At 44.9% G+C, this 54,766-nt stretch carries 50 protein-coding genes, 1 tRNA gene and 2 pseudogenes; 25 read left to right on the top strand and 28 right to left on the bottom strand.

The window, feature by feature from the left end; all coding sequences use genetic code 11:
• The 3 genes from J7529_RS15260 to J7529_RS15250 form a co-directional block, all read left to right on the top strand.
• Nucleotides 1–1,907, top strand: a 1,907-nt coding sequence (locus J7529_RS15260) for an ATP-binding protein (protein WP_318729696.1), incomplete at its 5' end; no start/stop codon positions are given.
• Between the two features lie 278 nt (nucleotides 1,908–2,185).
• The gene (locus J7529_RS15255) at nucleotides 2,186–2,902 is read left to right on the top strand and encodes a COP23 domain-containing protein (protein WP_318729694.1); all 717 of its coding nucleotides are present in this window, start codon (nucleotides 2,186–2,188) and stop codon (nucleotides 2,900–2,902) included.
• A gap of 75 nt (nucleotides 2,903–2,977) precedes the next feature.
• The gene (locus J7529_RS15250) at nucleotides 2,978–4,285 is read left to right on the top strand and encodes a recombinase family protein (RefSeq protein ID WP_318729693.1); all 1,308 of its coding nucleotides are present in this window, start codon (nucleotides 2,978–2,980) and stop codon (nucleotides 4,283–4,285) included.
• 29 nt (nucleotides 4,286–4,314) lie between these two features.
• Here the strand turns inward: J7529_RS15250 and J7529_RS15245 are convergent, their stop codons facing one another.
• The 3 genes from J7529_RS15245 to J7529_RS15235 are packed head-to-tail and all read right to left on the bottom strand — an operon-like array spanning nucleotide 4,315 to nucleotide 6,467.
• Nucleotides 4,315–4,986, bottom strand: coding sequence for a class I SAM-dependent methyltransferase (locus tag J7529_RS15245; RefSeq protein WP_318729691.1), 672 nt, complete (start codon nucleotides 4,984–4,986; stop codon nucleotides 4,315–4,317).
• Nucleotides 4,987–5,040: 54 nt separating this feature from the next.
• Nucleotides 5,041–5,904, bottom strand: coding sequence for a sugar ABC transporter permease (locus J7529_RS15240; protein WP_318729689.1), 864 nt, complete (start codon nucleotides 5,902–5,904; stop codon nucleotides 5,041–5,043).
• A gap of 2 nt (nucleotides 5,905–5,906) precedes the next feature.
• On the bottom strand, nucleotides 5,907–6,467 hold the full coding sequence (locus J7529_RS15235; RefSeq protein ID WP_318729687.1) for a hypothetical protein: 561 nt from the start codon (nucleotides 6,465–6,467) through the stop codon (nucleotides 5,907–5,909).
• Between the two features lie 71 nt (nucleotides 6,468–6,538).
• Between J7529_RS15235 and J7529_RS15230 the strand changes: the two genes are divergently transcribed.
• Nucleotides 6,539–6,925: a metal-sensing transcriptional repressor gene (locus J7529_RS15230; protein WP_413038896.1), complete on the top strand. Its 387-nt coding sequence runs from the start codon at nucleotides 6,539–6,541 to the stop codon at nucleotides 6,923–6,925.
• 87 nt (nucleotides 6,926–7,012) lie between these two features.
• Here the strand turns inward: J7529_RS15230 and aroQ are convergent, their stop codons facing one another.
• The 4 genes and pseudogenes from aroQ to J7529_RS15210 all read right to left on the bottom strand — a co-directional run.
• Nucleotides 7,013–7,474, bottom strand: a complete 462-nt coding sequence (aroQ, locus tag J7529_RS15225) for a type II 3-dehydroquinate dehydratase (protein ID WP_318700968.1) — start codon at nucleotides 7,472–7,474, stop codon at nucleotides 7,013–7,015.
• A 29-nt stretch (nucleotides 7,475–7,503) separates the two neighbouring features.
• On the bottom strand, nucleotides 7,504–7,641 hold the full coding sequence (locus J7529_RS15220; RefSeq protein WP_271936943.1) for a hypothetical protein: 138 nt from the start codon (nucleotides 7,639–7,641) through the stop codon (nucleotides 7,504–7,506).
• A 137-nt stretch (nucleotides 7,642–7,778) separates the two neighbouring features.
• Nucleotides 7,779–9,032, bottom strand: a complete 1,254-nt coding sequence (locus J7529_RS15215) for a competence/damage-inducible protein A (RefSeq protein WP_318729684.1) — start codon at nucleotides 9,030–9,032, stop codon at nucleotides 7,779–7,781.
• A 102-nt stretch (nucleotides 9,033–9,134) separates the two neighbouring features.
• Nucleotides 9,135–9,278: pseudogene (locus J7529_RS15210) on the bottom strand (IS701 family transposase); the annotation flags it as partial.
• Nucleotides 9,279–9,701: 423 nt separating this feature from the next.
• On the opposite strand from J7529_RS15210, the gene J7529_RS15205 reads away from it, so the two are divergent.
• On the top strand, nucleotides 9,702–10,082 hold the full coding sequence (locus J7529_RS15205) for a hypothetical protein (protein WP_318729683.1): 381 nt from the start codon (nucleotides 9,702–9,704) through the stop codon (nucleotides 10,080–10,082).
• 70 nt (nucleotides 10,083–10,152) lie between these two features.
• Here J7529_RS15205 and J7529_RS15200 read toward each other — a convergent pair whose 3' ends face one another.
• The 5 genes from J7529_RS15200 to J7529_RS15180 all read right to left on the bottom strand — a co-directional run bounded on the left by J7529_RS15200 (nucleotide 10,153) and on the right by J7529_RS15180 (nucleotide 19,181).
• Complete coding sequence (locus J7529_RS15200) at nucleotides 10,153–11,349, bottom strand: argininosuccinate synthase (RefSeq protein WP_318729682.1); 1,197 nt, start codon at nucleotides 11,347–11,349, stop codon at nucleotides 10,153–10,155.
• Nucleotides 11,350–11,641: 292 nt separating this feature from the next.
• Complete coding sequence (locus J7529_RS15195) at nucleotides 11,642–13,363, bottom strand: ABC transporter ATP-binding protein/permease (RefSeq protein ID WP_318729681.1); 1,722 nt, start codon at nucleotides 13,361–13,363, stop codon at nucleotides 11,642–11,644.
• 115 nt (nucleotides 13,364–13,478) lie between these two features.
• A complete protein-coding gene (locus J7529_RS15190; protein WP_318729680.1) occupies nucleotides 13,479–16,679 on the bottom strand; it encodes a hypothetical protein in 3,201 nt (1,066 codons plus the stop codon).
• 107 nt (nucleotides 16,680–16,786) lie between these two features.
• Entirely contained in the window at nucleotides 16,787–19,042 is a 2,256-nt protein-coding gene (locus J7529_RS15185; RefSeq protein WP_318729678.1) for a hypothetical protein, read from the bottom strand.
• A 10-nt stretch (nucleotides 19,043–19,052) separates the two neighbouring features.
• A complete protein-coding gene (locus J7529_RS15180; protein WP_318729677.1) occupies nucleotides 19,053–19,181 on the bottom strand; it encodes a hypothetical protein in 129 nt (42 codons plus the stop codon).
• A 46-nt stretch (nucleotides 19,182–19,227) separates the two neighbouring features.
• On the opposite strand from J7529_RS15180, the gene J7529_RS15175 reads away from it, so the two are divergent.
• Complete coding sequence (locus tag J7529_RS15175) at nucleotides 19,228–22,413, top strand: NB-ARC domain-containing protein (protein WP_318729676.1); 3,186 nt, start codon at nucleotides 19,228–19,230, stop codon at nucleotides 22,411–22,413.
• A 63-nt stretch (nucleotides 22,414–22,476) separates the two neighbouring features.
• Here J7529_RS15175 and J7529_RS15170 read toward each other — a convergent pair whose 3' ends face one another.
• The 4 genes and pseudogenes from J7529_RS15170 to J7529_RS15155 form a co-directional block, all read right to left on the bottom strand.
• Nucleotides 22,477–22,797 (bottom strand): hypothetical protein, encoded by a 321-nt coding sequence (locus tag J7529_RS15170; protein ID WP_318729675.1) that lies wholly within the window; start codon nucleotides 22,795–22,797, stop codon nucleotides 22,477–22,479.
• 152 nt (nucleotides 22,798–22,949) lie between these two features.
• Nucleotides 22,950–23,639, bottom strand: a complete 690-nt coding sequence (locus tag J7529_RS15165; RefSeq protein WP_318729674.1) for a DsbA family protein — start codon at nucleotides 23,637–23,639, stop codon at nucleotides 22,950–22,952.
• 281 nt (nucleotides 23,640–23,920) lie between these two features.
• Entirely contained in the window at nucleotides 23,921–24,250 is a 330-nt protein-coding gene (locus tag J7529_RS15160; protein WP_318729673.1) for a XisI protein, read from the bottom strand.
• Nucleotides 24,238–24,654 (bottom strand): annotated as a pseudogene (locus J7529_RS15155) (XisH family protein). The gene J7529_RS15160 and the pseudogene J7529_RS15155 overlap by 13 nt, the downstream one beginning before the upstream one ends.
• A 79-nt stretch (nucleotides 24,655–24,733) precedes the next feature.
• Between J7529_RS15155 and J7529_RS15150 the strand changes: the two are divergent.
• Nucleotides 24,734–25,927, top strand: a complete 1,194-nt coding sequence (locus J7529_RS15150; RefSeq protein ID WP_318729671.1) for a HEAT repeat domain-containing protein — start codon at nucleotides 24,734–24,736, stop codon at nucleotides 25,925–25,927.
• Nucleotides 25,928–25,946: 19 nt separating this feature from the next.
• On the opposite strand, the gene J7529_RS15145 is transcribed toward J7529_RS15150, so the two are convergent.
• Nucleotides 25,947–26,834, bottom strand: a complete 888-nt coding sequence (locus J7529_RS15145; protein ID WP_318729670.1) for a DsbA family protein — start codon at nucleotides 26,832–26,834, stop codon at nucleotides 25,947–25,949.
• Between the two features lie 395 nt (nucleotides 26,835–27,229).
• Between J7529_RS15145 and bchL the strand changes: the two genes are divergently transcribed.
• The 3 genes from bchL (at nucleotide 27,230) to J7529_RS15130 (ending at nucleotide 30,070) form a co-directional block, all read left to right on the top strand.
• Nucleotides 27,230–28,096, top strand: a complete 867-nt coding sequence (bchL, locus tag J7529_RS15140) for a ferredoxin:protochlorophyllide reductase (ATP-dependent) iron-sulfur ATP-binding protein (RefSeq protein ID WP_318729668.1) — start codon at nucleotides 27,230–27,232, stop codon at nucleotides 28,094–28,096.
• 175 nt (nucleotides 28,097–28,271) lie between these two features.
• The gene (locus J7529_RS15135; protein WP_271936419.1) at nucleotides 28,272–28,634 is read left to right on the top strand and encodes a DUF5331 domain-containing protein; all 363 of its coding nucleotides are present in this window, start codon (nucleotides 28,272–28,274) and stop codon (nucleotides 28,632–28,634) included.
• A gap of 32 nt (nucleotides 28,635–28,666) precedes the next feature.
• Nucleotides 28,667–30,070 carry a ferredoxin:protochlorophyllide reductase (ATP-dependent) subunit N gene (locus tag J7529_RS15130; protein WP_318729667.1) on the top strand — a complete coding sequence of 468 codons (1,404 nt, stop codon included), beginning with the start codon at nucleotides 28,667–28,669 and terminating at the stop codon, nucleotides 30,068–30,070.
• A 300-nt stretch (nucleotides 30,071–30,370) separates the two neighbouring features.
• Here J7529_RS15130 and J7529_RS15125 read toward each other — a convergent pair whose 3' ends face one another.
• Nucleotides 30,371–31,036: a PEP-CTERM sorting domain-containing protein gene (locus J7529_RS15125; protein ID WP_318729666.1), complete on the bottom strand. Its 666-nt coding sequence runs from the start codon at nucleotides 31,034–31,036 to the stop codon at nucleotides 30,371–30,373.
• A gap of 301 nt (nucleotides 31,037–31,337) precedes the next feature.
• Here J7529_RS15125 and J7529_RS15120 point away from each other — a divergent pair, with 301 nt between their 5' ends.
• From J7529_RS15120 to J7529_RS15105, 4 genes are read left to right on the top strand one after another with little or no spacing between them, the layout of a single operon-like run.
• Entirely contained in the window at nucleotides 31,338–31,544 is a 207-nt protein-coding gene (locus J7529_RS15120; RefSeq protein WP_318729665.1) for a hypothetical protein, read from the top strand.
• Nucleotides 31,534–31,776 (top strand): hypothetical protein, encoded by a 243-nt coding sequence (locus tag J7529_RS15115; RefSeq protein ID WP_318729664.1) that lies wholly within the window; start codon nucleotides 31,534–31,536, stop codon nucleotides 31,774–31,776. Before J7529_RS15120 ends, J7529_RS15115 begins: the two co-directional genes overlap by 11 nt.
• A 23-nt stretch (nucleotides 31,777–31,799) precedes the next feature.
• Complete coding sequence (locus tag J7529_RS15110; protein ID WP_318729663.1) at nucleotides 31,800–32,912, top strand: AAA family ATPase; 1,113 nt, start codon at nucleotides 31,800–31,802, stop codon at nucleotides 32,910–32,912.
• On the top strand, nucleotides 32,913–33,851 hold the full coding sequence (locus tag J7529_RS15105; RefSeq protein WP_318729662.1) for a hypothetical protein: 939 nt from the start codon (nucleotides 32,913–32,915) through the stop codon (nucleotides 33,849–33,851).
• Between the two features lie 149 nt (nucleotides 33,852–34,000).
• Here the strand turns inward: J7529_RS15105 and J7529_RS15100 are convergent, their stop codons facing one another.
• Complete coding sequence (locus J7529_RS15100; protein ID WP_318729660.1) at nucleotides 34,001–34,153, bottom strand: hypothetical protein; 153 nt, start codon at nucleotides 34,151–34,153, stop codon at nucleotides 34,001–34,003.
• A gap of 312 nt (nucleotides 34,154–34,465) precedes the next feature.
• Here J7529_RS15100 and J7529_RS15095 point away from each other — a divergent pair, with 312 nt between their 5' ends.
• The 3 genes from J7529_RS15095 to scpB all read left to right on the top strand — a co-directional run bounded on the left by J7529_RS15095 (nucleotide 34,466) and on the right by scpB (nucleotide 37,246).
• A complete protein-coding gene (locus J7529_RS15095) occupies nucleotides 34,466–35,536 on the top strand; it encodes a hypothetical protein (RefSeq protein ID WP_318729659.1) in 1,071 nt (356 codons plus the stop codon).
• Between the two features lie 280 nt (nucleotides 35,537–35,816).
• Nucleotides 35,817–36,668 carry an ABC transporter ATP-binding protein gene (locus J7529_RS15090; RefSeq protein WP_318729658.1) on the top strand — a complete coding sequence of 284 codons (852 nt, stop codon included), beginning with the start codon at nucleotides 35,817–35,819 and terminating at the stop codon, nucleotides 36,666–36,668.
• Between the two features lie 26 nt (nucleotides 36,669–36,694).
• Nucleotides 36,695–37,246 (top strand): SMC-Scp complex subunit ScpB, encoded by a 552-nt coding sequence (gene scpB / locus J7529_RS15085; protein ID WP_318729657.1) that lies wholly within the window; start codon nucleotides 36,695–36,697, stop codon nucleotides 37,244–37,246.
• A gap of 87 nt (nucleotides 37,247–37,333) precedes the next feature.
• On the opposite strand, the gene J7529_RS15080 is transcribed toward scpB, so the two are convergent.
• The gene (locus tag J7529_RS15080) at nucleotides 37,334–37,597 is read right to left on the bottom strand and encodes a hypothetical protein (RefSeq protein ID WP_271939025.1); all 264 of its coding nucleotides are present in this window, start codon (nucleotides 37,595–37,597) and stop codon (nucleotides 37,334–37,336) included.
• A 39-nt stretch (nucleotides 37,598–37,636) separates the two neighbouring features.
• Complete coding sequence (locus J7529_RS15075) at nucleotides 37,637–38,995, bottom strand: DNA phosphorothioation system restriction enzyme (RefSeq protein WP_318729656.1); 1,359 nt, start codon at nucleotides 38,993–38,995, stop codon at nucleotides 37,637–37,639.
• A 270-nt stretch (nucleotides 38,996–39,265) separates the two neighbouring features.
• Here J7529_RS15075 and adhE point away from each other — a divergent pair, with 270 nt between their 5' ends.
• Nucleotides 39,266–41,938: a bifunctional acetaldehyde-CoA/alcohol dehydrogenase gene (gene adhE / locus J7529_RS15070; protein WP_318729655.1), complete on the top strand. Its 2,673-nt coding sequence runs from the start codon at nucleotides 39,266–39,268 to the stop codon at nucleotides 41,936–41,938.
• A 133-nt stretch (nucleotides 41,939–42,071) separates the two neighbouring features.
• Here adhE and J7529_RS15065 read toward each other — a convergent pair whose 3' ends face one another.
• Both J7529_RS15065 and J7529_RS15060 read right to left on the bottom strand, forming a co-directional pair.
• The gene (locus tag J7529_RS15065; protein ID WP_318729654.1) at nucleotides 42,072–42,719 is read right to left on the bottom strand and encodes a Uma2 family endonuclease; all 648 of its coding nucleotides are present in this window, start codon (nucleotides 42,717–42,719) and stop codon (nucleotides 42,072–42,074) included.
• A 43-nt stretch (nucleotides 42,720–42,762) separates the two neighbouring features.
• Nucleotides 42,763–45,294, bottom strand: coding sequence for a GAF domain-containing protein (locus J7529_RS15060; protein WP_271939017.1), 2,532 nt, complete (start codon nucleotides 45,292–45,294; stop codon nucleotides 42,763–42,765).
• A 215-nt stretch (nucleotides 45,295–45,509) separates the two neighbouring features.
• Between J7529_RS15060 and J7529_RS15055 the strand changes: the two genes are divergently transcribed.
• On the top strand, nucleotides 45,510–47,582 hold the full coding sequence (locus J7529_RS15055) for an AAA family ATPase (RefSeq protein WP_318729651.1): 2,073 nt from the start codon (nucleotides 45,510–45,512) through the stop codon (nucleotides 47,580–47,582).
• Nucleotides 47,583–47,654: 72 nt separating this feature from the next.
• Here the strand turns inward: J7529_RS15055 and J7529_RS15050 are convergent, their stop codons facing one another.
• The 3 genes from J7529_RS15050 to J7529_RS15040 form a co-directional block, all read right to left on the bottom strand.
• The gene (locus J7529_RS15050; protein ID WP_271939013.1) at nucleotides 47,655–47,873 is read right to left on the bottom strand and encodes a type II toxin-antitoxin system HicB family antitoxin; all 219 of its coding nucleotides are present in this window, start codon (nucleotides 47,871–47,873) and stop codon (nucleotides 47,655–47,657) included.
• A complete protein-coding gene (locus J7529_RS15045; RefSeq protein ID WP_271939012.1) occupies nucleotides 47,870–48,091 on the bottom strand; it encodes a type II toxin-antitoxin system HicA family toxin in 222 nt (73 codons plus the stop codon). Before J7529_RS15045 ends, J7529_RS15050 begins: the two co-directional genes overlap by 4 nt.
• A 63-nt stretch (nucleotides 48,092–48,154) precedes the next feature.
• Complete coding sequence (locus J7529_RS15040; protein ID WP_318729650.1) at nucleotides 48,155–49,312, bottom strand: IscS subfamily cysteine desulfurase; 1,158 nt, start codon at nucleotides 49,310–49,312, stop codon at nucleotides 48,155–48,157.
• A 67-nt stretch (nucleotides 49,313–49,379) separates the two neighbouring features.
• On the opposite strand from J7529_RS15040, the gene J7529_RS15035 reads away from it, so the two are divergent.
• Nucleotides 49,380–49,763 carry a hypothetical protein gene (locus J7529_RS15035; protein ID WP_318729649.1) on the top strand — a complete coding sequence of 128 codons (384 nt, stop codon included), beginning with the start codon at nucleotides 49,380–49,382 and terminating at the stop codon, nucleotides 49,761–49,763.
• A 54-nt stretch (nucleotides 49,764–49,817) separates the two neighbouring features.
• On the opposite strand, the gene J7529_RS15030 is transcribed toward J7529_RS15035, so the two are convergent.
• Together J7529_RS15030 and pdxA are read right to left on the bottom strand one after the other, a co-directional pair.
• Nucleotides 49,818–50,039, bottom strand: coding sequence for a DUF4327 family protein (locus J7529_RS15030; protein WP_271939006.1), 222 nt, complete (start codon nucleotides 50,037–50,039; stop codon nucleotides 49,818–49,820).
• Between the two features lie 176 nt (nucleotides 50,040–50,215).
• Entirely contained in the window at nucleotides 50,216–51,250 is a 1,035-nt protein-coding gene (gene pdxA, locus J7529_RS15025) for a 4-hydroxythreonine-4-phosphate dehydrogenase PdxA (RefSeq protein ID WP_413038895.1), read from the bottom strand.
• 150 nt (nucleotides 51,251–51,400) lie between these two features.
• Here pdxA and J7529_RS15020 point away from each other — a divergent pair, with 150 nt between their 5' ends.
• From J7529_RS15020 to J7529_RS15000, 5 genes are all read left to right on the top strand, one after another.
• Nucleotides 51,401–51,508 carry a PetM family cytochrome b6-f complex subunit 7 gene (locus tag J7529_RS15020; RefSeq protein ID WP_271939003.1) on the top strand — a complete coding sequence of 36 codons (108 nt, stop codon included), beginning with the start codon at nucleotides 51,401–51,403 and terminating at the stop codon, nucleotides 51,506–51,508.
• A 219-nt stretch (nucleotides 51,509–51,727) separates the two neighbouring features.
• The gene (locus J7529_RS15015; protein WP_271939001.1) at nucleotides 51,728–52,714 is read left to right on the top strand and encodes an SDR family oxidoreductase; all 987 of its coding nucleotides are present in this window, start codon (nucleotides 51,728–51,730) and stop codon (nucleotides 52,712–52,714) included.
• Nucleotides 52,715–52,805: 91 nt separating this feature from the next.
• Nucleotides 52,806–53,762 (top strand): NAD(+) kinase, encoded by a 957-nt coding sequence (locus J7529_RS15010; RefSeq protein WP_318729647.1) that lies wholly within the window; start codon nucleotides 52,806–52,808, stop codon nucleotides 53,760–53,762.
• Nucleotides 53,763–53,805: 43 nt separating this feature from the next.
• Nucleotides 53,806–53,877, top strand: a tRNA-Lys gene (locus tag J7529_RS15005).
• 403 nt (nucleotides 53,878–54,280) lie between these two features.
• The coding region (locus J7529_RS15000; RefSeq protein ID WP_318729646.1) for a hypothetical protein at nucleotides 54,281–54,766 on the top strand (486 nt) is incomplete at its 3' end.

Below are 54,766 nucleotides of genomic sequence, written 5' to 3'. Positions count from 1 at the left end.
TGGCTTGCGAGTCTTTTACAACCGCTTCGGGATATTACTACTACAGTTCTTTGAACTGGTTGAGACGCGATGGCGATTTGTCCGAAGAGGAGAAATCGAAAATCGAAAGTAATCAAGTCAAGATCAAACGTTTCGCTGATAGCTGTCCGGAAAACTTTCTACACAAATATTTACTCGTCGAAGCTGAACGGGCGCGAGTGGCGGGTAAGCAAATGGAAGTGATGGAACTTTATGATCGCGCGATCGCTGAAGCAAAGGCCAGTAAGTACATCCAAGAAGAAGCTCTCGCTAATGAACTGGCGGCTCAATTCTACCTCGACTGGGGCAAAGAAAAAATTGCCCGGGCCTATATAAACGATGCCTACTACTGCTATGCCCGATGGGGTGCAAAAGCTAAAACGAACCAACTGGAAGAAAAATATCCCCAACTGCTCTCGCGAATTGGGCAACCGGCGGAAATACTTGAGAGCGATCAAAGTGTTACTTCGACGTTGACACAAACGGTTAGTTCGAGTAGCAGTACAACGGGCTTGATGCTGGATTGGGCAACGGCGATGAAGGCATCTCAGTCCCTGTCAAGTGAAATTCAGTTGGACAAACTGGTTTTAGCTCTGATGAAGGCAGCGCTGGAAAATGCTGGAGCTGATAGTGGCATTCTGCTTTTAAGTCAACCAGAAGGTTGGCAAGTGGTAGCCCGATGTTCGGGAGAAAACTATGAGTTGCGTTTGAACGAAGCATCAGATGATTGTGCCTTGCCAACAAGCGTGATTAATAAGGTCAAACGTACCCAAAAACCAATTATTGTCAACAACTTTTCTAGCGATACTCAGTTTGCAGCCGACTCTTATCTACTTCAAGGGCAGCCCAACAGTTTCTTGTGCACTCCTATTCTCAACCAAGGCAAACTTATTGGTATTCTCTATCTGGAAATCAGCGCTCAAGCAGCGATTTCCATCGAAAATGCCCGACTCTATCATCGCTTAGAAGAATATAGCCATACCCTAGAAGCCCAGGTGGAGCACCGAACTCAGGAACTCCACGACAAAAACCGGCACTTGCAAACCACTCTGGAGCAATTGCAAAGGACTCAACTTCAGTTAATCCAGAGCGAAAAAATGTCTAGCTTGGGGCAAATGGTGGCGGGAATTGCCCATGAAATTAACAATCCTATCAGCTTTATCTCGGGCAATATTATTTACTCACGCGATCATTTCCACACCTTATTAGAGCTGGTTGAACTTTACCAACAAGAATTTCCTGATACAAGTGTGACCCTCGCAGAAAAGCTAGAGGACAGCGATTTGGATTTTGTTAAGGAAGACATGAATAACATTCTCTTTTCTATGGAGACAGGGAGCGATCGCATTCGCCATATTATTTTGGGATTGCGTAATTTCTCTCGTTTGGATGAGTCAGGAATCAAACGAATAGATGTCCATGAAGGATTGGATAATACCCTGATGATTTTACAGCATCGCCTCAGTTCTACTGAGAAGCGAAAGGAAATTAAAATCACTAAAGAGTATGCGAAGCTTCCTCGAATCAACTGCTACGCCAGTCAACTCAATCAAGTGTTTCTCAATATTATCACCAATGCGATCGATGCCCTAGAATCTTGCAGTTCTCAGGTGTCTTCTAAAACAAGAGAAATTCGCATTAGCACTGAGGGGACTGATACACAAAAAATCAAGATTCGCATTGCAGACAACGGGCCAGGAATCAGTGATAGCATTCGCCAGCGTATATTTGACCCGTTTTTCACCACCAAACCTGTCGGTAAGGGAACCGGTCTGGGTTTATCCACCAGTTACCAAATTGTCACCGAGCAGCATAAGGGACAGTTGTACTGTTTCTCTGAGCTGAAAAAAGGAACGGAGTTTGTCATTGAGATTCCCATTGAGTTATAGAAGAGAAGGAGTTGCTTAGGACAGTTAGATGAGTGTTTGAGCCAATCGGCAATGTCCTAACTCTTCCTTTCTCTGCTATAGCCTGGAATTGACCAAACTAGCACTATTGAGAATTGCCAAACCGAGTCTTGATATCCCTGAACCCAGAAAGGTACTGTATCGCTAAGGAAAGAATCAGGGTTTCAAGCCCATTTTGACAAGAATGACAAAAGAGGGATATAACTGATTTTTCTCCCGTCATTACTAAGTGAAGTCATTGTTCAAAGAAACCTCGAATCATGAAACCTCATCTGAGTTTGCTTCTAAGTGTTACTGTCGTTCTTCTCGCCTCTCCCTCTCTGGCACAAACCACCTGGCCGAGAGATTTTCCTGTCGATACTCAACCTGCACCCTCTGAACCATCCTCTAGTGTTCCGACGGATGGAATTCCGGTAGAGACTCAACCCCGGTTTACTTGCGAAATTGAGCAGGGACAACCAACGGTAATGTATCATCCCACCAGTCAACCGAATCAATCTTATGCTTGGGCCACTCCTATTGAACTGGGAGGAGGATGGACACCAGAACGTCGATGTACAGAAATTAGTAGACGACTGGAGTTTTATCGCGCCGATGGATTGCTGGAATTACAAACGGGTTTTGAGAATGGTTATGATACGGTTTGTGTCACTACCCGTGCAGATAATCGGTGTCGCATCGTTCTCACCGTTCCTCCTGGACGAGATCCAGGGTTAATTCGCGATCGCGTATTTGAGAATTTGGCGATCGCTGATAGCGGCCAAAATACACTCCCCGTCACCACTTTTACTGAAGGACGTAGCACTAGCAACTGGTTAGATCTGCTGGGCCAAGTGACGAACCGCGATCTATCCGGACTCAACCGCATTCCCACACCCCAACCCGAAACCCCTCAACCGCGTACCCTATCCAATGGAATCGATCTCAGACCCTTCCTCGATCCAGCCGATGGAGGAACCGGCCAACATCTGCGTTAAAATGGGAACTCTTAAGGGAAAAACCGGTTGTTCCTATTCCCTATTCCCCATTCCCTATTCCCAGCGCGAAGCGCTATGAAAATTCTCGCCTATGTTTGGTGTGATCCCATCCTCGAATCTCCCCCTGAATCCAGTATTTGGGGATGGGAAGTCGATCGCATCTACCAAGATTTAGGGGGAAGAGAAGAACTCAAAACCCTATTTCAAGACCTGGAAGCAGAGGAAGAAACGGGTGATATTTACTTGCTCATTCGCCGACTGGAAGAACTGGGAGATAATGCAGAAACGATGGCTCATGCTCTCGGGCGCTTAGAAACTCAAAATGTACAGGTAATTGCACTTCAGGGTGAAGAACAACCTAGAGCAGAAAATAGCGATATTCTCCAATTCTTTAATCACGTCCAAACCTATTATCGCAGCCTCCACATTCGCCAAGGTCACGCTCAAAATCGTCTGCAAGCTAAACCCCCACCGGGAAAAGCACCCTATGGTTATAAACGCAACAAAAATAGCTATAGTCTAGACCGCAGTTATGCCCCCGTTGTTAAAGACTTTTTTGACCATTTTCTCCTTTATGGATCGGTTCGTTCTGCCGTTCGCTATCTGAATCAAAAATATCGTAAAACAATTTCTGTCTCCACCGGCAAACGATGGCTCATCAATCCCGTTTATCGAGGAGACACTGCCTTTAAAAACGGCGAAATTCTTTCCGATACTCATACCCCTATTCTCTCACGAGAAGAAGCCGCCCAAATCGATCGCCTCCTGCGTCGGAATCGTTGCCTTCCCCCTCGCTCGGCAAGCGCTCCGCGATCGCTCTCTGGCTTAGTTTCTTGTCAAAACTGCCAATCCGGAATGAAAATTACCCGTGTTACCCGTCATCGTCAACCTGGCGAATATCTCTATCTGCGTCCCATTCACTGCCCTCGACAACCTAAATGCAAAGGATTACGCTACGAACAAGTTTTAGACGCAACCATTACCAAAATTTGCCAAGACTTACAGCCAGCCGTTTCTAAACTTACTCTCCCCGATCTCGAACAGATTGAATCACAACTTCAGCAAAAAATCAACCAGAATCAAAAAATCTTAGACCAATTACCTGAACTGAAAAAAAACGGAATCCTTGATGCAGAAACAGCCGATCTTCGTGCCTATAAACTCCGTAGCGAACTCTCCAAACTACAAGCCAATTTAGCCGCACTTCCTCCGGTTAATTTAACCTCAGTCGCCCAAGCGGTTTCGATTCCCCAATTTTGGCTCGATCTTTCTGAAGCAGAACGGCGCTTTTACTTGCGTGAATTCATCCGCCAAATTCAAATTATCCGCTCCTTCGATACCTCTCCCTTCAAGTGGTCAGTGAAACTTATTTTTATCTTCTGATCCTTAGTTTAGCTATCCCTTACTAAAAGTTAAGATTGACTATCCCAACTAAGAATCTGAATCCCATTCCAAAATGTAGGATATCCATTGCCCGGAGTCAGTAATTCCAGTAATAAACTACATTCGGGGTTAAGAGTAACGAAATCTAAATTCGCTTGCTGAACTTCTTTTTCATTCGCATCATCTACAATCAGAATCGCTTTAGGAGCTAGAAAGGGACGGACAAGGAATAAGCCCATGAGTTGGGAACGATAGTCATGCGCTCCATCATAAAGATAAACACCGATTTTGTTTTCGGTTTCTACTTCTCTGAGATTGGCAAAAAAATCTTCAAAGTCTTGGCAGCAGAAACACACTTGACTCTCTAAACCAAATCGTTCTAAATTCTCTTGTAGTGCGGGTTGATTTTTACCTTCTGGATCAAATTCAGAAAAATTATCGACTGCATAGGCCATTCGATCTGGAGCATCTAGAAGCGCACCAATAAGGGTTGCTCCTTGATAACTTCCAATTTCACAGTAAATTTCATCGGGTTCCATACAATATACTGCAAAATTCAATAACTGCATGACATTGGTGGTTGTCATACCTCGCAGATACTGTCCAACTTCATAAAACCGGTTAGATGTAGGATGAATAGAGTGGGTTCCCCAATTTTCATAGAGGGAGGGGAGTTGCTCTAGGAACTGATAATAATCCATAGGTAGACTCAAGGGAAATCAAGTATTATCGATATGATAACAAAACTGAGTTCATTATGAAATTTGTTTTAATCTTAAATTTACAATAGACAATCCCATGATCGCTAAAAACAAGACTAGCCCAATTGTACATGCATAGCTCATTTCCAACTTCTGAAAGGCTTGTTCATAAACATAATAAACCAAAGTTTTAGAGCTGTTTCTCGGCCCTCCTTGGGTCATGATATACACTTCTTCAAAAACTTTAGTGGCTGAAATGGCGGAGATAACGGCGACTAAAAACAAATACGGTTTCATCAATGGTAAGGTAATATCCCAATGCTTGATGATGCCATCTGAACCATCAATGGCAGCAGCTTCGTAGAGTTCTTGGGGGATACTTTGTAGACCCGCTAAATAGATGACCATATAATAGCCCAGTCCTTTCCAAATGGTGACGACCATGACACTATAAATTGCCCATTGGGGACTGGTTAACCAGGGAATCGTGGGTAGATTAAAAGAACTTAAGACTTGGTTAAATAAACCATTTTCAGCATAGAGCCATCGCCAGGCAATTCCGGCGACGACCATAGAAATAATTACGGGGGTATAGAAGGCGGCTCTAAATCCACTGATACCCTTAATTTTTTGATTGACTAAAATGGCCAATCCTAGGGGAAGAATAACCAGTAAAGGGACAACACAGAGCAGATATAGGAGCGTATTTCTAAGCGTTTGCCAAAAGAGGCGATCGCTGCCTAATCGCTGGAAGTTTTTTAAACCCATCCATTGAGTTTGTTGGCTGATTAAATCATAGTTAAATAAACTCAGGTAAATGGCTTGCAAAGCGGGCCAAAATACGGTTAAGCTTAAAATCAGTAGGGCAGGCAGCAAAAACAAATAGGGAGTTAATCTCTTCAGCCGTATTGCATCCATAGTTATACCTCTGGCCAGAGGCGCTCAAGTTGCTTTTTCCAAGCAGCTAGAACTTGCTCCCGTTCTTGGGCATTTTGCGATAACTCTCCCATCATACCTTCTTCATAAAATCGATGCAGTGTTTGCAGGGTACCTTCTAGGGTTTGTCCTTGGGCTTTGGAGGCTTCGACAATCATCCGTAATTGTCGTTCTAATTGGGATTGGAAATAAGGAGTTAATCCTTCTTCTTGCAAGCGGGTTAACCGACCAATAGCCTCAGCAAAGGGTTCTGGTTTTAATCCCTCTAGCTGATGGCGATAAACCACCCATATCACCCCTTGATGGATAGCATAACGAGTTTCTTGGGTGACTTCAAAATTGGACTCTAATAGGTCTTCAAAAAAGGGTTTGGCTTCTTCAACTGGAGCCATCGGTGCTAATCCCATGACCCAAGATTCATCGTCGGAGAGCAGTACTAATAATCGTAAATTTTCCCGATTGATTTGCCAGGAACCTGGACTTACCTCAGTAATCTGGTCACCAAATAACTCGTCTAATACTTTATTAATATCTTCAGGAGTCATAAACTCAAATGTGTTCTACAATTAATATCATGCTCCAAGTTATCACGGCTGGCAATATTCACCTTTATCCCATGACCCACTCCCCATCTCCTAACCCTTCTGAGTCTTTACCCCATCATCACCATCCCCATGAACTCCATACCCTACATCCCCATGTTCATAGTGAAGAATCCTTGAGGCAAATTGTCAATCAACTCTCGCGAATTGAGGGTCATGTCCGAGGAATTAAAGGGATGGTACAACAAAGTACCCCCTGTCCTGATGTGTTGATCCAACTGGCGGCAGTACGGGGGGCAATTGATCGAGTTTCTCGAATTATTTTAGATGAACATTTAACTGAATGTATTGGCCGAGCTGCTCGTGAGGGAAATATTGAAGACGAACTGGATCAACTTAAGGCTGCTCTAGATCGATTTTTGCCCTTGGCTAAGAAGAAGCAGAAGCCTAAGAAAGCTTGATGAACAAAGAGCTAAAAGCTATGGGTTAATAGCTTTTAGCTGAAGTTGACATCTTTACCAAGCTGGAGGCAAGGTAATGCCTAAACCTCACGATAAGGATGGGGTTTGAGACCCAAAATTTTGATGAGAGACTAGGGCTTTTAACCCTAAACGGTAGCTTTCTGGACCGAAACCGCTAATTTGCCCAACAACCACTGGTGCTAAATAGGAGTGGTGGCGGAAGGGTTCGCGACGGTAAATGTTGCTGAGGTGAACCTCGACGGTAGGAATGGAAACGGCAGCGATCGCATCTCGCAGAGCTACACTGGTATGAGTATAAGCTCCCGCATTGATTACAATGCCTTGATAGCGATCTACTGCCTGATGGATGGCATCGACTAACTCTCCCTCATGATTGGATTGAAGGGTGGTTACCTCCACTTGAAGGGTTTTGCCATCCTCTTTCAATTGTTGATTAATCTCAGCTAGAGTGGTCGCACCATAAATTCCTGGTTCTCGCAGCCCCAATAGATTGAGGTTAGGGCCGTGCAATACCAAAACGTTCAACAAGTTTTAATATCCTCAGTTGATAGAACAGTTTATCGTCTCGATTCGCGGTCATTAACGGGAATTGGAATCGGCTCTGGTTCAGGCTGGATATCTGGCCCTAAGAGGGCTTCAATCAGTTTACGAGCCAATTCTTTGATTTTTTCCCAGATTTCGTCGATATAGTCCATTCAGTATGAAGCTCCTTTTGCTGAACTCTAGCCCAGTACATTCAAACTGGGTTAGTCAATCAAAGGCTTAATCCTTTCTTCGATCATAACGAATGATCACAGATCGGCAACCTTTGTTGTCATGAGTTTTCAAAAGTTTAAGATTTATGCAAGTGTTGCCGCAGCCGATCTAAGGCCCAAGATTGGCTAAAATCCCGTAGGGTAGAGCGATCTAGTATACTGGCTAACTGCTGGCGATAATGGGTTACTTCTCCATTGGGTGACGCTAATCCGATGTAAACTAAGCCAATGGGTTTTTCTGTTGTGCCTCCACCGGGGCCGGCAATGCCCGTGATACTAAGGGCCCAATCAGTGTTTAATTTCTGTTGAATACCTGTGGCCATTTGTTCGGCGATGCGATCGCTGACTGCACCATAGGCTTCTAAATCATCCGGATTGACCCCTAATAAGCCGATCTTGACCTGATTATCATAGGCGATGACTCCCCCCCTAAAGTAGGCAGAACTGCCCGGTACAGCCGTAATTGCTGCCCCTAAGCCGCCCCCAGTACAAGATTCGGCGACGGCTAAGGTTTGTCCAGACTCTAACAATAACTTGCTGACGACATCTGCTAAGGTTTGGTCATCCACGCCAAAGCAGTATTCTCCGGCTATGGCTCGAATATGGTTTTCTACAGGATTAATCAGCCCTTGTGCTTCTAGTTCAGATGCGGCACAAGTGGAAATTCGTAACTTCACCAACCCTTTGCCTGCATAGGGCGCTACTGTCGGATTTTTATATTCAAAGACTTCGGGTATTTTTTCCACTAAAGCCGATTCCCCAATTCCCCAAAACTTCAGGGTACGGCTATAAATCATGTTTTCGCCCCATCCCTGCTGTTTGAGATAGGGAACGGCTGTTTCTTTCCACATGCGATGCATTTCACTGGGCACTCCAGGAAACGTCATCAAGGTTAAATGAGGACGCGGATGCCAGATAATTCCCGGAGCAGTTCCACTGGGGTTAGGCAAAATCATGGCTCCTTCTGGGGTGAGCGCCTGTTTGCGGTTACTGGGGTTCATCGTGCGTCCCCGTTGCGCATATTTGGCTTCAATGTCGGCAATGACTTCCGGGCGCTCAATTAAGTGGGTTTCAAAGAAGGAGGCAATAGTTTCACAGGTGAGGTCATCGGGTGTGGGGCCGAGTCCTCCCGTAAATAGTATAATTTCGGACTGTCGATCGAGGGCGGTGGCGATCGCCTTTTTCAGACGCTCTACATTATCCCCCACCACGGTTTGATAGTAATGGGGAATCCCCAACTGCGCCAACTCTTGAGCTAAAAACTGGGCATTACGATTGAGAATATCTCCCAGAAGTAACTCTGTGCCCACACAAATAATTTCGGCTGTCATACACGCACATAAAGTTTCAGATACCGATTGATTTTATCATTTCAGAAATGGGTAATGAGTAATGAGTAATGAGTAATTTATATTACAAAATTAGGAGGTAATAATGTTCATCATGACCCAAGAAGTTAAGTTTTCTGGTAGGGTAGAAGTATCTGTAGTTATTTGCCAATACGTTCTCCTCCTTCGGTGACCAAATATAATCTCTCTAATGTAACTCTCTTCTGATGTTTCATTGGTAAATATTCGATTCTTTGACATCCCAAGGAGAACTGACTATAAAACGATGTAGTGATTAAGGAGAGTTAATCTCCACTACTTTATTGACCTTCTATCTGATTGTATCTTAGTTCTCGGAAAGTGACAGAAGAGGATGATACAAGAGGTCTAATGAAGCGTGAAGTATTTGTGAGTTTATCTCAAGGGTAAGGGGCTGATGCACAACTGAGGATAATATAAACGAATGTAACGGGCGATCGCCCCAAATTGCCGAAAGTTCATAGATATTTTAACTTAATTGAGACTTTTGTAAAGAATTGTAAATAAAATTTAATCAATCTTGTCCTAGATGCCAACAAAACTTAAAATTCTTCATGAAGCTTATGCTCTATAGATAGCCCCAATCCCTATCTACTCGATCAACCCTTAGAACTCTTAGGAGTATTTTTAACTATGGCATTTCTAAAAAATTTACTCGGTGGCAAAAAAGATAACTTTCAAGTTCAGTTTGATGAGACTCCAAAAACGGAGGCTCAACCGGTAGCTACTCCTGCCCCAGCTACTGAAGTTCCTGCCCCAGCTCCTGAAGCTCCTGCTCCAGCGCCGAAGAAAACCAAAACTTCCATCAAAGCAAAACAGAAAGTCGTGAAACAGGAAGCCCCCCCTGCACCGACTCCTGCACCAAAACCAGTTGCTCCAGCAAAACCAGCTCGACCTGTTGTAGAAGGAGGGTTTGCAACCCAGTACATGAATACAGGAACAAGCATGAGCCGCCGTCGTCCTGGAGCCAACATGAAAAGCTTTTTAGATATGGCTCGGACAGCGAAAAAATAGGAATAGGAATAGGAAATAGGGAATAGGGAACAGACCATCTTCGTGTTCCCCTATCCCTCCACTTCTCACTCTAGGTTTGCTGAGACCACAACCGGGTGGGGAGTCCCCAAATATAGATGAAGCCTTCAGCCGCTTTATGGTCAAATACGTCTTCTTCGCCGTACGTAGCCCAGTCTAGACTATAGAGACTCTTGTCAGATTTGCGGCCGACAACCGTGGCTGAACCTTTGAACAGTTTTACTCGTACTGTACCCGTGACTCGTTCTTGAGTATTGGCGATAAAACCATCTAACGCCCCCTTCAAAGGAGAGAACCAGAGTCCGTTATAAACTAATTGACTGTAGGTTTGCTCAATTCCCCGCTTATATTGGGTCACATCAGCAGTGAGGGTTAAGCTTTCTAAATCCCGGTGTGCTTGGATGAGGACTAAGAGAGCTGGGGTTTCATAAATTTCCCTGGATTTAATCCCCACGAGACGGTTTTCAATCATATCAATGCGACCGATACCGTGGTTTCCGGTTATTTGATTGAGTTGGGTAACTAAAGCCACTGGGTCGATCGCCTGACCATTAAGGGAAACGGGTAGACCTTTTTCAAACCCAATCTCAATATATTCCGGTTCATTGGGCGTATCGGCGATCGCCTTGGTCATTTGATAAACTTCTTCTGGAGGCTCTGCATAGGGGTCTTCCAGAACGCCGGCTTCGATCGCCATTCCTAATAAGTTACGGTCAATACTATAGGGAGATTTCTTTGTAACGGGCGCAGGAATGCCGTATTTTTCCCCGTATTCAATGGTTTGTTCGCGGGAAAAGCCCCATTCCCGTGCAGGAGCCAGGATTTTCAGACTGGGGTTGAGTGCGCCAATCGCAACGTCAAAGCGCACTTGGTCATTCCCTTTACCAGTACATCCGTGGGCGATCGCATCTGCCCCATATTCCTGAGCTGCTTCCACCAACAGTTTAGCAATCAACGGCCGGGCTAAAGCCGTCGATAAAGGATAGCGATTTTCATACAACGCATTGGCTTGAATGGCGGGAAACCCATACTCTTTCACAAAGGTTTCCGTCACATCAGCCACCAAGGATACACTGGCTCCAGAATCAAGCGCTTTCTTGCGGATGGGTTCCAACTCATCCCCCTGACCCAGATCCGCCGCCAACGTAATCACTTCTTCCACTCCCCATTCATTCATCAGGTAGGGAATACAAACGGAGGTATCTACACCTCCAGAATAGGCTAAGACAACTTTTTTGGCACGACCCATAGGTTTATTTACCCTAAAAACATTAATCGGCTCTTTCAATTAAAAATTAAAAATTAACAATTAACAATTAAAAATTGATTACGAGTTATGGAGTGGGCAAGCCTATCAGGGTCAATGCTCAAGGCTCTCGGTGTAGCTTAACGACTCTCCGGGCTATTATAGCGCTGGGTACTATAGTGTTTACAACTATTGGAAAGCGGCATGGATAGCTTGTTCGAGATCTTTCATTATAGCCAGGAGCAATCCCATCCTCCGATCTTACTCCCTATTGCCTAGCGCAAAGCATTGTCCCCTAATCTTTGAACTGGTAATCCTGTACTGAACGGAGTCGCCAAGTCTCATCATTCATGACTTCCAAAACTTGGTGATGATAATGTAACAAAGTGGGGCGGTGTCCCACACTGATATAAGTGGTCGATAGAGCTTCTAAATGTTTGTAGAGAATTTGCTCATTGTGGATATCTAGAGCGCTCGTGGCTTCATCCAACATAGCATACCGGGGTTGAGTCAGTAACAAACGGGCAAAAGCTAGGCGCTGTTGTTCTCCCATAGACAAAATGGAATGCCAGTCTTCAATCCGATCTAAATTATCCAATTTTTCAGCCAGGTTAGGTAGGTTAACCTGGTTGAGTACTTGATAAATTTGGCGATCGGGAATATTCAGATCAGTGCGTGGATAGAGGAGTTGATCGCGAAGAGAGCCTAAAATCAGATAAGGACGTTGGGGTAAAAATAGAATTTCTTCTAAGGGTGGGCGGTAAATTATACCGGTTCCAGAATCCCACAAACCCGCAATTGCTCGTAAAATAGAACTCTTGCCACAACCGCTTGGACCGACAATTAAGAGTCCTTGGCTGCTAGGGACTTGCAAAGATAAGTCTTTAACTAAAGTTCTTTGATAATTGGGAGTTTGCAAAGTAATCTGGTTGAAGCTCAGTTGCGATTCCTCAATCATCGTAATTCTCGGATTTTGGTCAATGGCTTGTTCCCTTTTTTCTTCTAGTGCTTTAGCAAAACTTTCTAAACGTTCAATTCCTGCCATGAAATTGGTCAGAAATTCAAACATTCTAATGATCACATTCAAAGAATTAAAGACTCTTCTAAAAGCTCCTAATGCTTCTTGTAAAGCTCCCACTTCCATTCCTGGTTCTCCTCTTAAAATTTTGGGGCCGATAAACAATGCTGGTAAAGCCCATGTAATATACTCATAGAGATTTTCAAAGATATCTAAATTCCTTTCCCAATTGATTACTCGATCGTAAGTGGATAAGACTTTATTGAAAAATATTTTTAGCTGTTCGTATTCTCTTGTGAATCCATTATAAAATGCAATTGATTCGCAATTTTCCTTGACTCGGACTAAGCTAAAACGAAAATCAGCTTCTCTTTTTAAGAGTTCTTTTTTGATGGGAATCAAAATGCTTCCAAAACCGAAAACCGTAATAAATAAGCCGCCAATAGAATAGACTATTATCACTATAACCAACAATTTAGAAACATTCCAAAGTAAAATAATAAATCCAAACAAGTTAAGGAATGATCGCGTAAATTGTCTAAATACAGTCACAGACCGATGGCAAAAATCTTTGATATCTTCAGCAATACGTTGATCCGGATTATCAATTTCTACAGTGAAAACATTGATTCTATAAAAATTCATATCTTCAAAATACTTTTTGAGATAAATATCAGTTAATGACCTTCTAGAATACCAACGAACTTTATCTTCCACATACCTCCAAATCGCCATCATTATTGCTAACAACATTGAAAAAAGCATATAATAAAATATAGATCTCCAAAAACTTGGAACATCTAAACCAACCAATGCAGTCATCAAGTTTCCTTGCTGTTTAAGTTGATTGACTGCCATAAAAGAATCTAGACTGAGAAAAATAAGCATTAATATAACCAAGCTATATCCTTCCCATCGGTCTGGAGATTCCCACCAATATAATTTACCGACTATCCAAAAGCTTTTAAACGCAGTAAATCTAGCCCCGATCCATTCCATATAAGTCCTACACTATAGTTCTATATTTTGGGATTATAGCCTTTTTTGCGGACGGTTCTAGTAAAGGGTAAAACTGATTTTTTCTGGTTTATTCCCTATTTCTTATTCCCTCGTCTTAATCAAACTGTGGGGGCAAATCAGCAGGAGATAAACCATCCGGTGCTGCGGGTAGGGGGCGATCGCCAGGAGGAGAGGGAGAAGTCTCAGAAGGGGGTAGAAGTACGGTTTCAATTACTAACGTGCGTTGTAATTGTTTCCCAGTTCCTCCAGTGACCGTTAAGGTGAGGGTTTCTTGTCCGGGTTGAGGACTAATGGGATAGGCAAGAGTACCGCTTAAGGCTACAGTACCGGGGGAGGGGAGTAATTCGACACGGGTATCGGGGCCACCGATTACAGTCCAAGTTAAATTAAGTGGATCGGGTCGGGTTTCCGGTTGCAAGGTAACCACGACTCGCAGGGGTGCAGTTTCTCCATTCACAGTAAAGTCGGTAATGGCCAGGGGATAAGTACGCGGCAAGATTTGAATCACTTCTGTTTGTTGTCTGTCGTTGACCTCTGATGGATTTTGTTTATTGAAGATACTCACTTCAAAGATATATTCTCCCCCTTGACGGGCAGAAGTGGGGACATTTTGACAAACCAAACGTCCAGCTAGGATGCAATAGGGTTGTAGGACATCAGGGATGCCGCTATCAAAGCGATAACGGCGGGCTGGAACCCGGGCAATTCCGCTCGTATCCCGACCGATGATTTGCACCTCTTGCAGTTGCTCGGCGTTTTCGATTTCCCAGGAGAGTAAAATTTCTTCTCCTTGCTCTTCGCTGTAGGTCGGTTGCCCAGGTTGCAGTTGTAGGATTTGAGGTGAAGGAGGAGGAAGAGGAGGCGGAGGGGGAACTAGGGCAATAGTGGCAGTGGTTTCGGTTTGAGTAATTTCTCCGGTTCCGCGTTTGGGAATTACACCTAATTGAAATTGATAATTTCCACCTTGGGAGAGGGGGATCGTGACATTCCGACAGCGGAGTTGATTGAGCTGATCGAAGACATCACAAATGGATTTTAGGGGTTCGGGGAGTCCTTGATGGAAGGAAAAACGCATTTCTGGCATGGCAACAAAGCCTTCAGCCGATCGCCCCTTTAAGACTAAGGCTTCGATTTGATCGGAATTGGAGATCGCCCAATTCAATTGAATGGGTTCCGCTTCTGCCACTTCATACCGAGGTTGGGTGGGCTGAAATTCGATAATTTTCGGCGGTTCCGGTGCTTTAATTTCAATCACATCTGCGATCGCACTTTGGGCTTCTCCTTCAATGCGCGGATCGGGAATAACGGTCAGTTCAAAGATATAGTTACCAAACTCGTCTACAGTGACGGGAACACCCGCACAGCTTAACACTTCCACTGGGTTCAGTGACCCGATTTGATTGTCAAAAGTACAATACCTGCGCCAATCATCGGGTAATCCAGAGTCTAGATCGGTGCGCTGTTCCTCGCTATTGACGACTCCATCAGGGTTACGACCGATCCAACCCAATTGGGCGATCGCACTAGGATTACTGATTTGCCAACTGAGTTCAATCGTGTTTGTCTGATTGTTAGCGGGTGGATTAGTGGTATTTTGGGAGTTGGGTGGATTGGAAGAGGATACAGTTGGTGAACCCTCCCTGACGGTAACCGTTGTTGCATCCGGTGGGGCTAATGTTGCTTTAAATTCGAGGATTTCGGGTAGAGGAATGGGAGAAATCGCGATCCGGTTCGTTTTAGCAATAATCGGGGAAACTCGCGATCGTTTGGGAGTCACCTTTAACTCAAAAATATAATCCCCTGGTTCGCGGGCATCCGTGCGAATATTTCCACAGACTAACCTGCGCCAAGAGCGCGTACAGAATTCTTGCAAACTTTCTGGTAAGCCCCGGCTCAGATCGTAGGAAACGGGAATACTGGTAACATTACCATTGGGCGATCGGCCTAAAATCTGCAAACCTCGAATTTGTCGAGGATGGCGAATTTCCCAATTGAGGTAAATAAAATCATCATTCGCGGCCGAATAGGACGGGGAAACCGAGTTAAATGCTTCAATTCTGGGCGGAGCAGGCGGTTTGAAAAACAGCCACCACAGGGCAAAAATGAATAACCCCAATAACCCTAACCCAGCTAAAATCCCTAACAGCAATTGCCACCAAGGGCGAGCTTGCCACAGGAAAGTCCCCTCAATCTGATCGGTAGGTAAGGGCAGTTGATAATCATCCGTCAGTTCCACATAAAAATTGAGGGTTCTTCCCTGACCGAATAAAGGTCTACGCCACCAGGGGCCGGGTTTTGCATCTAAATCAACTTGCCATTGCTCTCCCTGATCCAATTTCAGGCGATCGGGATTTAACTGATACACACAAATCGGGCGTTCTTGGTCTTCTCGTACCGTAAGTCGTAACTGTCGTAGAGTATTCCCCTCATTCTGTAGACGCAATTGAAATAGGGCTGCTTCCCGACGTACTTTACCGACTAACGTCCGCAAATCCATCCGTAAATCATACCGAGGCAAAACCTCGATATAGACCACATCTAATAAAATCAAATCTGGGTTATTTTCCCCGGTTAACCGCAGAGTCGGTAAATAACGGCCAGCCTTCGTATTCACCGGGAAGCGAAATTCTAGGGTAACTTCTCCTTTCGCTCCTGGGTTGAGGGCCAGATTATCAGGAATAATCACCAAACCCAACTCATTAATCCCTTCTGGATAATGGACTTCCCACCAGAGTTCCGGTAAATCAGTACAAGTGAGGCGAAAGCGATCGACCCGGTTAGAGCGATTATGCACCAAAACCGTCACTATCAGCGATTGACCCAGTTGTAGAGGGGCGGGTTTTTCGGGGGTGGTAACCGGAGTAAGGGCAAATGTAGGATCATTGGACTGAACTGCCTCTTGAATGGGAGGAAGAACTTGTAGCGTTGCTTGGTGACGGATGGGAGTTTCTTCGGGATAATGCTTGGGTGCATCAATCACCATTAAGTAAGTATAGTGACCGGGAATCGCTTCTACAGGAATGGGGAAGGAAAACACCACCTCGCTGCTGCTCCCCGAGCTGAGGGCAAACCGTTCATAGGGGTTCAGACACCAGGATTTGAGTGCTCCGGAAGAATCATCAATAAACAGATCGATAATCGCCCCTTGGAATCCTTGATTACCAATGGTGACGCGCAATTCAAAGGTTTCCCCAGCCGAAATGACACTATCGCCTGATGGGTTGGTAATCACGCTCAGGGATTGATTTCCATCAGAGCGCTGGTCATTGGTCATGGGTAATTGGTAATTGGTCATCTCCGTGTCTCCGTGTCCCCGCGTCTCCGTGTCCCCGCGTCTCCGTGTCCCCCGATCTGCGCTCCCTTCGACTCTGCTCAGGAAGCGTGCCCCCATCCCCCCAACTGTTAATTCCTAATCGAGTTCATCAGGTATAGTCTAACTTTGCCATCATCGCCTCCAGTGACGATTTGCACTAGAGAACCGGTTGGGTCTTTTCGAGAGGGGATTAGGGATAAGTCTACGGTATTGAGGGAGTTAGAGTGGTTGGCGATCGCTTTTCCTTTAAGATATTTGGTTAAGCGCTCTCCCGTATCTCTTAGGGGCCATAGCATCAGCACCCCATCATCACCAACACTGACGAGGTATCCGCCATCGGCGCTGAAGGCGATAGAGCGCACAGCTTCACCGTTATGACTATTGTCCCAGCGATCGAGCAGTTCACAAGTCCGATTGACTCCTGCGCCTAAACCCGGTTCTAGACAAGGGCGTAAATTCCAAATACTAATACTGCCTTGATTATCAGCAACAGCTAAGAGAAAGGGACGCTTTTCAGCAGTCGCCAAACTGGTGATGTAGTTATCTTGACCGGTAGTCGTGTTTGGATCGGAAATATCTAGGGTTTGGGTTGAGTTCGTTTGAGTATTCCAGAGGATGAGTTGATTATACCGACCAGCAACAGCTAGGGTTTCTGCACCTTGGCCAACAAATGCCAGATCGGAAACGGCAAATTCAAAGGTTTTCGTTAATTCGGGTTCGTTAACGTTTAGTATCTCCTCAAAGTCTGCGCCAACATACCATTTGGCCACTAATCCACTGCCATGACCGCTGAATAAATAGCGGGAGTCGGGGGTGAATTCAAGATCCATGACTCGGTCGTCTTTTTGATAAACCAGCGATCGCACGGGAACGTCTTCATAGGATAATAAATCCCACAGTTGGATTTCTCCATTTTCTAAACCCATTACCATTTGATTATTATCGACCGGGCGATATTTAACGGTGCGAACAGCTTTATCGGCCTGGGCACGAACATCGATAAATTCTAATTTTTGCCCTTCAATGACCCAGTCTCTGACCTGTTGATCGATGCCACCACTTAATAGGCGATCGCCTAATCCATTCAGTTGTACGGTCATGACCGAACCTTTGTGATGAATATAATAATACTGTCCATGAATGAACCACCAGAACACCCAAGCCAAGCCGACCATCAATAGTCCCTGTAACCATCGAGGAATAATGGGAAAGACTCTGAGAATCAGGGTTTGTTGGGGATCGATTAAAGGGACACGGCTGGGTGTCGGGCCCTTGGGTGTTGGGGCAGGTTCACCGACATCTTGGGGGGAAGAGGGCAAGAGGCGTGAAGCCGCTCCTACCGGCACAGCCCTAGCTTCAATGGGAATCGGGCGCTCCTGAACCCATCCCAACCACGGCCGTTTTGTTTCTACCCTTAAATCAAAGGTTTGGGTTTCTGTTGGGTTCAGGGTATGTTCTGGGGGCAATAATTCAAGTTGCAGTCGGTTTCGGGCGTTGGGTTTTTCTTCTAGGGGTAAATCGATAGTGGTTTGATAGCGTTGATTACTCTGATTTAGAAGTGGTAAGGAATACGTTATAGGATCGGATTTCCAGGAGGGCAACCAACGACGTTTTTGAGGAAGGGTTTGCTCGGGTTGAGGAATTTCAAAGCGAATTTCACCTTGGAGAAAAATTTCAATGACGGCTTGCAGTTGGGTGGGGGGGCCATCAGGATGGGTAATTTTAAGATTAGCTAAATAGTTGATTCCAGCGATCGCCTCTTCAACATCAGGCACAGGACAGATTAAACTGCGATCGCTCCATTGTCCTGGGGGCAAGCTTACAGGTGTAGGAGAGGGATTTAACCAGGAATAGGAACTAGAGACCGTCATTAGGGCGGTAATTTCTTTATGACCGGGATTATAGAGCCGGATCGGTATTTCTAAATCGCTGTTGGGATAGCCTTTGAGCGTAGAGTTAGGCAATTCAGCCTTGAGTTCCAGTTCACCGATACCCTTTTCCACCCGCAAGCGTAGGATATGTCGTTCTTCAGTTCCCAGTTCCAGGGAAAAAATGCGGATGGTAAGATTCACCAAGCCCACGAACCCTGAAATTGGGGTTCTGTAAATTTCCACGATAAACCGGGTAAGATCTCCAGGCGGTTTCTTTGTGCTAACTTCTGGGGATAGGGTGTACCAACTGCGCTCAGAGTTGGAATCGACTCCAGCGGCTAGGATCTCTAGCTGAAAACTGGCAAAGCGATCGCCCTCGTTAAGAACCTTCACCTCAAACTGAGCCACCCCATAACCCGGTTGAAAGGTTAGCTCTTTGGTGGATAGCTCCGTACCCATCAGTTTTTCAACCATGCTCCTACCCTTACCGTCCGATCTGCACTGGAGCCATCATAGCAATAGACCCATCGTGATCGCCCACAGGACTAGGAGTTTCTGGAATTTCCTGATGTAGAGTGCCTTCGGAAATGCTGTACAATGATATACTAGCCACTTTCCTAGTTACCCTATAGCTAGAGTCATTAATAAGTTGAGAAGGGATGAAAAGTACAGGTATCATCCAGTTCAATGAGCAGTCAGTGAATACTGTCCCCAAACTGCCCCCCCACTTTGTAGCCCGTCCCCAGGAGGTGCAACAGTTGAAGCATCTCTTGGGGAGCAGCCGCATTCTAGTCGTGCAGGGGAAGGGAGGCATGGGTAAAACCGTTCTGGCAGTGGCGATCGCACAAGATGAGGAAGTGCGGCGCAAGTTTGTAGATGGGGTGGTGTGGTTACCCATGGGGATAACACGGAAACCCATAGAACTCTATCAACAATTGGCACAAGCCTTAGAAGGGTCTAAGATTTATCAAGAAACAGAAGTTCAGTGGAAAGCGCATCTGTCAAAGCTATTACAGGATAAGTCCTGTTTGTTGATACTCGATGAGGTTAAGCAGCAACCCGAAGTAGAGCGGTGGCACAAGCTGTTGGGAAAAAACTGCCAGATACTGCTCACCACCAGGGAGAGCCATTTAGTTGATGGGTTAGGAGCCGAAGGTTATCTCGTAGAGAAGTGGGATGACGACCCGTCCTTGCAGTTGTTGGCGAACTGGGCAAACGTGGACAAGGAACAGTTGCCCGAAGAAGCGAGTGCGATCGTGCAAGAATGCAGACAGTTACCTTTAGCCCTAGCCTTAGCTGGAGGGCAAGTGGGAGATGGAACCCTTTGGAAGTATATGTTGAGGGCACTGCAAGGTGGAGACGAAGACGGTTTCGATCCGGCCGACACCACTGCCACCATACAGAAATGTATAGCGGTCAGTCTCCAGAACTTGGAGCAGGAAAAACAAGACGCTTATCTAGAGTTAGGCATATTCCCGCCAGATGCGAAAATATCCGAAGCAGCGCTGGTGAAGTTGTGGGGACGTAAAGGACACAAAGAAGAATCTCAACTACAGCAGCAGTTAACCCAGTTGGAAAAAAGGGCACTCGTATTTGTAGAGGGAGAGTCCCCCCACAGATGGGTGTGGCTCCATGACATGCAACGGAACTATCTCCAGGAAAAGCTTCAGGATAAAGCCAAAGTCCATCGGGAATTTTTAGCCAGTTATGCCAAAGGGCGGTTTCCCTGGAAAGGGGCACAGGTGGAAGGGGAAACATATTTGTATCAGCACGCAGCCTATCACTTCCAGAAAGCAGAGGAAGAAGAAGCCTTCGCCCAGTTGTTAGGAGATTTTGATTGGTTGTCGCCAAAGCTAGAGGCAACAGATATTCAGGCACTCTTGCTCGACTTTGATCGAGTTCAAGACAAAGATCGATTTCTCCGTCGTTTGCAGAAAGCGTTACGCCTGAGCGCCCAGGTGCTAACTCAGGATAAGCAACAGTTCGCCAGTCAGTTGTGGGGGCGGTTGCTCAACCTGAAGCAGATGAAAAAGCATGAGTATCAATACTTTTGGCAAAAGATACCCATCCTAGGGCGCTATTTACCCCACTATCGGGGTGGGGGAAAAGTAGAGCGGCTTTTACAGCAAGCCAAAGACCGACAGACTCAAACCTGGTTTCGTCCCCTCGCCCCCTGCCTGGACTCCAGCGACGGGGCCCTACTGTGTACGCTCAGGGGTCATCAGTCCTGGGTGAATACGGTTGCCGTGACGCGAGATGGGCAGAAAGCCGTGTCGGGTTCATCAGATAAGACCCTGAAGGTGTGGGACTTGGAGACGAAAGAGGAGACCCTGACGCTTACGGGTCATCGTTCCTTGATACAGGCTGTAGCGGTAACGCGAGATGGGCAGAGAGCCGTGTCGGGTTCATCGGATAAGACTCTGAAGGTATGGGACTTAGAGACAGGGGAGGCACTGCTTACTCTGATGGGTCATGATTCCATCGTCAAAGCGGTAGCCGTGACTCCAGATGGACAACGAGCGGTATCGGGTTCATCGGATAATACGCTAAAGGTGTGGGACTTGAAGACGGGAAACGCACTGCTGACACTTACGGGCCATTCTGGCTCGGTACAAGCGGTAGCCGTAACCCCGGATGGACAGCGGGCGGTGTCGGGTTCGATGGATAAGATGCTGAAAGTGTGGGACTTGAAGACGGGAGAACAGAGGCTTACGCTTAAGGGTCACGATCACTGGGTCAATGCTGTAGCCGTGACTCCAGATGGGCGGCGAGTGGTTTCAAGTTCAATGGACAAAACGCTGAAAGTGTGGGACTTGAAGACGGGGGAAGAAGAGCTTACTCTGACGGATCATCAGGACTGGGTGCAAGCCTTAGCCGTGACCCCAGACGGGAAACAGGCGGTTTCAGCCGCAGATAATAACACGTTACAGGTGTGGGATTTAGCAACGGGCGAGGAGAAACTGACGCTCAGGGGTCATCGGGACTGGATACAAGCTGTAGCCGTCAGTCTAGATGGTCAACAAGCTGTGTCCGCTGCCATGGATAATACGTTGAAGGTGTGGAACTTGGAGACAGGGGAGGAACTGCATACCTTGACGGATGATGGAGGTTATCAGGACTGGGTGCGAGCGTTAGCGGTGACCCAAGATAGGCAGATAGCCGTGTTTGCTACGATAGATAATGCCCTCAAAATATGGGACTTGAAGAGGGAACAAGAGCGATATACCCTGACTGGTCATCAGGACTCGGTACAAGCTATAGCGGTGACCTCCGATGGACAGCGAGCTGTGTCTAGTTCTATGGATAAGACGCTAAAGGTGTGGAACTTGGAGACGGGGGAGGAACTGCGCACCCTGACCGGTCATCATCACTCGATACCTGCTGTAGCCATAACTCCAGATGGTCGCCGAGCTGTTTCTGCTTCCATGGATAGCACCCTGAAAGTGTGGGACTTGGTAACTGGGGAGGAACTGTATACCTTGACCGGTCATAGTCACTGGATACAAGCGGTAGCGGTAACCCCGGATGGTAAATGTGCCGTTTCAGTCTCAGATCGTACGACTTTGAAGGTGTGGGACTTGGTAACCGGGGAGGAGAGGCTTACGGTTACGGTTCATCAGGACTGGGTACGAGCGGTAGCGGTGACCTCGGATGGACGGCGAGTGGTTTCTGGTTCTGTAGATAAAACTTTGAAGGTGTGGGACTTAGCAACCGGGGAGGTGCTAGGGACGTTTGTGGCGGAGGCAGCTATCTTGCGCTGCGCCATTGCCCCGGATGGCTGTACGGTGGTGGCAGGGGATATGGTGGGACGAGTGTATCAATTATTAATTAACAATAGCCTATAACAAGGGGCCTCCAGCCCCTTGCCTCTCCTAACTTACCTCATTCTAATAGCGAATAGAGGTAAGTTAGTTAGGGTGTGTTAACTGGCGAATTTCATGCTCTAATTCATCAAATTTGACTTTCTGAACTAAGAAACCGAGTTGTTTCTTCAAGTTAATTTCTTTGGCATCCATACGGCCATCATCTTCTTTCAGAACACGATCTAACAACTGTGAGTTTCTATTACTCATATAGTATAAGACATGACAAGCTAAGTTTTCAACATCATCTGGATTTTCTGCTCTTGATGGGTAAACCTTGCTCAAGAATTCTTTTCCTTCCTGAATGAGTTCTGTTAGCAATTGAGTCACTGCTTCAGGAGGGATAGGCCCAGTTAGGCTGGCCAAATCGATAGTTTGATCGCTGCCGCTCTCCAACTTCCCATTTACGATGGTATCAATTTCGGCTTTTAGATTGGGGGGCTGAGTGAGTAATGTAAGTTGATCGATAAGACGCTTTTCCTCAGCATCTACTGAAACGGCAATTAATAGAGGGGACTTTAAGTTTTATTAGAGACGTTATATAACATGTTTTCCATTTCTTCTAATTCGATCACGCCAGAAAAACGTTCTCCTTTACCCTGTGGTTTTCCTGGGGCGAACATGACGAAAAATGGAGTCGTGGACAGCCCTAATTGATTACCCATTTCTCGATCGCCCTCAATAGCTGAGGAGGCACGCATCCGATTATAATCAAATTGTTCTAAGTCTAAGCCGAGATCTTGGGCTAATTGCTCATAAAAATGATCGCTTAACCGATCCTGTTGGGAAAATAGACCATCATGATATTCCCAAAATCGACCTTGTTGACCAGCAGCCCAAGCTGCTTGAGCAGCCTTTTCGGCTTCAGGATGGATTTGACTTAGGGGAAAATGTTTGTAAACCAGTTGCACTCTGTCTTGATTCCTGGCTATGAATTCTTTAACTTTATCATGGGCGCGGGCGCAAGAGGGGCATTGAAAGTCAGAAAATTCAATTAGAAAGACTTCGGGGTTGTTTACACCAGTGGTAGGAGAGTTGCCGATAAAGGTTTCGGCTTCGCGGTTGAGGATCTCGAGAAAGGCGAGGTACTTTTGTTGTTGGGCTTGTTGTTGCTGCTGTTCATAGGCTTCTAATGCTTCTGCAATAACTTCTGGATTTTGGCGGATAATTTGTAGGACCTGTTCTTTGAGTTTTGGATCAATAGTCATCAGATTTTTCCTTATTGTGCTTTGGTTGGACACAGCAATCATGAAGCCGCGATCGCTATATGCAAAACAACCTAGACCCAACAGTTGCTCTAGTCAATAACTGACTTCAAAACTTAAAATCCCTTAACGTCTAATGTGATAGCTCTTTTCGCCATATCGTACTGAAATTGTTCTAAATCTAACTCTAAATCTTGGGCTAATTGCTCATAAAAGCGATCGCTTAACCGATCCGGTTGGATAAACAGAGCATCGTGATATGCCCAAAGTTAACCTTGTACTGTTCAAGATTTCGCGAAGTCCGTAAATTCACGTTTGTAGGGTGCGTGGAAGCCTAAAACAATATCTGAATGGGGAACCCCTGCTTCAACTAACTCATTGGCAATACCGATTTCTGTCCCATCTCTTTGTACCCATATTTTACCTCCTTTGATATCCACATGAATAATCACGCCATAGACACGGTGCTGTTGTTGCCAACCGATATGTACAACTTGATAGTGATGGCGTTGCACATCAAAGAGAAGTTGAATTTCTGTGCTATTGTTCCCATTATTGGGTTGATGTCTGCTGAGAATTTCTTGAATTAAATCCGAGTAATTTATTCTTTCCATAAAACCACCTCTTGACGGAAATAATCAAAGATTAATAACTTAACAGCATAGAAGTGAAGAGATTCTTGTACAAATTGACGACAAAAAAACTCTTCATAAGTATCCTGGGCAATTGCCAGATACAAATCTCTGTTAGGTTCGGTTTTGCTCAAAGCCAGCTTATAATTCAGGATCTGACCTAGAGCTAAATGAAATTCAGTGACTTCTGAGGTTCCTAAAAAGGATTTGATTTCAACAGCAATTTTTTGTCCTCCTTTTTCTGCTGCCAATAATCGTTCTGCTCCTCAATCAATATAAAATTCAATGTCATCCAGCTTGAGATGCAAAGGATGGGGGGTAATTATCCATCCATTTTTTTGCAAAGCAGTAGATACTGAAGCATGGAATTTATCTTTAGCTGGCACAAGAAGAAGGAAAACAAGATGTTTATGAGAGTATTATAGCATGAGAGACTTTCCCAAAGATACCTGGAGTGTGTAGACGATGAACAAGTGGGAAGAAAAGCCTCTGGCTAAGTTTTGTGGAACTTTAAGCGATGCCGAGACAGAGGAGATGCAGCAAGCCTTAGTAGAAGGTTGGACTTACTTTTTGCCCCAGGAGCATGAGAATTTTCCCGTTCCAGGGAAGGAGTATCGGATTTTTTCTCCCCAGTCAAAGTGCGCGATTCTATCCTGGTTAGGGTGTGCAGATGTTGCTGACCAGAAGAAGGAAGAGTTTATTGCCAAGTTAGTCAATTTCGATGATGGGTGTTATGGTAATTTTTATGGATATCGTGCCTATTTCCTCCCTGCTGCTGGCATCAGTCAGTTTAAATCCTGTTCCTTAGCCGATGCCATTGTTGAGCAGATCGTCACGTGGGGGTTTGGGCAGTTCAATGTAGAGAAACAAGAATGGCACATTTTTCCCAATGCCCTAGCAATAGGTGCAAGAAAAACTATCAGTGAAACTGATAAAAAACGAGTTATTGAGAAGCTCTCTAACCTCCTGAACTTTTCCCAATGCCGTGAAGATACCCGTAGGACAGTGGCAGAGAGTTTAGGGAAACTTGACCCAGGAAATAAAGACGCGATCGCGGCTCTGGTACAAATGCTGGAGGAGACTAATGATGAACATGCCCGTTGTTGGACAGCTTATACTTTAGAGCAAATTGCACAAGGTAATCAAGAGGCGATCGCTGCCTTAGTGCAACTGCTGAAGCAGACTGAGTGTAAAGATACCCGTTACCGAGCAGCTTATAGTTTAGGGAAAATTGACCCCGGACATCAAGAGGCGATCGCTGTTTTGGTACAACTGCTGATGCAAACTGAGGATGAAGATATCTTTTACGAAGCGATTGGGGGCTTAGGGGAAATTGGACAAGGCAATGTCCAGGTAATTTCTGCTCTGATCCAACTTCTGGAAAAGACTGAGGATGAAGAGATTCGTTGGCAGGTAGCTGAGAGTTTAGGACAAATCATCATCACTGAGGAACAGCAAAAAATTGTTGTCTCTGGTCTGCAACGTCATTTCAATAGCCAAACCGATGAAAAGAACGGTGACCTATTTCATATTCAGATGAGAACAACTTTGACCTATTTCAAATTTGACCGATTTTCAAGTTGCTACCAACTTCTCTGGGACATTGCCCAAAGCCTTTCTTATGCTGAATTCTACCAAGCTTGGCATAGTAGTCTTTAGAAACTTCAACTTGTATTTATCATCCAGAGACGTTCTGTAAAATTGCCTCCATTTCTTCTAACTCGATCGCGCCGGAAAAACTCTCGCCCTTGCCCTGTGGTTCTCCTGGGGCGAACATGACGAAAAATGGGGTTCCAGAAAGCCCTAATCGATCGCCGAGTTGCCGGTCTTGTTCAATGGCTGAGGGTGCGATCGCCAGATCGTGCTGAAATTGTTCTAAATCTAACTCCAAATCTTGGGCTAATTGCTCATAAAAGCGATCGCTTAACCGATCCTGTTGGGCAAATAGGGTATCGTGATACGCCCAAAATTTTCCCTGTTGATGAGCAGCCCAAGCGGCTTGAGCGGCTTTTTCGGCTTGGGGATGGAGTTCGGTGAGGGGAAAGTGCTTGTAAATCAGTTGCACTTGTTGGTCGTGCTTGTCCATGAATTCGGCTACGGTATCATGGGCGCGGGCGCAAAAGGGACATTGAAAGTCCGAAAATTCTATGAAGAAGACTTGGGGATTTTCTGCACCAGTAGTGGGAGAGTTGCCAATAATAGTTTCCGGTTCGCGGTTGAGGGTGTCGAGAAAGGCGAGGCGGTTTTGTTGTAGGGACTGTTGTTGCTGCTGTTGATAGGTTTGTACGGATTCAATAATGACTTCGGGATGGTTGCGGATAATCTCTAGCACTTGTTGTTCGAGCTTAGAGTTAGCCGCTTGTGCGGGGAGGGTTACACCGCAGAGGGTGAGCAAGGAGAGGAGGAAGGCGATAATACTCCGCACCGCTGGCGCGATAATGCGACCCATCGCTGACGCGATCGCACTTTTGAAGAGGTGATAATGCGACCCATCGCTGGCGCGATCGCCGATTTTGCAACAGTTAACCATGATTTCCGTTTGTTCGATGGAAGGTAGAGCAGTCATCCGATCTTTTGCCTAATTTGAGTGGTCTGGGGAAAACTGTAATGATTTTTAATATAGAGCTGGGTGCTGGTCATGGGTAATCGGTGATTGGTAATGGCTGATTGGCTATACCTGAGAGCATCGTGCTATGCCCTATCAGGCTTTGCGAGTGCTGTTATTTTGGTGTTTTTGTCTATTAAACCTATTTTTATAAAAATTAGACATAAAAGTTAGCCAAAATTTGATTCTAGAGTTTGATCCAGAATTGAAAGCAATAGAAGGGTAATAAAGTTAGATAACACTTAAAAACAAGGGATTAAACCTTAATTCATTGCGATCGCCGTTTGGATTTCCCCGAAACTTCGTTAATAATGCGATCGAGACAGAGCTATTAAAGCTTTAGGAGAGAGCACGTAATGAAACTATCAGTCTACGGAAAAGGCGGAATCGGCAAATCCACGACAAGCTGCAACATCTCCGTTGCACTCGCAAAACGAGGTAAAAAAGTCCTACAAATTGGCTGCGACCCCAAACATGACAGCACCTTCACCCTCACTGGATTTCTGATTCCTACCATCATTGATACGTTGCAAGCCAAAGATTACCACTACGAGGATGTTTGGCCTGAAGATGTAATCTTTAAAGGCTATGGTGGCGTAGACTGCGTAGAAGCAGGTGGCCCTCCTGCTGGGGCCGGATGTGGCGGTTATGTTGTCGGAGAAACCGTAAAATTACTGAAAGAACTCAACGCCTTTGATGAATACGATGTCATTCTCTTCGATGTACTCGGTGATGTGGTCTGTGGTGGATTTGCTGCGCCCCTCAACTACTCCGACTACTGTATGATTGTCACCGATAACGGCTTTGATGCCCTCTTTGCCGCTAACCGCATTGCTGCCTCCGTGCGCGAAAAAGCCAGAACCCACCCCCTACGGTTAGCTGGACTCATCGGTAACCGCACCTCTAAGCGCGACCTGATTGACAAATATGTAGAATCCTTTCCCATGCCAGTGCTAGAGATTCTGCCCTTAATCGAGGATATTCGCATCTCTCGCGTTAAAGGCAAAACTATCTTTGAAATGGCCGAAACCGACCCCACGTTAGAACCCGTTGCCAACTATTATCTCAACATTGCCGATCAAATTCTGGCACGTCCTGAAGGAGTTGTTCCCAAAGATGCCGCAGACCGCGACTTGTTCTCGCTACTCTCTGACTTCTATCTCAATCCTCCCAAGGAAGCAGTGAAGACGGAAGAGGAAGAACTGGAACTAATGATGGTTTAAGCGCTTTGCGCTAGGGAATAGGGAATAGGGAATAGGGAACAGGCAATCTTCCCCATCTCCCCATCCCCCCATCCCCCCATCTCCCCATCTCTCCATCGCCAACCTCCCCAGTTCGGCCAGAAAAACAGTATCATGGCTCAACGAAACCCTTGCTATTGGATTGACTGCTGTGAGTATGGCTTTTTTCGATAACTTTACCGCTTCTATTCGCCAAAAATGGCTGGATTACTTTCAAGCCAATAAAGCTTGGCTGCTTCTGCAAATGGAGGTGAAGTCCAACAAAACCCCGGATGGAGGACGCAGGCCGGCTTCTGCCCTGATTTTAGGGGTGGTGAATGCCCTAGAGCCGAAATTGGGCAATTTAATGGTTCCCTTCTTCAAGTTGAATGCGGATGAAGATGCCTTAGTGGATGTGTTGGGTTTAAATTTTGACCCGGAGCGGGAGTTAAACCCCAATGGAGAAACTCCCGCTATTGCTTCCCCCGGACAACCAACGGGCGTGTCTCGTTTATTACCGGATGGAGAGGATGATTTATGACGTTAACCGATTGAAAGAATAGGTGTATTCTGATGACTGTTGCACAACCGGAAACCAGTGCCCTCAATTTTGAGTGTGAAACTGGCAATTATCATACGTTTTGTCCGATTAGCTGTGTCGCCTGGTTGTACCAGAAGATTGAAGATAGTTTCTTTCTGGTGATTGGCACGAAAACCTGTGGTTATTTTCTGCAAAATGCCATGGGGGTAATGATTTTCGCCGAACCTCGCTATGCAATGGCGGAGTTAGAGGAAGGCGATATTTCGGCTAAGTTGAACGATTATGAGGAATTGAAGCGGTTGTGCGAACAAATTAAGCGCGATCGCAATCCCTCTGTTATTGTATGGATCGGGACTTGTACCACCGAAATCATCAAGATGGACTTGGAAGGTCTTGCCCCGAAACTCGAAGCAGAAATCGGCATTCCCATCGTTGTTGCTCGCGCCAATGGTTTAGACTACGCCTTCACCCAAGGAGAAGATACGGTACTTGCAGCCATGGCTGCTCGCTGTCCGAAAACCGTGGAACAACCCGAAGAAAAAGAAGAGCGCAACGCCATCCAACGCCTCCTCACGTTTGGCAAGAAAAAGGAAGAAGTGGCACAAGAAGAATCGGAATATGTTGACCATCCTCCTCTGGTTTTATTCGGCTCGGTTCCTGACCCCATTGTCACCCAATTGACCCTAGAATTAAAGCGCCATGGCATCAAAGTTTCCGGATGGTTACCCGCGAAGCGCTATACCGAATTACCGGTATTAGAAGAAGGCTATTATGTCTCTGGAGTCAACCCATTTTTATCCCGCACGGCCACAACTTTAATGCGTCGGCGCAAGTGTAAGTTAATTGGCGCACCCTTCCCCATCGGGCCGGATGGAACCAGAGCCTGGATAGAAAAGATTTGTTCCGTCTTCAATATCGAACCCAAGGGATTAGCAGAACGGGAGCAGCAAATCTGGGAAAGTGTGGAAGATTATCTGCAATTGGTGCGCGGTAAATCGGTCTTCTTCATGGGAGATAATTTATTAGAAATTTCCCAAGCGCGGTTCCTGATTCGCTGCGGCATGATTGTCCATGAAATCGGCATTCCCTACATGGATAAGCGCTATCAAGGAGCGGAGTTAGCCCTGTTGGAAAAAACCTGTCAAGAGATGGGAGCGCCATTGCCAAATATTGTGGAAAAACCGGATAACTACAATCAAATCCAACGCATTTACGAGCTACAACCGGATTTGGTAATCACAGGAATGGCTCACGCGAACCCGATGGAAGCACGGGGAATTAATACCAAGTGGTCAGTTGAATTCACGTTTGCCCAAATCCACGGGTTTACCAATACCCGCGATATTTTGGAATTGGTCACTCGTCCCCTGCGCCGGAATAATAACCTGAAGGATTTGGGTTGGGAAAAGTTAGTAAAGGAAGAAGCGAGAGTTTAGTTAATTGATAACCAGAAGCCGGGTTTCTTCAAGAAACCTGGCTTCTAACACCAATGCCTTCGCTATTTTCTCGTAGTGGATTGTTTCATCTAAAATGGTGCATTAGACTCGGTTCGTAGTGATTGCTCAATCCCTCTCCAGCTAGGCTTTTAAGCACTCTTCGTGCTTACTACAAACAAAGCCCTATTTTAGGTGAAACAGTCCACTACAAATCTGATTGATTGGTTAAAATTCCGGATTATTGTAGGGGCGAACGGCCGTTTCCCTTCGGGACATGAAACGCCCCTACAGGTATCGGTTCTAGTTGTTGCGACGGCGCTTAGATCCGAATAAAGCAATACCTGCTAATCCAATCATCGCCAAAGTTCCTCCTTCTGGAACAGACTGTGGCTCTTCAACTGGCTCAGGAGCAAACCGATAAGCATGGTTATCTGTTTCCATAGCTGGCACAGGGGAAGATAAAACGATTGAGTCAATCAGTTGACCTGGATTAGTGAAGAAATTCACGTAGTGGTTGCTAGCGTAACCATCAATCTCCGCTCCAATAAAACTCTTCACTAAATTGCCTTGATGATAGAAGGAAATCGAGTTTTGGGATGATAAATTAATAGATCCCCAATACAGGCCAAAATAGTCAATGGGCTTGCTGAAGTCGATAGTAACAGGGGTAGCTGCCAATGGTGAGACTGTTAGGTATGGACTGGAGTCACCTGCTGGTGCAACAGCCCCGTATATATTCCCAGATACGATCGCTACATCTGGATTAGCAGAATAGGTAACCAAACCGTCAGTGGGTAAACCAGAATTGAAATCAATAGTATCAGCGCCCTCAACCGTAGAAAATTGCCCTTGTCCTGGAACGTATTGCCCTCCTAATGTGAACGTAATCGCCTTCGCAGGGTTGGGGAATTGCCCCACCAGGAGGACTCCCAAGCAAATTTGGACTAAGCGCTCTACAGAAATCATGAGTTTGACACTCCGATATGAAAGTACATTTGCGAGGAGTTATGTAACCCTCTATAAGTTACTCAGTTTTTTGAGGGCACTTTTATGCACGATCCTTCATTTGAGGCACTTTTTTGTTGTAAATCGTTAGAAATGTAAGAGTATTACTCTCACTTTATTTTAATTAATATAAAGAAACTAGACTTCTAGGCTTCCTGGAGCGATCGCCCAAAAGTTCACGATCGCCTCTGTCTGAGCTGCGGGGGAGCGATCGCCTATACTAGAGAACATAAAACATGAGTTTGGCGAGGTTCCCTCAAAAATGACTTTTAATGATGTTGTCGAAGTGGTTAAACAACTCTCTACGGATGAAAAAGAAGAAATGCAACTCTTACTGCAACAGTATATCCGTGAGGAACGCCGCGATCGAATCACTGAAAATTTAAAATTAGCGCAGCAGGAAGAACAACATGGGGAACTAAAGTTTTCCTCAAGTATTAGCGAACTCAAACAAATGCTTGAGGAATAGGGGTAAAAAACGGATCAAGGGAAATCCTGATTTAGAAGCTAGATTTTGGCAAAAACTGGAAGAATTTGTCATCGATCCCTTTACTCCGAGCTTGAAAACTCATAAATTATCTGGAAAACTGAAAGATTTTTGGAGTTTCAGTGTCGATTATGATGAGCGAGTCTTATTTTACTTTACAGAGGAAGAAACGGCTGTATTTACTGATATTGGTAGCCATGATGAAGTCTATTGAGTTGTACAAGTGCTTCGCCTACAATGATCAAATCCATTAAACTGAAAAATTTCAAAACCTTTGAAAATCAAGCCCTTGCTTTTGAAAAAATGACCTTGCTTTCGGGGATGAATAGCTCTGGAAAATCTTCCCTATTGCAATCCCTAGCATTACTCAGACAATCTTATCAAAAAGGTTTACTACCAGAGACCGGTTTGGCCCTGAATGGAGACTTGGTTTGTATTGGCACAGCACAAGATGCTTTATTTGAAGGCGCAAAAGATAATTTTATCGGTTTTGAAATCATTTGGGAAAATGGGATAGAAGGGTCTTGGTCTTTTCAGCATAATCCTGAATCCAGAATTTTAAGCTTAAACTCCTATCCAGCAACCGATCGCGTATATAAAACCAATCTTTTTGGAGATAACTTTCATTATCTACAAGCCAAACGGACTGGCCCCCGTCCCTATCTAGAAATGTCAGAATTTCAAGTTCTACAGCATAGGCAAATTGGTAGCCAAGGTGAATATACCGCTTACTTTCTTTCCATGTATGGACAGGAAGATATCATTCAATCTCAATTAGCCCATCCATCTCAAAAATCATTGAATCTCAAGCTACAAGTAGAAGCATGGATGGGAGAGGTCAGTCCAGGAACGAAAATCACGATTCAAGATAGTAAAGAATTAGATATCGTTGACTTAAAATACTCCTCTGGATCGAGTGTTCTGCATCGTGCCACTAATGTTGGATTTGGCATTAGCTACACTTTACCTATTATTGTGGCAATACTGGCTTCAAAACCAGGAACTTTAATCTTATTAGAAAATCCCGAAGCCCATCTACACCCTAAAGGACAAGCGAAAATCGGTGAATTAATAGCATTAGCTGCAAGTTGTGGAATTCAGGTGCTTGTAGAAACCCATAGCGATCATATTTTAAATGGAATTCGGTTAACTGTTCATCGTGGTAAACTCGATCCAAATGATGTGCAACTGCATTATTTTCAACGTCAAGAAACCAGGGGTGAATTCCAAACAGAAGTGATATCACCGAACATGGATCGTCATGGCAGAATCGATAATTGGCCAGATGGATTTTTTGATGAATGGGACAAAAGTTTAGAAGCGTTATTGGAACCCACAGGAGATCTGTAAATGGAGATAGAGATGGTGTTGAATGAACTTTCTCTTCAGACTCCTGCTCCAGATCCTGCCACAGCACGACAATGGATGTCTGTGTTTATTCAAACTCTCAGCACAGCGACAAGACGGGGAATTAAACGGATACTCCATACGCAAGATGATATCAATGTTATCGAACTTGCTCCGAACTATCCCGTAGCTAAATGGCGAAACGATCGCCAGGTTGCTCGTGAAGAACAGCAGTTTTGGCGATCGCTAACCACTAAAGTACCATTATGGACAGATACCGTTGAAAACATTCAACATGACTTGGATATAGATTTATCGGAGTTCTTGTACCAGAATCAATCAGCATCAGGACTGGGATTTGCATGGGTTACTGATTCTTTGTCTGTCAGTTTATTGTCTGATAAAATGTGGAATTGTGCTTATTTAAGTTTAGACATCAGAACGATTGATGACAATGAAAGTCTTATTGAGAAACAGGTAGCTATTATTCATGCAAGTCGCAGAGTTCATATAATAGAACATGAAGGTTGGATCGATAATCATATAGAGATTGATGATGGAGTCGATCTCTGGACTTGTTGCGATCGCATTTTTCCTCACTTAGAGTTCTGCGAATCAGTTGCTGGAGCAATTCAAGAGATTAAAAAAGGGAATGCAATACTTAAGCAACTACGAAAACGCCTAGATGAATTAGAAAGGGCTGCTGAAAATTGGAAAGAAGGGCCTTTTAATCTTGAATGGATTCCCAGTAAGGCAACTCCCGAAAGTGATTCCAGACTTCAGGAATTTAGACAAAAACTCACCCTTGAATGTATTGATGGGAAGGAACGCTTATTCAGCTTACATCTCAGAATGACTCCAGGAGATTGGAGACTCTATTTTTCCACAGACTTAGGCCCAGGAAAAATTATCATTGGTTACATGGGTCGTAAGATACAATAGATCCTCAAAAACGACTTCACTCAACTCTGTTCTCCTGTCTCCGTTCAGCAATCAACTCTTCAGAAAGAATTCGACCTTCAGGAACATACTGTCTAAACAGCGCTTGAGCTTTTCCTACAGAAGTCAGCATCTTAAAGATTTCATCGCGACTAAGGTCGTAACCCTTCCTGTTGCTGTTGAATGGGTTTAAGTTCAGCAATGGGTCGATCTCCACGAACAATAATTAACGCTTCACCTGCTTCCACTTGGTGTAAATATTTTAGAGGGTCTTGCTGGATTTGTTCAACAGTTACACTAACCATGATCTCGGTAGTCTAAGAGAGTGTAACCCGATTCTAGCATCATGGCTTCGCATAATCAGCAAGAAAGGCGATCGCCTATACTAGAGAACATAAAACATGAGTTTTACGAGGTTCTCTAGAAAATAACCTTTAATGATGTTGTCGAAGTGCTTAAGCAACTCTCTACGGATGAAAAAAATGTCAAAACTGACCCAAGCTCTCGATCGGATTAGCAACCGACTAGCCACATACTCACCCCATCGCTTTAATGATTTATGTCCCCGTCTTGATATCTCAGAAATTGAGAATTTTATGTAACCGCTATCTTTCAGATTGCCCGCCGATATTGACGTTCTTTATCAGTGGCATGACGGTGATAATCATGAAGGATTTCTCTTTGCCGACTATAACTTTCTCTCTCTAGAATTGGCTGTCTATAAATATTACGAAGTCATCGACGAAGATCTGGATATACTGGGAGAAATGTATGAAGAAGATACACCGGGTATTACCGAGCTATTTAAAAACTGCCTTCCTCTATTTGAATTCTGCAATAAAGATGATGTACTGATCGCTGTTGACTGTAGAGATTTAGATACAAGTCCTATTTATTCTTATGATCTGTCTAATCGTAACTTTGCTAAACGCTATCACTCCTTCACTGATTTGATCTTGCATTTAGCAGATTGGTATGAATGCGCCCAGTTTTCAGAAGACAAAAGCTGTTGGGAACTGAGAGATTCTGTGGTGGAACATCAACTTAATGTGAACCATATGGCGCGAGACTACATTACTCGACTGGTTCGCCAAGGTCAATCTATTCCAATCTATAAGCAATTCTTGGCAGAGAATCAACTTGAAGATCCAAAAACTATCTCTGAAGTGGGATTACCATCTACTCCAGAAGAAACCGGGTTACAAAGACAGATTCGGAACTCTCTTCAACTGGCAACGCATACTGCACCAATACCTAATAGACCAGAAATAATCTACACATTTAGGGGAACTTGTGCAGATGGAGAATTAGTGACCGTTGAGCTGCATTGGCAACACTATCAAGATTCTCGTAATCTGCAATCTTATCAAATTGGCTACTTTCTTTACGACAATACTATTCTGTATCTATTGTCAGTATCAGCGTTTAACCAGAATCAAATAGCTGGTCGTTTTTTTCGCCATGAAGGGCAGCTCAAAACGCTTACTGAAAAGTGTAGACAACACAACGGTTGCTTGAAGTTAACGCGAGATGGTTCCGATCGCCATTGGGTGCTTAGAATGTATGGTGTCAGCACTTGTGGTACTCATTGGTCAGTTGATAAAATACATACATTGACCTGGCGATTTGATCTGACAACACTGACCGTGAGTTACTCTGAATTTACAGAAATTGATGCTTCTCAATAAACAGCTAAAATGACCTGTAATGGACTTAGGGCAAGGAAATCAGGTCGAAGGCTAAAAAATGGCTGTTTATACCCGAAGGAAAACTCTTCCCCTGACTGGATCGGTACTCGATTGAGGTAAAAACCTTGTTCTGTATAGTTTTGAGCCAGATATCAGCGCCGATTTTTATCTAAGTCCCGCTAGAACTAGAAGCAGCAAATAATGGGCGATCGCCCCTTGTGCCACAATCTGTAAACTGTTAAGATATGTTAAGTCATTTCTCAACCAGTCACTAAATCCTATGGGTGCTGCGGTATCTCTGCAAAACGTCTGTAAAGTCTATAACAAAACTCCGGTAGTCGATCGCCTCTCCTTTGCGATTCAACCTGGAGAAATGTTTGGCTTACTCGGGCCCAATGGAGCAGGAAAATCAACCACCATTCGTATGTTAACCACCCTCACCCGACCGACCGACGGGCAGATTGAGGTTGCCGGTTATGATGTGGTGCAACAAGGACAACAGGTGAAGCGTAAAATTGGCGTGGTATTGCAACAAACCAGCGTCGATATTGATTTAACCGTTTGGGAAAATATGGAGTTTCACGGGCGCTTACATCATATTCCGAATCGAGTGCGCCAAGAGAAAATTAATCAATGGTTAGAGTATGTCGAATTAGCCGATCGCCGTCAAGACCGGGTAAAAACCCTCTCTGGGGGCATGAAACGCCGTCTACAAATTGCCAGAGCGCTGCTTCATGAACCTGATATTTTATTCCTAGATGAACCCACTGTCGGCCTAGATCCCCAAACCCGTCGGCGATTGTGGGAAATCATTCGTGGCTTAAACGAGCAGGGAATGACCATGTTACTAACCACCCATTATATGGAAGAAGTGGAATATTTATGCGATCGCATCGGCATCATGGATGGGGGACATTTAATTGAACTGGGAACCCTAGAAGAATTGCGACAAAAACATGGAGAAGGCTTAGTCGTCAAACAAAAAGGCGATCGCTGGGATTACCGGTTTTTCCCCGACTTAGCCGCAGCCAACGAGTATCTAGAACAGCAACCTGATAAAACCGGTTTAATGGTTCGCCCCTCGAACTTAGAAGATATCTTTGTCGAATTAACCGGAAGACAGTTAGACTAAAGGGTCTAGGTTATCAGATCCCAATTATGCCCCGTTTAGCCACTACAATTGAAGCGATTCTCTACTTAAAAGGTCAACCCGTTAGCTTAAATGACTTGTCTGAATTAGCCCAATGCAGCAAGGAAGATACCGAAGAAGCCTTAATTGAGTTAATTTCCGATTATGCTCACCGGGATAGTGCCCTAGAAGTTTTAGAAACCCCTTCTGGCTATAGTCTGCAATTACGAGAATCGTTTCAAGAGCTAACCCATAATTTACTTCCGGCTGAGTTAGGGGTAGGTGCGCTGCGAACCTTAGCGGCTATTGCCTTGAGTGGTTCCATCTTACAAACTGAATTAGTAGACTTGCGCGGCAGTGGCGCTTATCAGCATGTCGGAGAACTGGTAGAATTGGGATTAGTGCGTAAACGCAAAAAAATGGGCGATCGCACCTTTCGCTTACAAGTCACCCCTAAATTTCATCAATATTTCCAATTAGAAGACCTCCCCCAACCCTTCAGCTCCCTGAAAGAAAGTTTAGTCGCCTCCCAAACCCTCGAAGAACCAGAAACCGAATTACCCGAACCTGAACCCTCTTAAATCAAAAATTCTTGCTACAAATGCGCATTGTAGAGACAAGACGTATCTTGTCTCTACTCTGATAGGGCACAGTCTGGTCTGTAAGTCCTAAGCCTCTCTTACCTCTTCCTTAATAATCTTAAGGATATCATCGTTAATATTACGAGGACTAGAAAAATGCAACTTATCCTTTTCCACTTGCAGTACCCGTTTTACAACCTTTTGCACTTCTGGCGAAGCTTGCTTAAGCGGTTCTAAAACTGAATCATGAGTTGGATTCGAGCGAGTAGAAGTCGTTTTGTATCCGGATTTCTTCGCTGAAACAATCCGGGAAATCCGCCCTAGAAAACTATCAGAATAATGAACACTCATAAGCACTCAACAGAAGACCCTTCTTTATTGTACCCAATCTTACAAATCTAGAAGGCCGTATTCCTTCTGAAGTCCTAATAATTGCCCGCGAGCTTCCCCCGCATTATCCGCTAAATCAGCAAATTCTACAAACCTCTGTAGCTCTTTCCTCAACAGGTTACGCTCCACATCCCAAGTTTGCCGATCCAAAGGCGGAGGAACCACAATCAGATCAAACAATGTTGCCCGTTGCTTATGGGGATGGGGGCGTAAAATTCGCCCGCGACGTTGGATAAATTGCCGCGGGTTACGACTACTCGCAAGAATAATAGCCGTTTTAATCGCAGGAATATCCACCCCTTCATCTAAACAGCGCATCGCAATTAATCCTTGGAGTTCCCCTTGCTCAAACTGATGACGCAGGGCTTCCCGTGCAGATAAAGAGGTATTAGCGGTATAGGTATTCACTCGATAGCCTAATTCTACCCCCAATAATCGGGTAACAGCAGCAATTTGTCGATCTGAAGAATCGCTGGTTTTGCCCTCTTGCGCTCCATCGCCACAGTAGAATAGAGTATGGCTGGTTTGCAGGCGCGGTTGCATAATTGTTCGCAGTTTATCCAGTTTATTTTCGGCATTAGCAATTAACCGGGAACGCCGAATCAATAACGCCGTTAACGTCTCATTCTCCTCTAATTTCTCCCCCGCAGCCAAAGCCCAACCAATGCGCGTGGTTAATTTGGCATATTTATACGCTTCACTTTCCGTTAAATGCACCAAAACCGGATAATACAAATAATGGACCAATGCCCCTTGATCAATGGCATCTTTCAAGGTCAATTCTGGGGGAATTATCGGGCCAAAATAATTAAAAATTGCCTCCGTTCCCGTCCGATCGAAAAAACGCTCTGGAGTGGCAGAAAGGGCTAACCGCAGTCCTACATGTGCCGGTAAACTCTCTTCTAATTTGGCTGTCCCCAGATTATGGGCTTCATCTCCCACAATTAACGTCTTTGAAGGAAAATACGCCAACTGGGACTGAAATCCATCCCCCAGTAACGTCGAGTTGGTCGTAATCACACAGAGAAAGACCTGCTTCTGGACTTGCACATTATAAAGTTGAGTCGATAACTCGTGTTGCCAATGGCGTACACGTTCAAACGCTAAAATCGGCAACATCCCAAAACGTTCGCATTCTCGCCCCCATTGAGCCACCAAATGACGGTAAGGACAAACCACAATTAAGGCTTGTAAGCCAATACATTGATACAGTTGAACCGCAATAGCTAAAGCGGTAATCGTTTTGCCACTCCCCGTTGCCATTTTCAGTGTTCCCCGTCCTTGATGGGCAAACCAATTTGTCACTGCTTGTTGTTGATAAGGTCGCAGTTGAATTGAATCTGGAATACAGGGAAACATCGTCTAGTATAGGGCTTCTCGCTTGGCAAAAGGTGAAAAGTAAAAGTATCCGTTTTTTCGGGGATGGAATACCGTAAAATCGTCAAAATTCATATCCCATAACCTATTACTTATTATCTATTATCTATAAATTAAAGTAGTCTCGAGAAAAAGCCCATAAAACTTAAGACTTTCTAAAGATATCCCCCAAAATCCAAGATGATCCGGTGTTAATATACAGTAACCCTCTTGGGGGAAATTTCCATTGCAGTATTGAACGAGAGAGCAAGTATGGTCAGTCAAACTAAGATTACTAACCTGGAAGAACTAGAAGCCCTAATTGCCCGCGTGAAAACCGCCCAAGTGCAATATGCCACCTATAGCCAAGACCAGGTGAATCACATTTTTAAGAAAGCGGCTTTAGCCGCTAATGCAGCTCGGATTCCCTTAGCAAAAATGGCTGTCGAAGAAACGGGAATGGGAGTAGCTGAAGATAAGGTGATTAAAAATCATTTTGCTTCAGAGTTTATTTACAATAAGTATAAGAATGAGGAGACTTGTGGGGTAATCGAAGAGGATAAATCCTTTGGGTTTCAGAAAATAGCCGAGCCAGTGGGTATCTTAGCGGGAATTGTACCCACAACTAACCCCACATCAACGGCAATTTTTAAGGCCCTGATTAGTTTGAAGACGCGCAATGGAATTATTTTTTCTCCCCATCCACGGGCGAAACAATGTACGATTGATGCAGCGAGAATTGTCCTAGAAGCAGCAATTGAAGCGGGTGCGCCCGAGGATATTATTGGCTGGATTGATGAGCCGACGGTTCCCTTATCCCAGGCTTTGATGCAACATCCTGATATTAAGCTAATTTTGGCAACCGGTGGACCGGGAATGGTGAAAGCCGCTTATTCTTCAGGTAATCCGTCTTTGGGTGTGGGAGCTGGAAATACGCCGGCATTGATTGATGCTTCGGCTCATATCAAAATGGCAGTTTCTTCCATTATCTTGAGTAAGACGTTTGATAATGGCATGATTTGTGCCAGTGAACAATCCGTGATTGTCGAAGATGAAGTCTATGATGAAGTGCGGCAAGAGTTTATTGCCCGGGGCGCTTATTTTGTCACTCCAGAAGAACGGGAGAAATTAGCCAGTAAGGTATTGGTGAATGGTCGCTTGAATGGGGAAATTGTCGGTCAACCGGTGCAGAAATTGGCGGAAATGGCTGGTTTTTCGGTTCCGGAGCAAACGCGGGTGATTTTAGCGGAAGTGGATAAAATTGGCCCAGAGGAACCGTTTTCCTACGAAAAATTATCTCCCATTTTAGCGATGTATCGGGCGACAGATTTTGAGGATGCGGTGGATAAAGCTCGTGGCTTAGTTGCATTTGCCGGTCGGGGTCATACGGCTGCATTGTATACAGCGACCTCGAATATGGAGCATATTAAGCGGTTTGAAGACCGGGTGGAAGCTGCAAGAGTATTGATTAATACGCCATCTTCTCAAGGGGCGATCGGAGATATTTACAATTTCCGGCTCGATCCATCTTTGACCCTGGGATGCGGAACTTGGGGCGGAAATTCGATTAGTGAGAATGTGGAACCCAAGCACCTGTTGAATGTTAAGACGGTGGCAGAGCGTCGGGAAAATATGCTCTGGTTCCGGATTCCGCCTAAAGTATACTTTAAGTATGGGTCGCTTCCGGTGGCGATTCGGGAATTGGCGGGCAAAGAACGAGCATTTATTGTTACTGATAAGCCTCTGTATGATTTGGGGATGACTAATTCTCTAGAGGAAGCGCTGGAAGAGATTGGTCTGAAGTATGATGTGTTCTATGATGTGGAACCCGATCCGTCTTTGGATACGGTGAATCGAGGATTGACCTTGATGAAAACCTTTAATCCGGATGTAATTATTGCTATTGGTGGGGGGTCTCCCATGGATGCAGCCAAGATTATGTGGTTGTTGTATGAGCATCCAGAGATTGAGTTTGAAGGGTTGGCGATGCGGTTTATGGATATCCGCAAGCGGGTGTATGAGTTACCACCGTTGGGTGAGAAGGCGATGCTGGTGGCGATTCCGACGACTTCGGGAACGGGTTCGGAGGTGACTCCATTTGCAGTGGTGACCGATCGCCGCAATCATATTAAGTATCCTTTGGCTGATTATGCCTTAACCCCGAATATGGCGATCGTCGATCCTGAGTTAGTCTTGAATATGCCTAGGAGTTTAACTGCTTTTGGGGGCATTGATGCCTTAACTCATGCGATCGAAGCCTATGTTTCTGTGTTAGCGTCCGAATATACTAACGGATTAGCCTTAGAAGCAATTCGCCTCATTTTCAAATATCTACCGGATGCATACGAAAAAGGAGCCAATGCACCCAAAGCACGGGAAAAAATGCATTATGCTTCCACCATGGCTGGAATGGCTTTTGCCAATGGATTTTTGGGAATTTGCCACTCGATTGCCCACCAATTAGGAGGAACGTTCCAGATTCCCCATGGGTTAGCCAATGCCCTAATGATTTCCCACGTCATTCGTTACAATGCTACCGATGCGCCCTTTAAGCAAGCCACCTTTTCTCAGTATAAATATCCCAATGCTCGCTGGCGCTATTCTCGGATTGCTGATTATCTCAACTTAGGAGGAGAAACCGAAGACGAGAAGGTTTCCCTGTTAATTCAAGCCGTGGAAGATCTCAAGCGCAAGGTGCAAATCCCCTCTAGTATTAAGGAATTCATTAAAGAGGATGAAGCCGCATTTTTTGCCCAATTAGATCAGGTGGCAGATCAGGCTTTTGATGACCAATGTACGGGTGCAAATCCTCGTTATCCTTTGATTACAGACTTAAAGCAACTGTTAATTGATGCTTATCACGGGAATTTAGATCTAAGTGTGAATGGCTCTAATGGTAAGGCTTTGGTTGCACCTGTAGAGCGTTTAACGGAAGTTACCCATTAAACCTTAACTAGGGTGAGGGGTTTCCTCGTCAAATCCTCTCAATAATGAGACCTGATTGTAGGGGCGAACGGCCGTTCGCCCCTATTTCATAAAGAAATAATTGAATAGAATTAAAGCTACACCTAATCTTAAATTACGCCATATTCTTGGCAATTTGATCCTGTAATCCTTGCCGAAACTCACGCAGAAGAGCATTTTCCCCCATTTCACAGCGTCGCTTTAGAAAATCTAGTATGATCTGCTTCGATAAAATTGGTAAAATCTGAGAACCATCCTGCACTTGATACTCCCCATCCTGGAGATCATAAATCAATAAATCCTCGCTATCAAAGCGCCACACTTCAGTTACACCCAACGCCTTATAAATGTCTAACCGATGTAAAGAACTGCTGGTAATATCCACTTCAATTGCGAGGTCAGGAACTGGATCGAGGGTAAAATCGAAAGACATTTTACCCCGTACTAGAGCCTCATTTTGAATATAAAAACACTCATCTGGCTCAATCCCCTTTTGCAAATCCTCACGGCTTAATGTAGTCGAACCCAGACTGGCTACCTCTAAACCCAAAATTTCCGTTGTTATGCAGACCAAACGCCCTAAAAAGCCCTTACTGATCTCATGTTCTGGTAAAGGAGCCATGATTTCTAATACCCCCCGATCAAATGCTAACTTTTTATTGGAAGATTCTGCTAAATCGACCAATAAAGCCTGATAAGTTTCCCACCGTACTCCATGAAGTTGTGTAACACGTTCTGGCTTGACTAATGTTTGAGTTGCCATACCTCTTTCCCCCCTATTACCTATTACCGCGCGAAGCGCTGTCTTACTTTGTCGTCATCGTATGTACCCCATCCCAGGAATCTGGGGGAGGATTGTGTAAATAAACCTGAGAACGTTCTACGTGAATCGTAATCGCTTTATCCATGGGATCGAGGGTTTGTGCTTGCTCAAAATACTGAATGGCTTGGCTAAAGTCCCGATGAATATATGCAGAGCGTCCTAAATGGTATAACTCCAGTGCCTCTTGCTGCTGGGAGTCTAGAGCCACTTCTTTATCGCCAATCACTTGATAAATACTGACGGCTTCATTTTTACCTTTGACTCGAATTTTATCAAGTTCTCTGACCCACAGGCGATCGCCGCACAACTTATAAGTATTCTCACTAATAATAATATCACAGCCATATTCCTTAGTCACTCCTTCAAGGCGAGCGCTCAAATTCACCCCATCTCCAATCACCGTATAATCCATACGTTTGCGAGAGCCAATATTTCCCGATACCACTTCTCCGGAACTAATGCCAATCCCAATACGAATATGGGGCTGATTCTCCATAAAGCTACTGTCATTAAAAATCTGTAATCTTCGGCGCATATCTAAAGCCGATTTCACCGCCATCCAGGGATGATTCTGTAAGGGAAGAGGTGCGCCAAAAACTGCCATCAAAGCATCCCCAATAAACTTATCTAAGGTGCCTTTACAATTAAAGACTGCCTCAACCATAGTTTCAAAATACTGATTGAGTAATGTTACCACTTCCTGAGCGCCTAAATTTTCCGTCAGTGTTGTATAGCCACGAATATCCGAAAACAGAATCGTGACATCTTTTCGCTCTCCAATCATCAGAGAATCATTATCCAATGCCATCACTTGATCGACCACATCCGGATTCATATAGCGATACATTGTGGTCTTCATGCGTTTTTCTTGACTAATATCTTCTAACACCACTAATCCGCCTCTGACTTCACCGCTCGGATTGGTCAGAGGATTAACCGTTAAATTAATACTGCGATCGACTGCTCCTACATCTTTAGCAGAGATTTTGACTTCATTGGGATCATTCCAAGGAATAAACCAATCTGGGTCGGTTGGGTCTTTAATCGCTAACTTAAAACATCTTTTATCCCCATGAAGAGGATAAATTCCAACTTTTAAATCCTGCTCAGGAATATATTGCTTAGTACCATTTTTTAGACTATCTTCTATTCGCATCTTTAGGTTTTCAATAGGGACAACCTCCCAAACCTTACGTCCAATCAACTTAGACTCCCAGACCTGAATTTGAGTTTTCGTCTCTTCTGAATTCCAATAACATCCCAACAATTCTAGCGCGGCTTCATTAAGGGTGACAATTTGACCCTGCATATCTGTAGAGACAACGGCATCCGATAAACTTTCTAAAATATCTTTTTGATATTGTTTTTCTAACAAAACACTTTCAAACAATTGGGCATTCTCTAGAGCCATCCCTGCCTGAATATTAAAGGCTTGCATAAACTCTTCATCAGAACCGGTAAAGCTCCCTTGTTCTTTATTAATCAGTTGAGTTACGCCAATGAGTTTTTTAGATGAATTAAACACCGGCATACATAAAATATTGCGCGTATGATAACCCGATCGCCGATCTGTACTCGGATCGAATCTGGGGTCTTCATAGGCATTCGGAATATTCAGTAATTCTCCAGTCGAAGCCACATAACCAGCAATCCCTTTATTAGTAGGAATACGGATTTCTAATGGAGTTTTGCCATCAGCCTTAGCAATTTTTGTCCAAAGTTCTTGGTTTTCTTTGCTGAGTAAAAATAACGTACTGCGGTCAGCCTTCATCAAATCTCGCGCTTGTGCCATCACGGAGTTTAAGGTCAATTCCACATCCAAGCTCTGACCGAGGGTTTGGGTTGCTTTTAAGAGGGCTTCAGCTCCCCGTTGATTGCGAGCAGCCATATAAAAAGATTGACAAGTCTCTAAGATGATGCCAATGGATTCGGAGAAATCTTTAAAGGTTTCTTGGTCTTCAGCCGAAAAGGGTAATCCCCCAGCTTTATTAGATAATTGTACCACTGCCACAACTTGCCCTTTACTGCTAACAATGGGCATACAGAGCAGGCTTTTGGTTTGATAATTGGTTTGTTTATCAAGTTCGGGTTGAAAGAGGGGATGAGTCGGGGCATCTTCAACATTTAAGCATTCTCCAGTGATGGCCACATGACCAGCCATACCCACATGGAGAGGAAAGCGAATTTCAATCGGCTTTTCGGCATCCGGTTGATTGATTTTTGACCATAACTGCCCCTTATCTTCATTCACCAAGAAAATCAGGGTGCGATCGGCTTCCAAAATTTGCCCAATTTTGAGGGTGAGGGCATCTAATATCTGTTCCAACATGGCTTCTAGAGCTTCATTGTTGATTAGCTCGATCGCCCTTAAAAACTGCTGAAATTCAGCCGTGATAAAATCGAGTAAACAAATAAACTCTTTAACCGGGAGGTCTTTCACCCTCGCGGTTAAGGCCCCCATCATGTTCACTTGGGCAAGAGTCGCCAGAACGCTGCCAGTGTTGGGTAAGGTCATAGGAATGCCAAGCTACAAGATTTCATTTCTTATTGTATGTTAACTAGATTTAGGGAATAGGGAATGGGGAATGGGGAATCATACCACCGATCGCATTAGATCGGGGACTGAGTCCCTTGAATGTTATTCTTCTTACAGCCCTCTCCACTATTATGTAGTATCATATCTAATTATCTCTGACGATATACCACAAGACCCTTACCCATTACCCCTTAATGAAATTATTATCGATAAAACTGTGTAACTTCCGGCAATTTTATGGACAAACACCAGAAGTTAAGTTTGCTAGTGGCACTCAGAATATCACGATTATCCACGGGAATAATGGATCGGGGAAAACAACGCTATTAAATGCATTTACTTGGGTCTTATATGAACGGTTTACGGCGGCGTTTGCAGCTCCTCAACAGTTGGTCAATAAACGCGCACTTTCGGAAGCACAGGAAGGGAAAGCTGTTAAATGTTCTGTAGAATTGCAGTTTGAACACGATTATCAGCGCTATCGGGTTGAGCGGCTTTGTCGAGCTTACCATCGAGGAAAAACGGTAGAATATGGTCAGACTGAGTGTTCGATGTGGATATCAGGAGATGATGGACGATGGCGGTTAACAGACTATCCAATAGATGAGGTAATTGGACGAATTTTACCCAGGAGTTTACATCAATATTTCTTTTTTGATGGGGAACGGATTGAGTCTTGGGGACGAGAGGAAAAAAAGGGAGAAATTGCGGAAGCGACTAAGGAATTGTTAGGGATAGAAGTGTTCGATCGCGCCCTTCGACATTTGAAGGAATCTCAGAAAAGTTTGGAAGGGGAATTAGAGCGGATTGGCGATCCACAAACGAAGCAGTTTTTAAAAGAAAAAGATGACTTGGAAAAACAACGACAAACAATCAGCGATCGCCAAGCAGAAATCACTCAGGAATTGAACTCCCATGCTCGCATTAAAGAGGAGTTAAATAACGAACTCCGAAACCTCAGTGGAGCAGAAGAACTACAAAAGCGCCGCGCAGATTTAGAAAAGCAACAACAAGAGTTAAGGGAGAGGTTAAAGCAGCTTAAGTCAGAGCTAAAGCATACTATTTCGGGTCAGTCCTATACAATTTTTTTACCTTCAGCAATTGAACAATTTAGAGCTTTAATGGAGCAGTTACGTCACCGAGGAGAGTTGCCTAGGGGAATTAAACAGCAGTTTGTCCAAGATCTACTGGCGCAACACCAATGTATTTGTGGAACACATTTGCCTGAAGGGAGTCACGCTTATGCCTTAGTCGCGCAGTGGATGAATAAGGCAGGAGTAGGGGATGTCGAGGAAAATGCCTTAAAGTTGTTGGGAGAGGTTTCAGAGCTGGAAAATAAGGCTGAGTCATTTTGGAAGACGCTCAACACGTTACGCAACGAAATGGATCAAAAACGTCAAGATTTGTCGGCAATTGAGACTCAGTTAGATACGGTTAAATCTAAGCTGAGAAGTTATCCAGATTTGGATATTCAAAGTTTGCAAAAGCGTTTAGATCAAACTGAATCACGGATGAGTGAGTTGGAGCGGGAAACGGGAGCCAATGAGCAGAAAATTAAACTATTAGATGCCGATATCGCCCAAAAAGAGAAGCAAATTGCTAAACATCAATCCAATGAGAAAAAACAGCAATTGGCGCAAAAGCGGATTCAGGTAGCCGTGGAAGCGATTAACTGTATTGCAGAAATGAAATATCGCTTAGATACGGAGTTTCGACTAGAGTTAGAAGGGCGAGTTCAGGATATTTTTCAGCAGATTTCGTTTACCCCCTATTCTCCCCAACTGAGTGAAAAGTATGAGTTAAGCTTGATCGATAAAACCACGTTATTTGAACATCCTGTAGCCGCGTCCACGGGAGAAAATCAGATTTTGAGTTTATCTTTTATTGGCGCAATTATGGATCGGGTGAGGCAATGGAGCCAAGAGCATATGCATCTGGGGCCAGATAGTAGTACATTTCCGATGGTGATGGATTCTCCCTTTGGCAGTTTAGATGAAGTGTATCGTCGTCAAGTGGCGAAAGCACTGCCTCAACTGGCTTCTCAGCTTGTGGTATTGGTGACGAAAACTCAGTGGAGAGGGGAAGTAGAGGAAGAAATGGGCGATCGCATTCAACAAGAGTATGTTTTAGTCTACCATTCCCCTAAACCGGATTGTGAAGCCGATGCCCTCTCTCGATTGGGTCAACACTATCCCCTGGTAAAACCTAGTGATAATGAATTCGAGTATACAGAGATTGTAGCGCTTGGCGCTGGTAATGATGGGTAATGGTTAGGAAATCTTGACACCCATCGAACGCGCTGTTTCACCATTGATGTTAACTTAGCGATCTCCTGAGATTTAAGCTGCAACTGAACTTGGACTTGGAGGGGTTAAACCTTCTTCTTGGCAATACTCAAGATAACCCGCGATCGCTTCTTGAGCATTGGCGATCGCTTCTTCATAGCTATGTCCATAAGAACAAGGTTGCATGGCTAACTGAGCAAACTCTGGTAGAGTTACTAGATAGAGTTTGTCCTCTTCTGACCATTGGATGAGCAAACTATACCGGTAATTCATTCTTCTGTTTCCTCCCTTTCTATCGCTTCTAATTGTTGAATTGCTTTCTTTAAAAGTTTTTCTAGATACAATGGTGTATCTTGACCATCTCTAAAAGCAATAGTAATTAATAGTTGTAGTTGTGGATGTTTCCAGTTTTGATGGCTTCCCTTCCCACGGCGTTGCACAAATCCTAATGCAATTAACTCAGCCTTATACTCTCGGATTTTTCTCGGCATAGCTATCTTGCCTAATTTACATCATTTCACTAGATCGATTGTGCTATGGCTGAGGGTAACACTTTACAGTGCTTTGCGTAATGCAGTAACGGTGGAAATAAAGTGTTCGGCAACTCGATCGATTTCTGATTCCGTATTGAATCGACCGATGCCAAATCTCACCGAAGCATAGGCAAGTTTTTCTTCTCGGCCTAATGCTAACAGGACATGGGAGGGCGCAATTTTAGCAGAGGTACACGCGGAACCCGAGGATACGGCAACGACAGGTTGTAATCCTAACAATAGAGCCGATCCGTCTATCCCTTCTACACTAATATTTAAATTACCAGATAGCCTTTGAGTCGGATGACCGTTGAGGTAAATCCCGTCTAGGGAACTTAATGCGCTCCACAGTCTTTCTCTAAGTTCGATTAAGCGTTTGCTTTCGGTTTCTTGTTCTGCCATTCCTAGACGCACAGCTTCCGCAAAACCGACAATTTGTGGAGTATAAAGAGTTCCCGATCGCAGTCCCCGTTCATGGCCACCCCCGTGAATTTGGGCAGCGAGCTTGACTCTGGGATTGCGTCGGCGCACGTATAAGGCTCCAATACCTTTGGGGCCGTAGACTTTATGGGCCGTTAAAGACAGTAAATCGATCTTCATTTCCTGGACATCCAGGGGAATTTTACCGATCGCCTGAGCTGCATCCGTATGAAAGAGAACTTGGCGATCGCGGCAAATTTGGCCGATATCTGCTAAAGGTTGAATAACTCCAATCTCATTATTGGCCGCCATCACCGATACCAGAAGGGTATCCTCGCGAATGGCTGATTGTAATTCCTCTAGATTGATTAACCCTTGAGCGTTGACTCCCAGATAGGTAACTTCAAAGCCCAAAGCTTTTAAATACTCACAGGGATCTAAAACAGCATTATGTTCAGTAGTAACAGTAATCAGGTGGCGACCCTTGCTAAAGTACGATTCAGCAACTCCCTTGATCGCTAGATTGTTGGCTTCAGTCGCTCCACTGGTGAAGATCATCTCTTCTGGAGTCCCCCCAATGGCTTGAGCTAAAATCTCTCGCCCACGGCTAACGGCGGCTTCTGATTCCCATCCATAGACGTGGGTAACACTGGCTGCATTACCAAAGCGATCAGTGAAGTAGGGCAACATAGCCTCTACCACTCGCCGATCCACGGGCGTAGTCGAATGGGAATCAAGATAAATGGGTCGCTCAGACATATTCTTGAAGATTGCAGTAGAATCAGGGCACAGATCTTGCCCATATCCTCAAGCCTAAAACAAGAATATGAATTCTGAAACCTTAGTGCAACTGTTACAACAAAGCTTCCATGTGACCCTAGGAGCAACTGCTTCTTTCGCCGAAGTTCTGCAAGATGAGCAGAAACGGGAAGAAAGCTGGCGCAAACTGACCCAAGAGTTAGAAGAGCTGACTCGAGAATGGTCAGAAAAGGGCAAAATCACTCAAGAAGAAGCTCGCAATTTTGTTGATAATTTGATGAAGCAAAACGGGAATTCCCCAGATACTGCTTCTGAATCTGACTCTTCTGGAATAACTGAACAACTGGAAGCACCGACAGCTTCAAATCCTCAAGTAGAACTTGAAGAACTGACTGAGCAAATCGCGACTTTACGCTCTGAGTTAGAACAGTTGCGACAAGAAGAAAGTTAGATGGACTACGAAACAGGGGATGAGTTGACCCAATCCCCTGTTCTAATTTCCAATCTAGTCATTATCCCATTCTTCACGTCCTAAGAGGTCTCCGATCCGGTCTCTAAGCAAGAAACTACCGTTTTCTAATTCACATTCAACGTAACCCCATTCACGGGCAGGAATGTATTTACAAAGAACATAAATGGGCTGCTGACGACTGATTACTCCGTTTTGTACAAGGCTGCGGGCCTCGTCTTGAATCATGCCTAAGGAGTAACGGATAGATTGAAGCATTTTCACCCTCTTGATGTTTGGAATGATTGTTTATGAGAACTTGGGAAGATAGGCAATTAATTGGATGATCGCCATCCATTGGATTTTAGCTTAAGTTCAGTATCCCTGGCTACAGAACTTTTTCCATTTTTACGCTATCAGACCCCTAATTATATTAAGATATTTTGCAAAAGTCATCAACTAATAACACTTTTCTGGTAAACCAGTTCAGTGGCCAGTTGAATAGCAGCGGTCATGCTGGTAGCATGGGCGAGTCCTTGGCCGGCAATATCAAAGGCCGTTCCATGATCCGGTGATGTGCGAATAAAGGGTAAACCAATGGAGGTGTTGACTGCTCGATCAAAAGCCATCATTTTCACCGGAATTAACCCTTGGTCGTGGTAAAGTGCCAGGTAAGCATCATGGGTCTGGGCAGCAAACGAGGCGTTATACCACGCTTGAGCCGGTTTAACCCATAAGGTATCTGGGGGTACTGGTCCATCTAAAGTGAGATGGGGATAGGCTTGGCGAGACGCTTCCACCCAGGGAATGATCCAATCCATTTCTTCAGTACCGAGTTGCCCTTGCTCACCACTATGGGGATTGAGTCCTGCGATCGCAATCCGAGGTTGACTCAGACCAAACTGGTCGCGCAAAACATTAACTAACAATTGTAGCTTCTGGTTTAGGAGAGTTGGTGTTAAGATTTCTGGAACTTTTGCCAGAGGGATGTGAGTGGTCGCTAATAAAGTAACCAATTGCCACTGGGTATGGGGAGATCTTCCCACAAATAGCATCCCAAATTGCTCTGTACTCGATTTTTCCGCTAACAGTTCCGTTTGTCCCGGATAATCATATCCAGCCGCTTTCCAAGCCGATTTAGCGATTGGCCCCGTGACAATCCCTTGAAAGTGGCCACAGAGCGTTTGAGAAATAGCCTCTTGCAAATAAGCAAAACTAGCCCATCCACTGGCCCCATTTCCCTCTCCTAACTTCAGTTCCTCGGCTACCTCATCCGGCAGGGGAATATCGAGAATCGATAAATCGTCAGGATTAGCTAGGAGTTGTCCATGGGGAGCTAAACGGCTGTAGGTTTCCTGTAAAATGGAGGCAGACCCAACCACCGTCATCTGAATCTGCTCCTGAAGCTGGAGATCGGCAAGTGCTTTCAAAATAACTTCCGGGCCAATTCCCATGGGATCGCCCATCGTAATTGCTAAACGGTGAGTCATAAGTTCTAGATGAATCAGTTCAATGGTGCTATTGTCCCATTCCCCATTCCCCATTCCCTGTTCTACAATCAACCTATAGGCTTACTCCTAAGTTTCTAGGCTTGAGTCTCTACCCCTTGATCATTCACCTTAAAGGATATTACTTAAACCATGGGCGCTGAAATCTTTAATGCTGCACTGTTATCTTCCAGTTTAATTATGGTGGGCCTAGGTTTAGGCTTCCTGCTGCTGAAAATTCAGGATAGCGTCGAAGGCTAATCTGAAGTAGCTTAACTCAAGTTTACAGCGATTCGCTGTAACACTTTCATGCTTGGCGGGGAGAGTTCCCCGCCTTCTTCGTAGCGATTCGGACTGGAAGTGGATCGCTGAGATCTGTGGCGATCGCCAGAAAAATCATGAACAAATGTCAAGATTCTTGAAGTTTTCTGATAGACTCTTATAAAAAGTTAACGTTTTGTAAATATATATCCATTATCAATGACTTTATTAATTGTTGGAGCCACAGGCACACTAGGAAGGCAGATTACCTTCCGCGCCCTAGAAGAAGGGCACTCCGTTCGTTGTTTAGTGCGGAATTATCAAAAAGCCGGATTTCTAAAAGAACGGGGAGCTGAACTTGCCCCAGGAAATTTGTGTCAACCTGACAGTATCAAAGAAGCGCTTCAAGGAGTCACCGCTGTCATTGATGCGTCTACCTCCCGTCCGACCGACTCCCTGAGTATGAAAGAAGTAGACTGGGAAGCCAAAGTCTCCCTGATTCAAGCGGTCAAAGAAGCGGGTATTGAACGCTACATATTTTTCTCGATTCTGGATGCTGACCAATATCCCCAAGTGCCGTTAATGGCTATCAAGCACTGTACAGAACTGTTCTTGAAACAAGCAGAACTGAACTATACCATTTTTCAGTTAGCCGGCTTCATGCAGGGACTCATTCCCCAGTATGCCATTCCCATCCTTGACCAACAGGGCGTTTGGGTGATGGGAAAATCTTCACCAGTAGCCTATATGGATACCCAGGATATCGCTCAATTCGCCGTGCGGGCCTTGAGTGTACCAGAAACTGAAGGGCGAACATTTCCCCTTGTCGGACCAAAAGCGTGGAGTGGAGATGAAATCATTGCCTTATGCGAAAGACTCTCTGGACGACAAGCCAGAGTCTCGCGAATGCCGATCGCCTTATTGCGAGGGGTTCGTCGAATCGCTCAATTTTTCCAATGGACATGGAATATTAGCGATCGCCTCGCCTTTGCGGAAGTTCAAGCCAGTGGGAAGCCTCTGAGCGCCCCTATGGATGAAGTCTATACTGTATTTGGCCTTGACCCCAAAGACATCACTACCTTAGACTCCTATATGCAGGAATACTTTAGCCGTATTCTCAAGAAACTCAAAGAAGTCGAATACGAGCGCGAGAAAATGAAGCAAAAAAGTAAAAAACGGAGAAGCCCGTTTAAATCTCGTTCCTAGAAAACTGTAGATTAGCGATCGAGATTCAACCCCTTTGAAGTACAATCCTTAGACAAATCATTTAGAAAACCTTCTCAATACTGGTATTAGCGTGCCCGAAGCTGGGATTATTTACAACGACATTAAACCAACTGCCTGTCGAGTCGCAGAAGAACTAGAACAACAACTGATCCAACGGGGATGGACGGTGCGACTGGCGACAGGTGCAGGGGGAATATTGGGATACTCCCATCCCGATCGTCCCACATGCCATACTCCCATCGATCATCTGGTTCCCCCAAACTTTACGTCACAGATGAAAATTGCGATCGTCCTTGGGGGCGATGGCACGGTGCTTTCGGCAGCTCGACAAGTGGCCCCCTGCGGTATCCCCATGTTAACGGTGAATACCGGTCACATGGGATTTCTGACGGAAACCTATATTAATCATCTCTCAGAAGCCCTCGATCAGGTGGAGAACGACAATTACACCATCGAAAACCGCATCATGTTAATGGTGCGCGTTTATAGCGATCGTGCTCAGAATACTCCTCAAACGCAAGACAACACCAAACGTCCGAGTATGTGGGAGGCACTGTGCTTAAACGAAATGGTACTGCACCGCGAACCCCTCACCAGTATGTGCCATTTTGAAATTCAAATCGGTCACCATGCCCCGGTTGATATGGCTGCTGATGGAGTTATCGTATCAACACCGACTGGTTCAACCGCCTATTCCCTGAGTGCGGGAGGAGCGGTAGTCACTCCTGGAGTTCCTGTCCTGCAACTGATGCCCATTTGTCCCCATTCCTTAGCCTCACGCGCTCTGGTTTTTAATGACAGTGACCCGGTAACGATTTATCCCGTGTATCCCAATCAATTAGTGATGGTGGTTGATGGCAATGGAGGCTGTTATGTCTCTCCTGAAGATGAAGTGGTCATTGAAAAATCACCTTATTTGGCTCGGTTTATTCGCCTACAGACCCCGGAATTCTTCCGCATTCTGCGGGAAAAATTGGGCTGGGGATTGCCCCATATCGCTAAACCGACCTCAGTAGAGTTGCCTTAATGGTGGCGATCGCCTATAATTAGGCCCAGCGCTCAAACCACTGAGGTGACTAGCTCAACGGCAGAGCAGGAGACTCTTAATCTCTTGGTTCAGGGTTCGAATCCCTGGTCACCTATACAGGGTCAGCTATTGCGACCACTGACTCTCACCCCTGAACCAAGAGATTAAGAGTCTACGCTCAACACACATTCAACACAAAACCACCATAACAAAGTAAGGGGCAAGAAATAGGTCAAATGGGTTAGATAGTAATTAGAGTTTTCTATAGAATCCATAGAGAAATCCAAGGGCATTCCCAAGAGGAAGCTGGGGTTCCCAAGAGGAAACTGAGAGAAACTAAAACCCTCCCAAAACCCCTAAAAATATCCTCTTAATTTCAGACGCAACTGCTATCACACGGTGAATCACCGTGTGTTCAGAGATAAGAGGGTAACTTCACCCCTCGAAACCAACCTCAATCACAGTGACACTAATCATGCATATAATGAACGTCACCCTCAATAACAGTGACACTGACTATGCATACACAAAAGGAAGGCTTACACCCTGGAGCTGCTCGTAAAGAAGCCATTGCCCGTAGTCGAACAACCCTAACCATGACTCCAGAAACCAAGGGAGTGCTAAGGCGAATGGGCAATGGGTCTATGTCTGACGGGGTATACCTCGCAACTCAAATAGTGACTCAGTTGCTCAAGCGCAAAATCATCAAGATTGAATTCGAGAAGCACGGGCTTAGTTACCGGCTGCACTCTGGCGAAAAGTTAGCAGAGTCACCCCGATCGGGGCGTGATGAGGCGCAGCAATTGCACCGGGCTAGCGCAGATAAGCTCTTCCTCGACCCGAAAGTGAATCCTTATGCTGGACGGGTACTCAATAAAAAGCAACTGCTAGATACGGGACACTTTACCCATCGCATGATGAGAGCAACCCTACCGGGTCAGAAGGTGACAGATAAATACGGTTACTGGTGGTACAGAGCTGATAACCCCGATAGTCCCCGTTGC

The organism is Roseofilum sp. Guam, assembly GCF_017746735.1.
Lineage (GTDB): Bacteria > Cyanobacteriota > Cyanobacteriia > Cyanobacteriales > Desertifilaceae > Roseofilum > Roseofilum reptotaenium.
This window is presented reverse-complemented; position numbering and strand designations above follow the sequence as displayed.

Coding starts and splice junctions, on each gene's coding strand:
- J7529_RS15055 (WP_318729651.1), top strand. CDS start 45,510: ATGAAATTATTATCGATAAAACTGTGTAACTTCCGGCAATTTTATGGA.
- J7529_RS15205 (WP_318729683.1), top strand. CDS start 9,702: ATGGCATTTCTAAAAAATTTACTCGGTGGCAAAAAAGATAACTTTCAA.
- J7529_RS15060 (WP_271939017.1), bottom strand. CDS start 45,294: ATGACCTTACCCAACACTGGCAGCGTTCTGGCGACTCTTGCCCAAGTG.
- J7529_RS15120 (WP_318729665.1), top strand. CDS start 31,338: ATGACTTTTAATGATGTTGTCGAAGTGGTTAAACAACTCTCTACGGAT.
- J7529_RS15125 (WP_318729666.1), bottom strand. CDS start 31,036: ATGATTTCTGTAGAGCGCTTAGTCCAAATTTGCTTGGGAGTCCTCCTG.
- J7529_RS15040 (WP_318729650.1), bottom strand. CDS start 49,312: ATGTCTGAGCGACCCATTTATCTTGATTCCCATTCGACTACGCCCGTG.
- J7529_RS15250 (WP_318729693.1), top strand. CDS start 2,978: ATGAAAATTCTCGCCTATGTTTGGTGTGATCCCATCCTCGAATCTCCC.
- J7529_RS15020 (WP_271939003.1), top strand. CDS start 51,401: ATGGGCGCTGAAATCTTTAATGCTGCACTGTTATCTTCCAGTTTAATT.
- J7529_RS15135 (WP_271936419.1), top strand. CDS start 28,272: ATGGCTTTTTTCGATAACTTTACCGCTTCTATTCGCCAAAAATGGCTG.
- J7529_RS15110 (WP_318729663.1), top strand. CDS start 31,800: ATGATCAAATCCATTAAACTGAAAAATTTCAAAACCTTTGAAAATCAA.
- J7529_RS15245 (WP_318729691.1), bottom strand. CDS start 4,986: ATGGATTATTATCAGTTCCTAGAGCAACTCCCCTCCCTCTATGAAAAT.
- J7529_RS15185 (WP_318729678.1), bottom strand. CDS start 19,042: ATGGTTGAAAAACTGATGGGTACGGAGCTATCCACCAAAGAGCTAACC.
- J7529_RS15145 (WP_318729670.1), bottom strand. CDS start 26,834: ATGACTGCTCTACCTTCCATCGAACAAACGGAAATCATGGTTAACTGT.
- J7529_RS15105 (WP_318729662.1), top strand. CDS start 32,913: ATGGAGATAGAGATGGTGTTGAATGAACTTTCTCTTCAGACTCCTGCT.
- J7529_RS15235 (WP_318729687.1), bottom strand. CDS start 6,467: ATGACTCCTGAAGATATTAATAAAGTATTAGACGAGTTATTTGGTGAC.
- J7529_RS15240 (WP_318729689.1), bottom strand. CDS start 5,904: ATGGATGCAATACGGCTGAAGAGATTAACTCCCTATTTGTTTTTGCTG.
- J7529_RS15175 (WP_318729676.1), top strand. CDS start 19,228: ATGAAAAGTACAGGTATCATCCAGTTCAATGAGCAGTCAGTGAATACT.
- J7529_RS15130 (WP_318729667.1), top strand. CDS start 28,667: ATGACTGTTGCACAACCGGAAACCAGTGCCCTCAATTTTGAGTGTGAA.
- J7529_RS15035 (WP_318729649.1), top strand. CDS start 49,380: ATGAATTCTGAAACCTTAGTGCAACTGTTACAACAAAGCTTCCATGTG.
- J7529_RS15165 (WP_318729674.1), bottom strand. CDS start 23,639: ATGACTATTGATCCAAAACTCAAAGAACAGGTCCTACAAATTATCCGC.
- J7529_RS15015 (WP_271939001.1), top strand. CDS start 51,728: ATGACTTTATTAATTGTTGGAGCCACAGGCACACTAGGAAGGCAGATT.
- bchL (WP_318729668.1), top strand. CDS start 27,230: ATGAAACTATCAGTCTACGGAAAAGGCGGAATCGGCAAATCCACGACA.
- J7529_RS15090 (WP_318729658.1), top strand. CDS start 35,817: ATGGGTGCTGCGGTATCTCTGCAAAACGTCTGTAAAGTCTATAACAAA.
- J7529_RS15075 (WP_318729656.1), bottom strand. CDS start 38,995: ATGTTTCCCTGTATTCCAGATTCAATTCAACTGCGACCTTATCAACAA.
- J7529_RS15065 (WP_318729654.1), bottom strand. CDS start 42,719: ATGGCAACTCAAACATTAGTCAAGCCAGAACGTGTTACACAACTTCAT.
- J7529_RS15215 (WP_318729684.1), bottom strand. CDS start 9,032: ATGACAGCCGAAATTATTTGTGTGGGCACAGAGTTACTTCTGGGAGAT.
- J7529_RS15195 (WP_318729681.1), bottom strand. CDS start 13,363: ATGGAATGGATCGGGGCTAGATTTACTGCGTTTAAAAGCTTTTGGATA.
- scpB (WP_318729657.1), top strand. CDS start 36,695: ATGCCCCGTTTAGCCACTACAATTGAAGCGATTCTCTACTTAAAAGGT.
- J7529_RS15200 (WP_318729682.1), bottom strand. CDS start 11,349: ATGGGTCGTGCCAAAAAAGTTGTCTTAGCCTATTCTGGAGGTGTAGAT.
- J7529_RS15050 (WP_271939013.1), bottom strand. CDS start 47,873: ATGAATTACCGGTATAGTTTGCTCATCCAATGGTCAGAAGAGGACAAA.
- pdxA (WP_413038895.1), bottom strand. CDS start 51,250: ATGACTCACCGTTTAGCAATTACGATGGGCGATCCCATGGGAATTGGC.
- J7529_RS15190 (WP_318729680.1), bottom strand. CDS start 16,679: ATGACCAATTACCAATTACCCATGACCAATGACCAGCGCTCTGATGGA.
- J7529_RS15045 (WP_271939012.1), bottom strand. CDS start 48,091: ATGCCGAGAAAAATCCGAGAGTATAAGGCTGAGTTAATTGCATTAGGA.
- J7529_RS15150 (WP_318729671.1), top strand. CDS start 24,734: ATGAACAAGTGGGAAGAAAAGCCTCTGGCTAAGTTTTGTGGAACTTTA.
- adhE (WP_318729655.1), top strand. CDS start 39,266: ATGGTCAGTCAAACTAAGATTACTAACCTGGAAGAACTAGAAGCCCTA.
- J7529_RS15100 (WP_318729660.1), bottom strand. CDS start 34,153: ATGGTTAGTGTAACTGTTGAACAAATCCAGCAAGACCCTCTAAAATAT.
- J7529_RS15230 (WP_413038896.1), top strand. CDS start 6,539: ATGACCCACTCCCCATCTCCTAACCCTTCTGAGTCTTTACCCCATCAT.
- J7529_RS15255 (WP_318729694.1), top strand. CDS start 2,186: ATGAAACCTCATCTGAGTTTGCTTCTAAGTGTTACTGTCGTTCTTCTC.
- J7529_RS15080 (WP_271939025.1), bottom strand. CDS start 37,597: ATGAGTGTTCATTATTCTGATAGTTTTCTAGGGCGGATTTCCCGGATT.
- J7529_RS15220 (WP_271936943.1), bottom strand. CDS start 7,641: ATGGACTATATCGACGAAATCTGGGAAAAAATCAAAGAATTGGCTCGT.
- J7529_RS15160 (WP_318729673.1), bottom strand. CDS start 24,250: ATGGAAAGAATAAATTACTCGGATTTAATTCAAGAAATTCTCAGCAGA.
- J7529_RS15030 (WP_271939006.1), bottom strand. CDS start 50,039: ATGCTTCAATCTATCCGTTACTCCTTAGGCATGATTCAAGACGAGGCC.